The organism is Streptomyces sp. NPDC048196 (assembly GCF_040652715.1).
GTDB lineage: Bacteria > Actinomycetota > Actinomycetes > Streptomycetales > Streptomycetaceae > Streptomyces > Streptomyces siderophoricus.
In genome coordinates this window covers 57,672-113,246 of the sequence record NZ_JBEZMM010000023.1, presented here as the reverse complement: position 1 = coordinate 113,246, position 55,575 = coordinate 57,672, and the positions used below count along the sequence as shown (strand labels likewise).

Below are 55,575 nucleotides of genomic sequence, written 5' to 3'. Positions count from 1 at the left end.
CGGCAGGTCTCCCGGGTCTCGGCCAGATCGACGGCGGAACCCGGCTCGCGGGCCCGGAGGAGATCGGACCAGGCGTGCAGCAGCAGGGCGCCCGGGTCGCGCGGGCTGTGCCGCCGCCAGATGCCGGGCAGCCCCCGGCCGGCCGACGCGGCCAGCACCGCCAGCCGGTGCGCCCTGCGGTCCCAGTCCTCGCCCACTTCGTCGAGCAGCTGCCCCATCGTGGCCATCACGGCGGTGTCCAGCGAGCCGCGGGACCAGGCGGTCTCGACGCGCTTCCGGGTCCGGCCCAGGGTGACGTCGTCGAGTTCCGGGGCCATCCGGGGAACGTTGTCCTTGCGGCGTCTGAAGACGGGCATCGTCGTGGGCTGGCCTTCCGAGGGGGAATCGTGGGCGGCGGGGGGCGGTGGTGAGGGGATGGTACGGGGCGGTGGCGTGCCGTGCACACCACCGCCCCTACGGTTCGCGTTCTGCTAGCGGGACAGGCCCGCCGTCTTGTCGGAGCTGCCGCCGATCCGGTCGCGGACCAGGGAGATCCCGACGACCACGACGGCCAGCAGCACCGACAGCAGCACCTGGATGCGGCCGCCGCCGTCGCTGTCGTCGGTCAGCATGTAGGCCAGCACGAACGTGATCATCGCGATCGTGGCCCAGGTCAGGTACGGGAACAGCCACATCCGTACGACCAGCTTGTCCGGGTTCTCGCGCAGGATGATGCCGCGCATCCGCAGCTGCGAGAAGCAGATCACCAGCCACACGAAGAGCGCGACCGCGCCCGAGGAGTTCAGCAGGAACTGGAAGACGGTGGTCGGCCACAAGTAGTTGAAGCCGACCGCGATGAAGCCGAAGAGGACCGATGCCAGGATCGCGGTCTGCGGGACGCCGCGCGCGCTGGTCCGGGCGAAGGCCTTCGGCGCGTCGCCGCGCTGGCCGAGCGAGAACGCCATCCGGGAGGCGGTGTAGAGGCCGGAGTTCAGGCAGGACAGCACGGCGGTCAGCACGATGACGTTCATGATCTGGCCGGCGTGCGGGATGCCTATGGAGTCGAGGGCCGCGACGTAGGAGCCCTTCTTGGTGATCGAGGGGTCGTTCCACGGCAGGAGGGAGACGACGACCAGGATCGAGCCGAGGTAGAAGATGCCCACCCGCCAGATGACGCTCTTGGTGGCCTTCGTGACCGCGCGCTCGGGGTCCTCGGACTCACCGGCGGCGAGCGTGACGATCTCGGAGCCCATGAAGGAGAAGACGACCATCAGGACACCGGTGAGGATCGCGCTGGGCCCGTGGGGCAGGAATCCGCCGTGCGAGGTCAGGTTGCCGAAGCCGGTCGCGGCGTGGCCGGTGCCGGGCAGCACACCGAAGATCGCCAGGCCGCCCAGGACGATGAAGGCGGCGATGGCGACGACCTTGATGCCCGCGAACCAGAACTCGAACTCGCCGAAGGAGGCGACCGAGGCGAGGTTGCTGGCGGTCAGGACGACCATCACGATCAGCGCCCAGGCCCACTGGGGGACGGCCGGGACCCAGCTCGTGAGGATGGCGGCGCCGGCGGTCGCCTCCACGGCGAGCACGACGACCCAGAAGAACCAGTACAGCCAGCCGATGGAGAAGCCCGCCCAGCGGCCGAGCGCCCGGTCCGCGTACGCGGAGAAGGAGCCGGAGGTCGGGTTGGCCGCCGCCATCTCGCCGAGCATCCGCATGACGAACACGACCAGCGCGCCGACCAGGGCGTAGGAGAGCAGGATGCCGGGGCCGGCCGCGGCGATGCCCGACCCGGAGCCGACGAACAGGCCGGCGCCGATGACCCCGCCCACGGCGATCATGGACAGGTGGCGGTTCTTGAGGCCGGAGCGCAGTCCTGACTGCTGCGACGCCGCCCCGCCTTCCGGGGGTGCGGGCGGAGCGGTCAGATGGCTCTGGGGAGGTGTGGTCATTGCGACATCCGTTGAGGGTTTGGAGGGGTCATGCACGGGGTGACTGCTGGGATCGCCTCGGTCTGGACGCACGACAGGGCCGGGTGCTGGCAGGTGGCGATCATGGCCCTGTCGAATGTCGAAAGCGGCGGCACGGGGCCGCGGATTCCGGATGCTCGCGCGGGTGGGGAGCGCTGATCGCGCCGCCGCAGCGTGCCCGGCCTCCTCGTGAGAGGTGAGCGGCATCACGTCCGAATGGATTTGCGTCAGCGTATGTGGCGATGCACGGCGGCGTATTTGTGAGGGACGACAAAGTCACCCCTGATGGCTGTGCGACCGGCCAATGCGGAATTCGTTGCCGACCGCCTACGAGGGCTCCTTCCGGTGCGGGGTGCGCCCGCCCTCGGCGCTTTCCCGGCGGTCCAGCTCGGCGAGCAGGCGGTGCAGGAACGCCCGGGTTTCGGTGACCGCGGACGCCGGGAGCGCGGGGGCCAGGGCGCGGTGGACGGCGGTGGCGCGCTCGGTGACGCGGGCCAGCGCCCGCCGCCCGTCGGGTGTGAGCACCAGCAGCGGGGAACCACGGTGATCCGGGTTGGGTTCGAAGGTGAGGTGGCCCAGGTCCGCGAGGTCGTTGGCCACCCGCTGCACGTTCTGCCGGCTGACCCCGAGCCGCCGGGCCGCCTGCGGCACCGTCACCGGTGCGTCCGACACCACGCTCAGCACCTGCCACCTGGCCTGGGTGAGTCCTTCCGCCTGTGCGGTGCGCTCGCCCAGGCGGCGCAGCGCCCCGGCGGCCTCGAAGACATCGGCCACCAGCAGAGCCATTTCGTCCGGCACTCGGTCCTCCTTCCGGCGCCCCTCGTCGGACCGCCTCCGCGCTCTTGACAAGATGCTGTCAGAGCAGCAACGTGATGTCTATATGCAATGGCTATGCACACAGCACGGCACCGGAAAGGGCCCGCCATGAACACCAGCCGCTCGGTCACCAAGACCGTCACCATCGACCGCCCGCCGGACGAGGTGTTCGCCTTCCTCGCCGACCCGGCCAACTGGCCGCAGTGGGCCGTGGTGAACGTCCGGTCCGTCGAACCCACCGAGGACCCGCAATGGTGGCGGATGGCCACCCCGCAGGGGCCCGCCAGGCTCCGGATCCGCCCGCACGCCGCCCTGGGCGTCCTGGACCACGACTACCTCGATGACACCGCCTCCTGGCAGGTGCCCGCCCGCGTCGTGCCCAACGGCACCGGCGCCGACTTCATGATCACGTTCTTCCGCCCGCCGACCCTCTCCGACGAGGACTTCCTCCACCAGACCGCGCTGGTCGACACCGAACTGGCAACGCTCAAGGACGTACTGGAACACCCGCGGCCGTGACCGGGCCGGGCGGATGCGGATGTCCCGGCTCGCGACGATCACCGCCGGGCCGGGCCGTCACCCCGCCTCCGCCTCGGACGGCAGGTCCTGCTCGGCCCAGATGATCTTGCCGGTCGGTGTGTAGCGGGTGCCCCAGCGCCGGGTCATCTGGGCGATGATGAACAGCCCGCGGCCGCCCTCGTCGGTCGTCCGCGCATGGCGCAGATGCGGCGCGGTGCTGCCGCCGTCGGAGACCTCGCAGATCAGCCCGTCCTGCCGGATCAGCCGCAGGGTGATCGGGCCGGTGCCGTGCCGGATCGCGTTGGTGACCAGCTCGCTGACGACCAGCTCCGTGGTGAACTGCAGCTCGTCCATGCCCCATTCGGCCAGCTGCCGGCCGGCCAGCGCTCGGGCGTTGCCGACCACGGCCGGATCGGCGGGCAGGTCCCAGGAGGCCACCTGGTGCGCACCCAGCGCACGGGTACGGGCCAGCAGCAGCGCCGCGTCGTCCGACGGCGGCCCGGTCAGCAGCGCCTTGACCACCCGCCCGCCGATGTCCGTGAGCGTCGCCCCGGGCGACGTCAGCGCGCCGCTCAGCCGGGCCAGCCCGACCCCGATGTCCGGATCGCAGGTCTCGATCAGCCCGTTGGTGTAGAGCGCGAGCAGACTGCCCTCGGGCAGCTCACGCTCGACCGCCTCGAACGGCAGCGAGCCCAGCCCCAGCGGTGGACCGGCGGGCAGGTCGACCAGCTCGACCGTGCCGTCCGGCCCGGCCACCGCGGGCGGGAGGTGGCCGGCCCGCGCCAGGCAGCACCGCCGGCTGACCGGGTCGTAGACCACGTACAGACAGGTCGCGCCCATGAAGGTGGCCGCCACCGTGGCGTTCTCGGTGTCCGGTGCCGGCTCGGTGCCGTAGGTCTTCACCAGGCCGATGACCAGGTCGTCCAGCCGGGCCAGCAGCTCATCGGGCGGCAGGTCGAGGTTGGCCAGGGTGTGCACCGCCGTCCGGAGCCGGCCCATGGTGGCCGCGGCGTTGATGCCGTGGCCGACCACGTCCCCGACGACCAGCGCCACCCGGGCGCCGGACAGCGGGATCACGTCGAACCAGTCGCCGCCCACCCCGCTCGGCGCGTCCGCGGGGAAGTACCACGACGCGACCTCCAGGGCGGAGCCGCCGGTCAGTTCGTGCGGCAGCAGGTTCTGCTGCATCACCCGCGCCGCGGTCCGCTCCCGCGTGTAGCGGCGCGCGTTGTCGACGCACACCGCGGCCCGCGCCACCAACTCCTCGGCCAGCCGCACATCGTCCGCGGTGAACGGCCCCAGCCGGCGCGAGCGGAAGAACGTCGCCGCGCCCAGCGTCACCCCGCGGGCCTGCACCGGCGCCACCATCACCGACCGGAACCCGTACGCCCGGATCACCGCGCCGCGGGCCGGGTCCTCGGTGACCCAGGCACTGGACGCCTGGTCCAGCGCCGCCTCCACCAGGGACTCGCCGGCCAGCAGACAGCGGGTGATGGGCGAGGCGGGGGAGCGCCGTACGGCCTCGCCGACCGCCAGTCCCGCTTCCGGGCAGCCCTCGTTGACCGACTGCTGGCCGCAGCGCCGCATCAGCAGACTGCTGTCGACCGGCCCGGGCACCGGCTCGTCGCCCCGGAGGACCGAGTCCAGCAGATCGACGGCCACGAAGTCGGCGAGCGCCGGCACCGCGACATCGGCCAGCTCCTGGGCGGTGCGGGTGACGTCCAGCGTGCTGCCGATCCGGGCGCTGGCGTCGTTCAGCAGGGCCAGCCGCTCCTGCGCCCGCCAGCGCTCGGTGACGTCGATGACCATGTACCAGATGCCGATCCGCCGGCCCTGCGGATCCGCCAGCCCGAAGAAGGACGCCGAGTAGGCCCGCTCCTGGCTGGGGTCGGCGTAGGTGGGGCTGCGGAATTCGTAGTCCATGACCGGGGTGCCGGTGCGCAGGACCCGCAGCATCCGCTCGTGGAAGGCTTCGGCCTCCAGCGGCGGCAGGACCTGGTCCACCGTCCGCCCCAGCCGGCGTTCGAGGGGGATCAGCCGCTCCAGGACGTCGTTGACCCACACGTAGCGCAGCTCGGTGTCCAGCACGGCCATACCGACCGGGGCGTGCGCCAGGAACGGTTCGAGCATCAGCTGATTGACCCCGCCGCCCGGCGTCCGCCACTCCTCCAGGGCGAACACCGACCACCGCTCCCCGCCGGCGCCGTCGAGCACCGGGGTGACCTGGACGGCCAGCTGGAGATCGCGGCCGTCGCGGTGGCGCGCGGCCACCGAACCGCCCCAGCCCTCGCCGGTCCGGCACCACGCGGCGACCGCGGCCGCCCGCTCCTTGTCGCCGGGCAGCGCCAGCAGTTCCGCCGCGGGGTGGTGGAGGATCTCCTCGGCGCGGTAGCCGAGCAGTCGCTGTGCGGCCACGGTCCAGGAGACGATCAGCCCCTGTGCGTCGAGTTCGGCCGTGGCCGCCTTCGCGAGGTCACCCGCCCGGCCGGAACCGCCCGGCCGTGCCTTGTCGGAGCTCATGATCGCCAGTCCGTCGGCTCAAGGGAGCATCTCGGCCAGTCTAGGAGTTTTACCGACCGACAGCCGCTGCACCCGGTGACGGATCAGGGGGCCGGCGGCAGCCGCAGTTGCAGCATGGCCAGCAGGCGCTGGTCGGGGCGGCCGAGGTCGAGGCCGGTCAGCTCCTCGGCCCGCCGGATCCGGTAGCGGAGGGTGTTGGGATGCACGTGCAGCTGGGCGGCGGCGGCCCGGACGTCGCCGAAGGCGTTCAGATAGGCGAGCACGGTCTCGGCCAGCTGCCCCTGGTTGCGGCTGTCGTGCGCGACCAGCGCGGTCAGCCGCGGATCACGCATCTCCGGGTGGCTGGAGAGCAGCGTCAGCACCTCGCTGACCAGCACCTCCGCCTGGATGTCCGGCAGCGCGGCGACCGTGGTGGCGACGCCCACGCTCACCATGGCGTCCAGGATGCGGTCCGCCTCCCGCCGCGATTCGGGGACCTCGCCGAGCGCCGGCACGATGCAGCCCACCGAGCCGCGCAACGACAGCCCCAGGTGGCGGCGGACCGCGTCGGTGATCTCCTGCCCCCAGCAGCGCAGCGTGCCGAGGTCGATGCTGCGCGGCAGCTGCGGCAGCAGCACGTAGGTCCGGGAGTCGGCCTGGGTGACCAGGGCGCTGCGGTGCCGGGCGGCGGTGTGCACCGAGACCAGGTTGCCGACCTCGGCGCGGGCCAGCTCCGGCGGCGGGGCCTCGGTCCCGTAGGAGAAGCCCAGGACGACCGCCGGGCGGGCGGCGTCGAGGCCCATGTGGGAGGCGAGCGGCTGCGGCCCGGTGGTGCCCTCCAGCAGCCCGGCCGCCAGGGTGCGGGTCAGCGTGAGGCCCGCCGAGAGCTCCCGGCGGCGGCGCACGAGATGCTGTGCGGCGACCCGGGCGGCGCCCAGCAGCGCCTGGTCGCAGTGGTCGGTCAGCGGCGTCGAGCCCTCCTGCACCCAGATGGTGCCCAGCTGCCGCTCCCCGGACCGGATCGCCACCGCGAGCCGGGCCCGGATGCCCAGCTCCGGATGGCTGTCGATGCGGATCACCTCGTCGGAGGCGCGCAGCCGCTGGAAGACCCCCCACTTCCGGAGCCGGGCCAGGTATGCCTCGGGGCCGTGCCAGCCCAGGATGGACAGCCGCCGCAGATCGTCGACCTCGTCGGAGTCGGTGGAGCGGGAGTACGCCAGCACCCGGTTCGCGGTGTCCTCGATGCTGACGATGCCGCCGGTGAGGACGGCGGTGGTCTGGGCGAGCGAGAACAGGTCGCCCTCCTCGTCGCCCGCTCCGGGCAGCCCCGGCGGCGCGCTCTCCAGGGCCGCCCGGGCCAGCGCGTCCACCTGCTCCCAGCGCGCCTCACTGCGCACGGACAGCAGCGCGATCCCGGCCTCGACGGCGGTCTCACTGAGCGCCGCGGCCTGGCCGGGGGCGTCGAGCTTGACCGCGACCGCGGCCGCCCCGTCGCGCCCGCCGGCCCGCAGCGCGGGGAACGCGGCGCGGCCGCGGGCGCCTATGGCGAGGATCAGCTCGCCGGGGCGGGCCATCGGCGGATCCTCGGGGTCGAGCAGGGCGACGCTGCGGATCTCGACATCCAGCCCGGCGGGCGCCGCCTGCAGCTCGACCAGCGGCTCGCCCAGCGACATCAGCAGCTGGCGCAGGCTGATGCCGGTACGGGGCGGCGATGCCGCCGCGGCTGTGTCCATGATCGGCGCCTCTGCTGGGTCGGCTCGGCCCGGGCCGGACGGCGCAGGCCCTCTTGTGGCGCATACGATCCCGGCCGCCAAGCAGCCGGTCGGCCAAAGTCGGGGCTGCTACGGCACGTATGAGCCACGCCAACAGTACTGCTGCTCCTGGCCGGGAGCTCCGCGGTCGCGGGGCGGCCGGCGGAAGGCCCAGCGCATCCGCGGTTCCACCGCGAACCGGAAGACCCGCCGTACGGGCGGGGTGCACAGCAGCGTCACCACCACGGCGGCGATCAGCGTCACCACGACGTGGCCCCACGGCGTGCCGACCCAGGCCGCGTCGTACCAGTGCCACCAGCGCGAGCCCTTGGCCAGGAAGCCGTGCAGCAGATAGCCGTAGAGGGTGCCGGCGCCCAGGGCGGTGCACCACATCCGGCGGCCCGGCACCCAGGCGAGGAAGCAGGCGGTCAGCACCAGCGAGCAGCCGAACATGGCCGGCTGCATCAGCATGCCGCCCCACCACGGCGCCCCCAGCTTCTGGGCGCTGTCGGTGTGGTAGAACCACGCGTCGTTCATCCGCGGCACGGCCCAGTACGCGAACGCGGTCGCGCCCAGCACCACGGGCACCGCCGCGATCCGCACCGCTCGGCGGCGCAGCAGGCGGAAGTGCTCGGGGGAAAGGCACAGGCCCAGCACGAAGAACGGCAGGAACTGCAGCACCCGTTGGAGATCGAGATCACTGCCGATCTCCGGGGAGGCCGAGGCGAGCGCGGCGATCGTCAGGGCGACCGGCACCGGCAGGCGGATGATCCGCCACAGCGGGGCGGTGAGCCGCCAGATGAACAGCGCCGGCAGGAACCAGGTGAGGAACCACGGATCCAGCAGGCCGACCGAGAGGTCCGGCTGGTCACCGGCCGCGTACCGGAACAGGGCGTAAGCCGTGCGGAACAGGACATAGGGGACGGCGATGCCGGTGACCAGTCGCTGCAGCTGCTCGGGGCGGAAAGTGAAACTCCGGGAAAAATAGCCGGAGATGACGATGAACGCCGGCATGTGGAAGGCGTACAGGACGAGGTAGAGCGCGGCCGAGGTCCGGCTTCCGGCGTAGAACGGCTCCCAGGCGTGGCCGATCGCCACCCATACGATGGCCAGGTATTTGGCATTGTCGAAGTAGGCGTCGCGCCGGGTGCCGCCGGCTTTGTCCGCGGCCTGGGGCGTGCCCCGGGGTGCGGCCGGGGCGGGGGCGCGCGCCGAGGCGGTGGTGGAGCGGCGGCGGAGCGGGGCCGCGGTCATGGATCGTTCCTCCCCTCGTTCGTCTACAGTGTTGTAGACCGTCCCGCACTGTAGGGGCCCGGGCAGGCGCCGCGCATCCCGGTCCGCTCAGCCGGCCCGCAGGGGCCTGCCCGTCGGCCCGACGGCGAAACCCCCAGTAAAGTCACTCATCGCGCCAGGCGTGTCGTCCGGGTCGGCCAGGCCGATCCACCAGACCCGCCCCACGCGCCGAGGCGTGCCTGCGCCCACCGTCCACCCGTCCCGAGAAATGGATCCCATGAGCGCGATCAGCATCGGCCAAGCCGTCGTCCTCGGAGCCGTGGAGGGGGTGACGGAATTCCTCCCCGTCTCCTCCACCGGCCACCTCAAGATCACCGAGGGGCTGATGGGCATCCCCGTCGACGACAAGGCCGTCGTCGGCTTCTCCGCCGTCATTCAGGTCGGCGCGATCGCCGCCGCGCTCGTCTACTTCGGCAAGGACATCGTGCGCATCGTGGGTGCGTGGTTCCGCGGGCTGGCCAACAAGGAGGAGCGCTACCACCACGACTACAAGTTCGCCTGGTGGGTGATCTTCGCCACCCTCCCGATCGTCGTCGTCGGCCTGGCCGCCAAGCCCCTGATCGAGGGCCCGCTCGCCTCCCTGTGGGTGGTGGCCGGCTCACTGATCGTCGGCAGTGGTGTCATGTGGGCCGCCGACCAGATGGGCCGCCACAAGCGCGGGGAGGACGACACCTCCCTCAAGGACGCCATGTGGGTCGGCTGCTCGCAGATCCTCGCGCTGCTCTTCCCCGGCTTCTCCCGCTCGGGCGCGACCATGTCCACCGCGCTCATCCTCGACCTGGAGCGGGTCGCCGCCACCCGGCTGTCCTTCTTCCTCGGCATCCCGGCCCTCACCGGCGCGGGCATCTACGAGCTCAAGGACGCCATCGGCTCCGGCGCCGCGATCGCCCCGCTGGCCGTCGGCACCGTCGTCTCCTTCGTCGTCGCCTACGCCTCGATCGCCTGGCTGCTGAAGTTCGTCGCCAAGCACTCCTTCAACTCCTTCGTCGTCTACCGCATCCTCATCGGTGCCCTCCTCTTCGGCCTGCTGGGCATGGGCGTCCTCAACTGACCCCGCCGCGGCCGCCGCGCCGGACCGGGATCCGGTCCCGCTGGTGATATGGGTGCAACACCAGCAAACCCGTCCATAGCGGGCGCAGCGCCCTGGAGGTGGCCGTAATGAACCGGGACGGCTCGGACGACGCGGGCCGGGACGCCGAGGACACCCGCCTACGGGCCCGGCTACGGGCCATGGAGGAAGCCGCCGAGTGCATCGGCACCACCCTCGACGCCCGGACGACCTGCACCGAGCTGTCCCGTTTCCTGTGCCGGCACATCGGCGACGCCGCCGCGGTGGAACTCCTCCCCGAGGACGCCACCGCGGCCCGCCGGCCCGCCGAGGCCCCCGCGCTCCGCCGGGTGGCCTCGGCCGGCCTGGTCAAGGTGCTCGAAGCCCGTTTCCCCGGCGACGACTCGGGAGGCCCTGGAGGCCCTGGAGGCCCTGAAAGCCCCGCAAGCGCCACAAGCCCCGCAAGTTCGGAAAGCGCGGAAAGCGTGGAAAGCGCGGAAGGCTCGGAAGGCCCGAGGGACGGCTCCCCCCTCCTGCGGGCCCTGGCCGAGGACCGGCCCGTCACCGCCCGGGCCGTCCTCTCCGGTGGGATGTCCGCCCAGGCCCTCGCGGTGCCGCTGTCCGCCCAGGGCCGCCGCCACGGCGTACTGCTCGTCCTCCGCGCCGGCGGCAGCTTCAGCGCGGACGAGACCGCCACCGTCCTGCACGCGGCACGCCTGGCGGCCGCCCATCTCACCCACGCCCGCCGGCACTCCTCGGTGCAGCGCACCGCGATGGACCTCCAACGGGCGCTGCTGGCCGAGCCGGGCCGCCCGCACCCCAACCTCGAACTCGCCACCCGCTACCTCCCCTCCGGCAGCAGCGCGCTGGTCGGCGGCGACTGGTTCGAAACCGTCCGGCTGCACTACGGGCGCACCCTGCTCGTGATGGGCGACGTCATGGGCCACGGACTCGACGCCGCGGTCGACATGAACGCCTATCGCTCCAGCCTCCGCTACGTCGCCTCGACCGACCTGCCGCCCCACCGCGTCCTGCGCCAGCTCGACACCGCGGTGGCCGAGGACGAGTCCCGCCGCCCGGCGACCTGCCTGCTCGCCCGGGTGGACCCGGCCCGCAGCATCGCCGCGTTGGCCAGCGCCGGCCACCTCTCCCCGGTGGTCTTCGGCGGCGACGGCACCGCCGACCTCCTCCAGGTCCCCGTCGGCCCGCCCCTGGGCACCGGCACCGGCGGCTACGAACAGATCACCCGCACTCTCACCCCCGACGACACCCTGCTGATGTTCACCGACGGCCTGGTCGAACGCCGCGGCGAGGACATCGACACCTCGCTCTCCCGGCTCTCCCGCCTCCGCCTCCCCGCCGGAGCCGACGTCGAGCAGGTCCTCGACGAGGTCCTCGACCACCTCGACGGCCTGCACGCCGAGGACGACGTCGCCGTCCTCGCCGCCCGGATCCGCCGCCACGCGGAAGCCCCGGGCCGGGAGAAGCCTGCTGGGTCCGGATACTGACGAAGCGTCAGGGAGATTGTTTCGACGATTTCAGGACGGTTCCTCGGGATTTGCCAGACGGTTTGTCAGGACGGTTCTCCAGGAGTTGCCCGGCCGGTTCCCCGGGATTTGCCCGGACGTTTTGTCAGGAACGGTTTGCCCGCCTGGTTCCCCAGGAGCCGATCCGGCCGCCGGGCATGCGATAGCGGCTCAGTGTGAGACCCCGGCGACGGACCGCACCGCGGCATGGAGGAAGATGCCCAGGTGGCAAACCACATGGACCCGGGGGAAGTTGTGAGACCGAAGACCAGCAGCGGGAGCAGAAGTAGGAGCGAGACCCACAGCAAGAGCAAGAGCAATAGCAATAGCAATAGCAGGGGCGGGAGCAGGAGCACGGGGATAGCGCTCTCGGCGGCCGTACTGCCCTTCCTCGCCCTGGCGGTGCTTCTCGGGCGCACGGACACCGGCAGCGCCTCCGGGGTGCGCAACGAGGGCCCGGCCTATCCGGGGCCGCACCCCACCATGATCGGTTACCTGCACGAGGAAGAGGGCAAGGACGACTGGATGGTGCTGGTCCCCGCCCCGGACAAGCGGTGACCACGTTGTCCCGGCCCGCGCCGAACTGAGCTCGGTGAGCGCGGTGACCACGCCGTCTCAGCCCGCGCCGAACGGAGCCCGGCGAATACGTCCTCCCGGCCCGCGCCCAACGTAGCGCGATGAGCAGGGACGTCCCGGTCCGCGCCGAACTGAGCGCGGTGAGCGCGGTGACCACGCCGTCCCGGTCCGCGCCGAACGGCGTGCTACGACCAGGCCGTCACGTATCGCCCCGAACTGAGCCCGGCGCGCTGCCCGTTGGTGAGTGAACAGCCCGTCCCGGGGGACGGCGCGGGTCGCCTCCGATCGCCCGATGGTCACCCCCCCGGCCCCCCCGGACGTGACCGGCCGGTCCCATGGCGCCGGGCGACCGGCGGTCCGACCCGGTGGGGTCCCGGCCTGGCGCCCACCGGCGCCCTCGACGGCCTCGCGCACCGGGCGGCCCGGCTCGACTCCCTACCCGCCCGCCACACCACCTAGCGAAAGCAGTCCTTCCCAGGGGGTGTCCCCAGGTCAGCGGTCGGATCGGTACGATCTTCAGCCGTTGCCGCCGCGCGCCGCGCCGGCACCGTCCGACGTCTCACGGGGGATCGCACATGTTCGGAATCGTCAGGCCCTGCAGCCATCGCCTGTCCCAAGGGCTCAAGGCCGAATGGATGGCCCACCTCTGCGGTCTGTGCCTCGCGCTGCGCGGCGACCACGGGCAGTTCGCCCGGGTCGTCACCAACTACGACGGACTGATCGTCTCCGTCCTGACGGACGCCCAGGCCGGACGCACGGAGGCCGGCCGGCGCACCGCCGGCCCCTGTCCGCTCCGCGGCATGCGCACCGCCTCCGTGGCGCAGGGCGAGGGCGCACGGCTCGCCGCCTCGGTGTCCCTCGTGCTCGCCTCGGCGAAGATCCGCGACCACGTCGCCGACCGGAACGGTCTGCTGCGCCGCCGCCCGGTGGCCGCTGCCGCGCGCCGGGTCGCCGCCGGCTGGGACCGGGCCGGAGCCCGCACCGGCGCCACCCTCGGCTTCGACACCTCCGTCCTCGTCGACGCGGTCGACCGCCAACCGGCCATCGAGCAACTGGCCGGACCCGGCACGCCGTTGACGGTCATCACCGAACCGACCGAGACGGCGACCGCCGCCGCCTTCGCCCACACCGCCGTACTCGCCGGCCGGCCCGGAAACGCCGCGCCACTGGCCGAGGCCGGCCGGCTCTTCGGGCGGCTGGCGCACCTCCTCGACGCCGTGGAGGACCGGGCCACGGACGCCGCCGAGGGCGCCTGGAACCCGCTCACCGCGACCGGCGCGAGCACCGCCGACGCCCGCCGGCTCTGCGACGATGCCCTGCACGGCATCCGGCTCGCCCTGCGCGACGTGGAGTTCACCGACTCCGCCTTGGTGCATGTGCTGCTGGTGCACGAACTACGGCGATCGGTGGACCGCGCCTTCGGCACCGCGGCCTGCTCCCACCAGGGGCATGCCTCCCACCCCCATCAGGGCGGACCCGGCCAGCAGACTCCGTACGGTCAGCCGACTCCATACGGGCAGCCGACTCCATACGGCCAGCCGCCGCAGTACGGTCAGCCGCCGGCCGGGGGACCGTACGCCCAGGGGCCGTACCTGAACGCCCCGCAGAATCCCTACGGGCAGAATCCTCACGGCCACAATCCTTACGCGGGGGGATCGGTGCCGCCCGGTGGTCACGGCGGCGGCCACGGCGGAGGGCACGGTGGCGGCGGCAACGGCGGGAACGGTGGCAACGGCGGCGGCCTGCCGCACTTCCCGCACCAGCCGAAGAAGCCCCGGGGTTTCTTCGCGGGCTGCGCGGTGGCCATCGGGCTGTGCTGCACCTGCAAGGTGTGCTGCGCGGAGGAGTACGAGGGCGCCTGGTCGCGCAAGAAGCGCGAGGGATGCTGCCAGGACTGCGATTGCTGCGACAGCTGCGACCCCTGCAGCGGATGCGACTGCTGTGACTGCTGCAGCTGCTGCGACTGCGGCTGACGTGCCGGCGACGGGAGAGCCGACAGCCCAAGTGCCCCGTCACGAGGCTCACTTGCACGGCCGACGTGCAGGACTGGCGAGCATGACTGACTGCCTGACGGCATGAGCGACCGACGAGCATGAGCGACCGACGAGCATGAGCGATCGAAGAGCATGAGTGACCGACGGCATGAGTGACCGACGTGCACGTCTGAAGGCCATGCATGACTGCAGGCTGTGCATGGCTGATGGCCGTGAATGACTGACCGCCGTATCTGACCGACGTGGCCGACTGGCGAAGTCAGCGACGAGCTCAGCGAGGCGGCTCAGCGACGAGCCCAGCGACGCGACTCAGCGACGAGCTCAGCGACGCGGCTCAGTGCTGAAGCTCAGCGACGCGGCCCAGCGACGAGCCCAGCGACGCGACTCAGCGACGAGCCCAGCGACGCGACTCAGCGACGAGCTCAGCGACGCGGCTCAGTGCTGAAGCTCAGCGACGGCTCAGCGACGCGGCCCAGCGACGAGCTCAGCGACGCGACTCAGGCGAAGCCCAGCAACGCGGCTCAGCGACGAGCTCACGAAGCTTAGCGACGAGCTCAATGACGAAGCTCAGCGACGAGGCTCAATGACGAGCGGGGCGGTCACGGCGCGATGCCGTGACCGCCCCGCCGTGCGGCTCGGGTCAGGCGCCCGGCGGCACCCGTGACGGGCGGCCGGAGCCGCGGGTGACGGAATAGCCGGCGATGCCCCCGAGGGCCGCGAGCAGCCCGCCGGCCGCGGTCCACAGCCAGCGGTCCGACCACCAGCCGGAGGACCAGCCGCCGTCCGGCTCCGCCATGGCCGCCGGCCGCGGCGACGGCGACGACGTTGCCCCGTCGGACTGCGGCGTGGCCGTACCGGCGCCCGGCACCAGGGGAGCGGCGAGCGTGCCGTCCACGGCCTGGGCGCCGCCCTGGTCGGCCGTGCCCGCCTCGACCTTGGCATGGACCGGCAGTCCCAGGTCCTCTTGCGGAAGGTCGATGACCGTCAGGCGCACGTAATAGCTGCCGGGCAGCGGATCGTTGGCCCACGGCTCCGCCCAGGCGCGCACCGTCCGCAACGTGCAGGTCAGCTCGACGGAACCGGCACCCTGGGCCGCGGCCTTGGTCGGAGCGCCGTATTTGCACGGCTGCCGCCGGCGCAGTCCGTCGTAGACGTCCAGTTGCCAGGTGGCCGCACCGTGCCGGGCGGCGGCCGGCAGCGTCACCGTCGCGGTGACCGTGGCGCGCTGTCCCGCGTCGACCGGCAGCACCCAGTAGAGGTAGTCACCGGTGGACGCATCGGCCGTCGCGGGCTGCCCCGGCTTGATGGCGGTCGCCGTACGGAACGAGGTCCCGGCCTCGGTCGGCGCCGCCTCCGTGCTCGCGCTCGGACTCGGCGTCGCGGTGTCGGCGACGGCGGGCCCCGCCGCACCGAGAGCCACACCGAGGAGACCCACCCCGGCCAGCGCGGCGGTCATCAGCATTCTGCGTACGGTGCGCATCAGTTGGTCCTCCAGACGGAGACGCGCCAACGGGAGATCCAGCCCCAGACCAGACCGGCCACCAGTCCGGTGAGGGCCAGGGTGACCAGCAGCCACCAGCCGTGGCCGAGCCCGAGGAACGCCGCGTCGGAGGCGTCGCTCGGACCGTCCACCACGTCGATGGCCAGCTCGACCGGCATACCGGGCTCGGTCTTGACCGAAGGCGGCGCCGAGAAGGAGTTGCTGACCTGGAGGCAGACCGTCTTCGCCGGCGGTTCGTCCGCGCCGTCCGGGGCATCGGCCGGCGGCTCGGGATAGCGCAGACCGGACGAGATCACATCCGTCCGCCCGTCCCCCGCCTCCGCGCCGCGCACCAGCTCCCGCCCGTGCTCGGTCGAGGCCCGCAGGAGCACGCCGTAGTCGTTGTTGACGGCACGGTCGGCGGCGACACTCACCGAGGCCCGCAGCTCCTGGCCGGGCCGGACGTCGACCTGGTACCAGCGGTGCTCGGCGAACTTCTCGCGGTCGCTGTAGAGCCCCGGCTTCAGCTTCGGCGCGCCGGCGCAGCTCTGCGCGCCCTGGGTGGCCACCGGCGTGACGACCGGATCGGCCGTCCGCTCCACCAACTGGTGCACGCGGTCGCGCAGTTGCTTGGTGTGCTGCACCGAGGTGTACGTCCCGCCGGTCGCCTCCGCGATACAGCTCAGCTGCTTACGGGTCTTGGCGTCCGGCAGCAGACCGAGCGTGTCGACGGTGAGGTGGATGCCCTGCGCGGCGATGTCCCGGGCCACCTGGCACGGGTCGAGCGGGGCGCAGGTGTCCTCGCCGTCGGTGATCAGCACGATCCGCCGGGACCCGTCGCCGCCCTTGAGGTCGTGCGCCGCACCCAGCAGGGCGGGGCCGATGGGCGTCCAGCCGGTCGGGCTGAGCGTCGCCACCGCGGTCTTCGCCTCGGTGCGGTCGAGCGGCCCCACGGGGTAGAGCTGACGGGTGTCCTTGCAGCCGGTCTTGCGGTCCTCGCCGCGGTAGTCGGCGCCGAGCGTCCGTATGCCGAGCTGGACGCCGTCCGGTACGGCGTCCAGCACCTCGTTGAACGCCTGCTTCGCGGCGGACATCCGGCTCTGACCGTCGATGTCGCGGGCCCGCATCGAGCCGCTGACATCGAGGGTCAGCTCCACCTTGGGAGCGGTCTTCGCATCCGGTTCCCCGGCGCTGGCGGGTGTGGGAAGGAGGGCGACGGCCATCGCGGCCAACAGCCCGCACACCCCGGCCGCCAGCCGTTTTCTTGTGATCATCGCTGGATCGTATGGAGAAATCCGCCCCACACCAAAACGACCGCGGGGGCCGACTGCAGGGGGAGTTGGCGCCCGGAGGAACGGGATGGCCACCCGCCGCCGGAAGCCGCTCGGGGCCCGGCCGAGGCCCCACCCACTGGGAGCCCGCTGCCCGTTCGGCGCGGCGCATCGACCCGTTGCACCATGCCGATCCTCACGCCATGCCGACCCTTGAGCCATTCCGACCTTGCGCCTTGCGGACCCCTCGCGCCGAGCCGATCCCTCGTGCCATGCCGATCATTGCTCGTGCGAGCCCCTCAGGCCGAGCCGACCCTTGCGCCGTGCCGACCCTCGCGCCGTGCGGACCCCTTGCGCCTTGCGGACCCCTCAGGCCATGCCGACCCTCGCGCCATGTCGACCCCTTGCGCCGTGCGGACCCCTCAGGTCATGCCGCCCCTTGCGCCGTGCGGACCCCTCAGGTCATGCCCACCCTCGCGCCGTGCGGACCCCTCGCGCCATGCGGACCCTTCAAGTCATGCCGCCCCTCGCGCCCTGCCGATCCCTCGCGCCAAGCCGATCCCTTGCGGCTCTGCCGGCCCCTCACGCCATGCTGAATTCACCCAGCGCGTCAGCCCTCGCTTCGTGCGCCGATTCAGTCCAGCGCTTCGGCCATCCGCCCGACCGCCTCGGTGAGTACCTCGGGGGAGGTCGCCAGATTGAGCCGCACATGGCCGGCCCCGCCGGTGCCGAAGTCCGGGCCGGCGCTGAGGGCGACCCTGCCGCGCTCCAGGAAGAACGCGGCGGGATTATCGCCGAGGCCGAGCGGACGGCAGTCGAGCCAGGCGAGGAAGGTGCCCGCGGCCGGACGGTACCGGACCGCCGGCAGCCGCTCGGCCAGCAACCGGGTGAGCAGTTGGCGGTTTTCGTCGAGCCCGGCGCGCAGCGCGTCGAGCCAGCCGCCGCCGTCCCGCAGCGCAGCCGTGTGCGCGAGGATGCCGACGTGGCTCGGGCCGTGGCTGACCTCCTCCGGCATCCGCGCCAGATCCCGTGCGGCCTCGGAGCCGGCGACGGCCAGCGCTGCCTTGAGCCCCGCGAGGTTCCACGCCTTGGACGCCGACATGAGCGAGAAGCCGCCCTCCGCGCCCGGCACGCTCAGGTACGGGACGAAGGCGGCGTCCAGCGCCACCACCGGTGCGTGGATCTCATCCGCGACGACCCGCACGCCGTACTCGTCCGCCAGCGCTGCCACCGCCGCCAGCTCCTCCGCGCTGTGCACCGTGCCGGTGGGATTGTGCGGGCTGCACAGCAGGTACGCGCCACTGCCACGACCCGCAACGGCATCCCGGAACGCCGCTTCCAGCGCATCGAAGTCGATCCGCTCACCGGCACCCAGCGGGGCCTCCACGACCCGCCGGTCCATATGCGTGAGGAACTGGTAGAACGGCGGATACACCGGGCAGTTGACGACCACCGGGTCGCCCGGCCGGGTGACCAGCTTCAGCACCTCGACGATGCCCAGCATCACATCGGGCACGATCGCCGTGCGCTCCACGGCGAGGTCGTGCCAGCCCCACCGCTCGCGGGCGAACCCGGCCAGCGCCCGGGCGTACGCCGTCCCGGCCGGATAGCCGGTGTCGCCGAGCGCGACCGCGTCCGCGATCGCCCGGGCCACCGGTGCGGCCAGCGGTACGTCCATCTCGGCCACCCACAACGGCAGCACATCGGCGGGATACGTACGCCACTTCATGCTCGTCCGCCGCCGCAGCGTGTCGAGGGAGAGCGCACGCAACGGGTTCGCGTCGGCGGGGACGTCGGACGGCCTGGTCTCCATGAGGCAACGATAGGCGCGTCGGCGCGTTCAGGAGGCGGTGAGGACCAGCGCGGCCTGGTCGTCGTCGGTGGCATCGCCGGCGAAGGCCGTCACCGCCGCGGTGACGGACTCCAGCAGCGCGGCGGCGGTGGGAGCCGGACCGCACACCGCTACCAGCGCATCGGCCAGGCGCTGTTCCTCGAAGAACTCGCCGTCGGTGTCACGGGCCTCGGTGATGCCGTCGGTGACCAGCACCAGGCTGTCGCCCGGGGACAAGGTTATTCGGTACGGGGAATCGTCGACGCCGGGCGCGATACCCAGCAACTGCCCCGGCTGGGCGAGTTGTTCCACCGTGCCGTCGGCTCGGCGTATGAGGGGCGGCACATGACCGGCGCGCATCATGTCCAGGACGAGCCGTCCACCCTCGCGCCGCAGTTCGCCGTATATCAGCGATACGAAGGTGTCCTCGCTGGTGCCCTCGATGAGTGCGTCGTTGATGGCCGCGACGACGGCCGCCGGGTCGTGCAGAAGGCGCGCGGCGGCCCGCGCCGTGTGGCGGACCATGCCGGTCGTGGTGGCCGCCGCCGCACCGCGCCCGCAGACATCGCCGATCATCAGCGCCCAGCGGTCGTCGGGCAGCGGGAAGACGTCGTAGAAGTCACCACCGACATCGAGCCCTTCGCCGGCGGGGTGGTACGACGCCGCCAGCTCGGCGCCCGGCACGGTGGGTAGTTCGGGTGGCAGCAGACCGGCCTGCAGCTCACGGGCCAACCGGACCCGGTTGGTGAACTGGTGGGCGTTGTCGGCACTCGATGCGGCCCGCCGCGCCAGCTCCTCGGCCAGCGCGATCACATGCCCGTCCAGCTCCCGGACGGTTGCCAGCAGGGTCAGCACCCCGAACGTACGGCCACGGGTCGCCAACGGGACACATACATAGCCGGTGACGGTCGACAGCCCGGGAGGTGTGCCGGGGCGGAAGCTGCCGTCGAGGCCGGAGCTACTGTCGGGCCGGGCCCGGCTGGCGGTGCCGTCGGGGCCGGTGCGGTTGCCGGGGCCGCCGAGGCTGGTGTGGTTGCCGGCACTGGTACGCCCGCCGCAACCGGAACCGCCGTCGTGCCCATGACCGCCGTCGTGGCCATGACTGGCTTCGTGGCCGTGACTGCCGTCGGGGCCGGCGACACGACTCTCGGAACCGACGACACGGCTCTCGGGGCCGGTGGCACGGATTCGGCCCGTCTCGGTGGCGCCGGAGGCCAGCACCCGGGCGACCGCGTCGTCGATCTCGTCGCTCAGCCCGGGGGCGGACAGCAGGCTCTCGCCGGCCAGGCCGTCCGAGGCCACCGCGATCCGATGGGTGTGGCCGTCCTCCATGACGTGCACGGTGCACAGCGGTGCCAGCGAGGGCACGGTCAGCAGGGCCAGACACTGCAGGCAGTCGAAATAGTGCGGCTCACGTGTGATGGCGGTGCTGGCGTCCAGCACGAACGCCAGGTCCTCCCGGGCCTCCTTCTCCCGCTCCTGGGCGGCCTGGCCGGCCTCCAGCGCGCGGCGACGCTCGATCGCCAGGGCCGCGATCCGGGCGAACGCCCCACTCAGTGCCACGTCCTTGTCGTCCGGCGCCTTCGGGGTCCGGTGGTACATCGCAAAGGTGCCCAGCAGCTGCCCGTCCACCCCCATGATCGGCGTGGACCAGCAGGCCGCCACCCCGGCCCGTTGCGCCAGCTCCTGATAGCCGTCCCACCGCGGGTCGGTGGCGATGTCCGTGACGATCACCGGAGCACGCAGATACGCGGCGGTGCCGCAGGAACCCACGTCCGGGCCGATGGCGACCCCATCGATCGCCTCGTTGTAGAAGGCGGGCAGGCTGGGCCCGGCGCCGTGCCGCAGATGTGCCCCGTCGGGGTCGGCGAGCAGCACCGAGACGATCAGGTCGGGGGAGAACTCCTCGATCGCCCGGGCCATCCCGGTCAGGATCTCGCCGAGCGGTGCGTCGCGTGCGATCTGCTCCAGAAGCACCCGCTGCTCGGCGGCAAGGATCTGCGTGTGGTGATAGGCGGTGATGTCCACCGCGATCACGACCACGCCGTCGACCACGCCGTCCGCGTCCCGCCGCGGCTCGTAGGTGAAGTCGAAATACCCCTCCCGCTCCGCTCCCGGCGCGCCGAGCACCAGCCGAGCACCGCGGGCCCGGTAGGCGGTGCCGGTCCGGTACACCTCATCGAGCCGGTTCAGTACGCCCTGCGGGCCGAGCTCCGGCAGCAGCTCACCGATCGGTACCCCGGTCTGCCCCCGGTCGTCGCCGACCGCCTCCAGGAACGCCGGATTCGCCGCCTCGAGCCGGTGCAGCGGCCCGCTCAGCGCAGCGAAGATCACCGGAGCCTGGTCGAAGAGATCCTCGTACTCCGTGCTCCGCCTGTGCAAGGACCTGATCCGTTCGGTGACCGATCCGAGCCGATCCGTGGACATGGGAGGCTGCCCTCTCCTGCGTTCGCCGACCGCGCCGTCGCGCCCTCTCTTCACTGTGACATATCGGGCATATGCCCATCGGCTTCGATCGCCGATTCGGCTCCGCTGCCCGGCGTCGTCCGGTGGGTCCACCTGCTGGAATCCCCCGGCGGCACGCCGGGCGCCGCCACGTCGCGAGCCACCGGGTTCCGTACCCTGACCTGGCCGTCTGGCCGATGGCTGGACGCTTTCGCGGCACGACAGGAGCGCACGATGCCCCCCTCCGCCCCCGCGGGCCCTTCCACCTCGTCCGGACCGCGGCATCGCCTGCGGGCATGGCTGCTGGAGGGGCTGACCGATATGGCCAAGCGCCATCCCGGCCCGCACGCCGGCCCGCAGAACGCGCACCAGGGCCAGCGGTGGTGGCGGGTGATGTGCCTGACGGGTGTCGACTACTTCTCCACCCTCGGCTACCAGCCGGGTATCGCAGCCCTGGCTGCGGGGCTGCTGTCGCCCGTGGCCACGCTCGTCCTGGTACTGGTGACGCTGGCCGGGGCACTGCCGGTGTACCGCCGGGTGGCGAAGGAGAGCCCGCACGGCCAGGGGTCGATCGCGATGCTGGAGCGGCTGCTGTCCTTCTGGAAGGGCAAGCTGTTCGTCCTCACCCTGCTCGGCTTCGCCGCCACCGACTTCCTGATCACCATCACCCTCTCCGCGGCCGACGCGGCCACCCACCTGGTGGAGAACCCGCACCTCACCAGCGCGCTGCACGGTGAGCAGGTGCTCATCACGCTCATCCTGGTCGCCCTGCTCGGCGCGGTCTTCCTCAAGGGCTTCCTGGAGGCGATCGGCGTCGCGATCGTCCTGGTCGGGATCTACCTCGGGCTCAATGCGGTGGTCGTCGTGGTCGGCCTGTGGCACGTTCTGTCCGCGCCGCACGTCGTGACCGACTGGACCCAGGGACTCACCACCGAGCACGGCAACGGTCTGGCGATGGTCGGCGTGGCCCTGCTGGTCTTCCCGAAGCTGGCCCTGGGCCTGTCCGGCTTCGAGACCGGGGTGGCGGTGATGCCGCATATCGAAGGCGACGCCGGCGACACCGAGGAGCGCCCCACCGGGCGGATCCGCGGCGCGAAGAAGCTGCTCACCACCGCCGCCGTGATCATGAGCGTCTTCCTGATCATCACCAGCTTCGTCACCACCCTGCTGATCCCCGAGCCCGCCTTCAAACCCGGCGGCCCGGCCAACGGGCGCGCCCTGGCCTACCTCGCCCACCAGTACCTGGGCTCCGCCTTCGGCTCCGTCTACGACATCTCCACCATCGCCATCCTCTGGTTCGCCGGCGCCTCGGCCATGGCCGGACTGCTCAACCTCATGCCCCAGTACCTGCCGCGCTACGGCATGGCGCCCCACTGGGCACGGGCCGTGCGCCCGATGGTGCTGGTCTTCATCGCTGTCGCCTTCCTGGTGACCTGGATCTTCGACGCCAACGTGGACGCCCAGGGCGGCGCCTACGCCACGGGTGTGCTGGTGCTGATCAGCTCCGCCGCGATCGCGGTGACCATCGCCGCCCGGCGGAGCGGGGAGCGGGGCTGGACCGTCGGCTTCGCCGTGATCGCGGCGGTGTTCCTCTACACGACCGTGGCGAATGTGATCGAACGGCCCGACGGGGTGAAGATCGGCGCCTGTTTCATCGCCGGGATCATCCTGCTGTCGCTCCTCTCCCGGCTCGCCCGGGCCTTCGAGCTGCGGGTGACCAGCGTCGTGCTCGACGACATGTCCGAGCGGTTCATCCGCGATGTCGCCCACCGCGAGATCAGGTTCATCGCGAACGAGCCCGACCAGCGCGACGTGGCCGAATACCGCGACAAGCTCCAGCAGATCCGCACCGACAACGACCTCCCGGCCGACGACGACTTCATCTTTGTCGAGGTCACCGTGCGCGACCCGTCCGAATTCGAGAGCGAGCTGCGCGTGCACGGCGAGGTCCTCCACAACCGCTATCGCGTACTCGCCCTCGAAAGCTCCACCATTTCCAACGCACTGGCAGCGCTGCTGTTGCACGTGCGCGACGAGACGGGCAAGCGCCCGCACATCTACTTCGAGTGGACCGAAGGCAATCCCTTCGCCCAGTTCCTCCGTTTCTTCCTCTTCGGCCAGGGCGAAGTCGCCCCCGTCACCCGCGAGGTCCTCCGCGAGGCCGAACCCGACCGTTCCCATCGCCCCCGTGTCCATGTCGGCTGACCTCAGCGGGTGAACGGCTGGACGGACTGGGCATGGCGGAAGACGTTGCGCGGGTCCCAGTACTCCTTGACCTCTTGCAGACGTGTGTAGTTGCCGCCGTAGTACAGACGGTGTGAGGGTTCGCCGGAGGTGTTCCACTCGGGATCGTCGAGATCGGTGTCGGGGTAGTTGATGTAGCAGCCGTCGGTCACCGGTGCCGGCTGATCGTCCACCGGGGTGCCTTCGGGCGCCAGCACCGGAACGCCACCGGTGTCCGCGTAGACATCGCGGTAGAACTCGCGGATCCAACGAAGATGTGGCGCCGCGATCGAGGGGTCGGCATCGGCATCGTGCTGGTCGGCGACACCGTCCTTGTTGACGTCCCGCTTCCAGCTCCAGTACGTCTGGTACTGCAGCTTCAGCACCGAACTGCGCTGGTAGACCGCCGTGTCGGCGCTGTCGGGCAGGTTGATGGCGCCGCCGTAGGAATCGACCTGGAGCAGTGCCTGCGGATTGTCGTAGTCCGCACGGGTCAGATGGTGGAAGACGGCGTCGAGCTGGTGCTCGGTGAATCCCCGCGTCATATACGCCGACTTGTATTTGCCGCACTGGTTGTCACCGGAGCCGTTGAGCGTCTGGGTGGCCGTCAGCCAGGGCAGCCGGGTCGGCACGTGCAGTCCGCCCATGGGTGCGTGTTCGCCCATCCGCCGGTCCAGTGGCGTCGGGTCGACGTCCAGGTCCTGGGTGATCCAGTCCAGGAAGGCGTTGAGCCGCTGCACGCTGTCCGGCCTGGTGGCGTCGAGCTGGGTGATCAGGCCGATCTTGCCGTTGGCGCGGTGGTTCAGCTTCAGCAGGGTGAACATGTCGGTGTAGTCGCCGCGGAGCGATTCCGGGAGCCGCGGGGTGTTCTCGTACTCGAAGAACAGCCCGTAGTTGCGCACCAGGGACTTGAAGCGCTCCGGCTGGCACTTGAGCTTCTCCCAGGGCCAGGCGATGGCATGCAGCAGCACCTGCCCCGGGGGCTTGGGTAGCCCCTTGAACCAGTACCGCGTGACCACGCCGAAGTTGCCGCCGCCCCCGCCGGTGTGCGCCCACCACAGGTCCCGTAGCTCAGGCTCCGGGGAGTCGCGGCGCGCGACCACCACCTCGGCGTGCTGACCGTCGCGGACGACGACGACCTCGACGGCGTAGAGATAGTCCACCGTCAGCCCGTGTTGCCGGGACAGCAGCCCGTACCCGCCTCCCGAGACATGGCCGCCGGCGCCGACGGAGTAGCACGACCCGCCGGGCAGCGCCACACCGAACGGTGCGTAGAGGTGCGTGGCGACATGCCAGTTGGTGGCACCCGCCTCGACGCAGTACGCGCCCATCTCCTGGTCCAGATAGGCCCGGTCCATCTGCCCGAGGTCGAGGATGACGCCCACGTCCTCACCGCAGACGAAGTTCTCGTAGCAGTGGCCTCCCGAACGGACCGTGATGCGTCGGCTGAGGCTCTCGTCGGAGCGGTGATCCGCCAGGTATTTGTTGAGTGCGGCGACGGCCTCGCCGGTCGAGCCGATCACGGACACATAGTCAGGTGTCGCGATGAAGCGCTGGTTGAAGCCCCTTCGCAACGCCTCGTAGCGCGCGTCCCCCGGAACTACTTCGGTACCGCTCTCGGTGCCGGCGCTGATCTGATACGCAGCCATGGTGGCCTCCCTACGACGATGGATCGATGTCGGGAGATGACGGCTGCGAGCATCGACGCGACACCGCGTAGGAAACTCTGCGTAGCCATCACCCTTCGCTTGATTACTATCCGTGATCGCCGTGTGGCTGTGAATGCCCGGAAGGTGTGCGTCCGGCGGCGTCATGTTGACGCCCGGCTGCCGACGTCCGACCGACCCGCTTCGACCCGAGGCGACCGGAGCTACGCCCCGGCGTCGGCCCGGCCCTAGCCTGGAAGAGTGGACGGTGACCTGGTCACGGTGTTCCTGTGCGGGGATGTGATGCTCGGTCGCGGCGTCGACCAGATCCTCCCGTACCCGGGCGACCCCGCGCTGCGCGAGGGGTATCTCCACGACGCCCGCGCCTACGTCGAACTCGCCGAGGCGGCGAACGGCCCGATCCCCCGTCCGGTCGGCTTCGCCTGGCCGTGGGGAGAGGCACTACCCGTCCTCGACGAGGCCGCCCCCGCGGCCCGGGTGATCAATCTGGAAACCAGCGTCACGCGCAGCGACACCTTCGCGTCCGGCAAGGAAGTCCACTACCGGATGAACCCCGGCAATCTCCCGTGCTTGACCCTCGCACGCCCCGACGTCTGCGTTCTGGCCAACAACCACGTCCTGGACTTCGGCCGCAACGGCCTGGCGGAGACGCTCGACGTCCTGGCCGGGGCGGGACTGCGGACGGCGGGCGCCGGAGCGGACACCGACGCGGCGCGGCGTCCGGCGATCGTCCCCCTCGACGGCGACCATCGCCTCCTGGTCTTCTCGTTCGGCCTGCCGACCAGCGGCATCCCGTTCTCCTGGGCCGCGACCGAGGACCGGAGCGGAGTGGCGTTCCTGTCCGAACCCTCGGAAACCGCGGCAAACGGCCTGGCCGCACGGGTACGGCAGCTCAAGCGGCCGGGCGACATCGCGATCGCCTCGATCCACTGGGGCCCCAACTGGGGCTACGGCGTCTCCCGCAGCGAGGCCGCCTTCGCGCGGCTGCTCCTCGACGGAGGCGTCGACATCGTGCACGGACACTCCTCGCACCACCCGCGCAGCCTGGAGACCCATCACGGGAAGCTGGTGATCCACGGGTGCGGCGACTTCATCGACGACTACGAGGGCATCACGGGCTACGAGCAATACCGGGACGACCTGCGCCTGCTCTTCCTCGTCTCGTTGGAGCAGCCGACCGGCAGGCTCCACGAGGTGCGCATCGTCCCCCTCCAGGCCCACAGGATGCGCCTACGGCACCCGTCCGCCCGGGACTGCCACTGGCTGCAACGGCTCCTGGACCGCATCAGCACCGGCTTCCATCCCTGCACCACCACGGAGGGGGACGGCCACACGCTCACCGTCCGACCGCTGTGACGCAGGCCGGGCAGAGGTGCGAGCGCCTCAAATACGCAAGGTCAGTGGGGGATGGGTCCCGTTCAGATAGTGGTCGCCGATATCGCGCAGCCTGTGGGTGGGCGAGCCCTGGGCGGTCAGCACCCGAGCGTTGCGCCAGAACCGGTCGAACCCCGGGCCGTCCGCGGGGGAGTCGGCGCCGTCGGTGAGTTCCAGGACGCGAGTGGTGATCTCCAGCGTGGACTTGCTCGTGACCGCCTCGGCCGCGGCGACGAGCACGGCGATGTCCGCGCGCTGGTCGACATCGAGCTCCCGCCCCACGAGGAGCCCCCTCGCCAACGCCTCGGTGGCGGGCTCGACCACCGCCGCCGCGGTGTGCGCGGCAGCCACCAGCTCCCCGTAGGCAAGAAGGAGATACGGGTCGCTTCCGGGGCGCCGCTCGAAGGCACCGCTGTCCGGGTCGGAGGACGGCCAGTTGCGCGGTGCGGTGCGGCTGAAGTCCCGGGCCTCGGCCAGCGTTCCCTCGGCGATACCCAGACAGACGTGGATCAGGGCGAGCCGGAGCGCCAGCGGGGCGAGCGTGGCGAACGGGGAGACGTCGTGTTCGTCGTGCGGCACGGTTCCGAGGACGTGGTCCGGCCGCACCGGTACGCCGTCGAAATCGACACTGCCGGCTCCGGTGAGCCGCTGGCCGAGGCGGTCATGCGCCGGAACCGCCGAGACGCGGGGATCGGCCGGGTGCACCTGCGCGATCAGCGTCTCCCCGGTGCCCGTGCAGACCGCGCTCACCACCAGTTGGTCCGCCACCGTGACGCCCGCCGGGTACACCTGGCGACCGTGGAGGAGATATCCGCTTCCGGCCGGCGTGAGGGTGAGTTCGGGTCCGGTCTCGGTCTCCTGCTCCGGTTCCGTCCCCGGCAGATCGATGCCCCCGCCCCAGAGCCACTGCCCGGCTCCCGCTTGACGCTCGATCCGGTCGGCCTGCTCGGGGGAGCCCAAGAAGCGGGCGCTCCACGAGAGGGCGTAGTGCCTTCCGAGGAGCTCGCCGATGGAGCTGTCGGCCGCCGCGATCTCCCGGATGACCGCACATGCCGTGCGCCAGTCGGTACCCCACTGGGACGAACCCGGCGGCATGAGGAGGGCCGGCAGGCCGGCTTCGCGCAGCCGGGAGAGCTCGTCGAACGGAGGCTTGCCGGCGCGGTCCCGGGCGATCGCGTCTACGGCCAGATCCTCCGAGACCTCGCGGGTGACGCGTGGCCAGACGGTCTTGTCCGCCGAGTCGTTGACCTGGGGGGCGGCGGTGCATGCTGCGGACTTCTTCGGCATGGCGCCGGTCACCGTCCTGTCGGGTGGTCTGGCGGGTCGATTTCCCTAGTTTTCCCACTGGATTAGTAGGGAATGATGCGCCCGTACTCCCGTGGCGGCAAGGCCCGTTCAAGGCGTGGACAGCCGAATCTTGGTATCCGGACGGAATCGAAGCCCCAGTCCGAGCAGTTCCCGGCATGCAAACGGCGGCGAGGGCTACAGCCTCAGGGGTTCGTCCAGGACGCGGGGTCCTCGGCCAGCGCGGATACCCGGGTGGGCAGTTCCGCCGAGGCGACATCGGCGAGCGAAACCCCGTCGAGGATCTGCCGGACGTTGGCGCGGAGGGCGACCCAGAGCGGCAGCAGAGACTCCGCCGGGCCGGTGTAGGACAACTCCGGCGGACGGACACCGCGGACGGATACCAGGGGACCGTCGACGACGCGGATGACGTCGGCGATGCTGATGGACTCCGGAGCCTTGGCCAGGCGGTAGCCGCCGTTCCCGCCACGCTGGCTGAGGACGAGTCCGCCGCGGCGCATGTCGTTCAGAATGCCTTCGAGGAACTTGTGCGGAATGTCCTGGGCGTCCGCGATGGCCTCCGCCTTGAGCGGTCCTGCGTCCCGGGCGTGTGCGAGTTGCAGCGCCGCGCGCACCGCGTAATCCGCTCTGGCTGAAATCCGCATGCTCGCATTATTCCGCAGTGCGGCAGGGGCCTGGATGGGTGGCGCGGGCGTTTGCTCAGTGGTCGACCGTGACCTCGAAGTGTTGCGGGGCGGCCCCCTCCGCGGTCACGGTGAAGGACGCGGTGCCCGCCGCGTCACCCGCTACCAACAGCGGGGTCTGTGCGTACCCCTGGGAGTCGGTGTTGACCGTGACAGTGGTTTCTCCGCCTTCGAAAAGGACCTGCTGGGTCGTGGACAGCCAGACGAACGTCACCGTGGCATCGGTCACCGGCAGGCCGCTCCTGCGATCGACGAGTCGTGCCTTCAAGGGGTCCGAGAAGGTCTCGTGGGGGCCGGCGTGCTGTCCCGTGCCTCCGGCCGGCTCGATGGCCACCGTCAGGTCCGTGCCCGCTTCCGCATTCATTGCGCCTCCTCATTCCATGGCCCTGAACAGTCTGCTTGGGCGTCGGCCCGCCCGCTCCGCCGTCACTCGAACGAGTGTTTCCTGCCTCGAACGCGGCAGATTGCTTGCGCGCGCGGGCTTTTTCGATGCAGGCTTTACAGCGGATGCAATGAATCGATTAGGGGGAGAGGTACATGTACAACACCCTTGGATACAGGCACAGTTACCGGACCGTGGAACTGCGGGCGCAGTTCAGGCGAGCGGCTGTGACGCTGGTCAGCGGCCGAGGGCCTTACGGAGCTCGTCCTTGTTCATCGAGGAGCGGCCGTCGATGTTGCGCTTCTTGGCTTCCTCGTAGAGCTGGTCCTTGGTGGGGCCCTGGGCGCCGCGGTGAGAACGCTCGCCGCCGCGCTGCGGCGCGGACTTCTTGTCCCGGGTGGAGACCTTGCTGGCGGTCTTCGACTCCCCGGACCGGGCACGTTCCTTGTTCACGGTCCGAGCGGCGATCTCCTTCGCGCGCTTCGTCGACTCGCCTCGCTGCTCGGCACCCTCCTTGATGTGCTCGTACTGACGCTCACGCTTCTTGCTCGAACCTGCAGGCATGACGGCTCCTTGACCGGTTGATGTGTCGTTCGTCGGCCGCGTGTCGGGGCGGTCGACGGTCACGCCTTCAGTTCACTCCGTTCGGCGGCAGCGCGCGAGGCAGAACGGCCGATCGGGCGGGTGGGTCTCCGGTGGGGAACCCGCCGGTGGCGAGCTCGCGCGCTGCCCCGCCCACCGGACCCGCACGCCGCACCAGGCGCCGGCCGGGCGATGACACTGGGCGATGACGGAGAGGGCCGCGGCTCGCGGCTCGCAGGGGAAGGGGTGCCGGGCCGGTGCGTGTTGGTGTAGTGGGGTCAGTCGGTGGAGAGCGCCTCGAGGAGGTCGCCGACCTGCGGGTCGGGGAGGGCGCGGGCGACATCGGCCAGAGCCACCATGCCGACGAGGCGATGACCGTCGATGACCGGCAGGCGACGGACCTTGTGACGGGCCATCGTTGCGAAGATCTCGTCGGCTCCGTCGTCGGCGCCGATGGTGACCGCTTCGCCCTGGGCGAGTTCGCCGGCCTTGGTCTGCTGCGGGTCCAAGTTCTTGCCCAGCACCTTGACGACGACGTCCCGGTCGGTGAGGACGCCCTTGAGCCTGTCGTCCATGCCGCAGATCGGCAGCGCTCCGACGCCGAGGGAGGTCAGCTTGCGAGCCGCTTCGAGGATGTTGTCGTTCGCGCCGATGCATTCCGCACCGGGCGACATGATGTCGCGTGCCACAGGCATGACTGTTCGTCCTTCCTGGAGGTGGGATCTTGATGTGAGGAGGTGAGCTTCCGTGCGGGTTACCGGCCTCGACCGGTGACGTAGTCGCGTACCCGGTCCACCAGCCCCAGGCCGGGAGCAAGCAGCTTGTTGGCCGGGGGCGTGCTCGGGGCCATGGGGTGGGCGCGGGTCGGGGCGGTCTTCTTCGCCTCGCGGACCTTGCGGCCGAGGCTTTCCAGGACATAGGGATGGACGCCGTCGCGCAGCTGAGGGAAGAGCTGGTTCTCCTCGTCCTCCACGTGTGCGGTGACCTCGGTGCGCAGTTCGCGTACGAGGCGGTCGAAATCGGTGTCGTCCGGCTCGTGTCGTTCGAGCTCCTTCAGCAGCTGCTCGACGCGGAGGTGGTCGGCGATCTCCTTGTCCGCCAGCATCCCACCGTTCTCCAGGTGGTCGCGTACGGCCGGGTAGAGGTGTTCCTCTTCGGCGACCGAGTGGCGCACCAGCTCGATGGTCAGGGCGTCCAGGAGCCGTTTGCGGGCGCTGCTGCCGGGTGCCGCGTTGTCGAACTGCTCGAAGAGGTCGTCGACCTCCCGGTGGTCCGCGGTCAGCTCCGCGATGACGTCCTCGCCGTGCTCCATGATCTGTCCTGTCCCTCCGGTGACCCGGGCGCTGCCGGCCCGTTGCCGGGCGCACCCAGAGCAACGGGTTCCCGAGTCGTCCGGCGCATAACGTCAAGTCCGGGGAATTGCGTCGGATGCCGGGGTGCCGGGGTGCCGGGGTGCCGGGGTGCCGCGATGCCGGAGTGCCGGGATGCCGGGATGCCGGGATGCCGGGATGCCGGAGTGCCGGGATGCCGGGATGGTGGCCGTGGTGGGGCGGGGCGTGTGGCGGGCGGCGGGGGTGGGGACGGGCGCGGGGCGGGGGAGGGGGAGCCGGGGAGGTGGTGTGCCTCGGGTGGCGGGCGTGGAGTTGGTTGGGGGTGTCGGGGCATCGCCGTTCCGGTGGCCGGCTCGTGGCGGGCTCGTGGGGCCCGTGGCGGAATCCCGGCGTGCGCAGGTGACCGGTGGCCGTGCTACCGGGTACGGCTGGCTGCCACCTGCCACCTGCCACCTGCCACCTGCCACCTGCCACCTGCCATCTGCCATCTGCCACCCGCCACCCGCCACCCGCCATCCGCCACCTGCCATCCGCCACCTGCCACTGGGTGCGGCCTGCTACTGCCGCCTGGAGTCAGGTGCAGCTGCTGAGAGGTTGGGTGCCGTCACCTGGGGGCCGGGTGCTGCCGCTCCGAGGTTGGGTGCCGTCGCCTGAGGGCGGGTGCTGACGCTCCGAGGTTGGGTTGCCGCTTGCAGGGCGGGACGTGCGGGACGTGCGCGTGCAGGAAAGCGGTGAGGGAACGGGTCCGGGTCCGGGTCGGGTCGGGGCGGACGGGGTGTCGGCGACGGTTCCGGAGGGATGGGATCCGGGGGCCCGGGCTGCGGGGCGAGTGGCCAGGGCCTCTGGTGGCGGCGCGATGGCCCGGGTCAGCGGGCCATGATCACCGCGTAGGCGATGAAGAACGCCGCGCAGAGGACGACGACGATGCCGAGGATGATGGCCGGGCCCTTGGCCCATCCGCGGGTGGGGAGGTCGCGGGGGCCGGTTTCCGAGCCCGTGCTGTCCTCGCCCGGTGGGGTTTCGCCCGGCGGCACGCCGCCTCCGGGGCCGAGGCCCGGGGTTTCGCGAGGATCCGGATCAGGGTGGTGAGTGCTCATACAGGAAGTTTGCCCGAAAAAGACCAGTTTCACCGGTGGGATGGAGGGCGGTGGAGTGGAGTGGAGTGGAGTGGTGATGGGGCGGTGAGGTGGTGGGTGGGGTAGTCGGGGCAGGCGGAAGAGCGGTGGGGGTGGGTGGGGAGGGATGGGGAAGGGGAAAGGGAGGGGCGCGGGGATGCGGTTTGTGTGGCGTCTGGCGCGTTTGTGATCAGTGTTGGGGGTGCCGCGATGGCCGATGGGCTGAAATGCGCATCCCGCAATTCCTCCGCCACCGTGGGGTGGCGGAGGAATTGCGGGTCCCTGGCCCGCGTGCGGCATTCCGCTTGCGGGCGTGTGGCGCTACCAGTAGTGCCGTCGGCCGGCTACTGCGTGACCCATTGCTCCGAGGACCCAGAGGATCGCCCCGATAACGGCGAGGATGATTCCGATGGTCCATAGGATGCCGATGCCGGTCACGAACCCAATGACCAGCAAGATAATTCCGAGAACGATCACGATGTGCTCCGATCTCGCATATGTTCCCCTCTTAACTGTGGTCCCGGTGTGACGCACGGGCAACTTCTGCCGTCGACCTGTGCGAAGCCCATGGAGAGGCATGGCGTGATCACTTAGGTGAGTGCGTGGGCAATTCTGGGACGAGCCGGCGGTCAGGGGTCGGCCGCGGGGAAGGGAAGGCGAGGGCTGGCGACCGCTGGCTGCAAATTCCCTGTGGCGGCCGCGGGTCGGCCGTGATACGCCGCATTCGGTTTTTACTATCCAGTGGTGGCGATGGGTGCGGTCGTGTCGGTGCCGGTGTCGGTGTCGCTCTCCGGGGGCGGGTCGGGGGACGGGCCCGGGGGCGGAGTCGGGATCAGGGGAGTCGGTGAGGACTGCCCGATGCGCCGAGGGGTGGATGGGCCGTGAGAAGGGGGCCCTGTTCCTTCATCGCTGCGGCGGTATGGCGTCGTAGGTATTCCGTGGTCGTGGCGGTCGGTTATGCGGTTGCCGCTCTGGGCGTGGTGTACGGACTGTGGGTGGTCCTGGTCGGTCTGGGAGTCCTGGGCGGCGGGGCCTTCGGATTCACTTTTCAGTACCAGGACGGTGAGGACTGACCTGTCGGCAGGAGGGCTGACCTGTCGGCAGGTCGACGACTTGCCGTGGCAGTGAGACGAGGGGAGCTGGGAGGGGGAGGAGCGGGGTGAGGGGGCGTCAATTTGGAGGGTGGGGATGGATGGGCCTCGTGAGCCTGAAGGCTATGGTGCCTCGGGGGTGTCGTTGTGGGGCGTCGTGCGGTGATGGCGATGGTGGCGGGGGCGGTGGTTGGTCCAGTTCGCTGCGGCGTCGATTTGCAGCAGGTTGAGTCCGGTTTCGGCGACCAGCCGTTCCCGGGAAAGACCCTCCGGGTGCCGGCGCAGCGCTCGGGCGATCTTCCCGGCCCACAGCTCGGCATTCACGAAGGGACGTGCGTGGTAATGCTGTTGCAGTTCGCCGAGGTGCGCCGTGGAACAGGCCGTCACTGACCGGTTTCCGTCCAGTGCCGGATCGTGGACATGGATTGCCGAGGAATCCGGAACGATGGCATGGACCCCGGTCCCGTCCACCACGCTCGCGCCACACAGTCCACACAGTCCGGGAAGCGGTTCCGCTTCCTCCGGCTCAATTGCCTCACCCACAGCGTTGTTCTACCTCGCGGTGACCGCTGAGGCCGGTTCGGCACGCCGCACCACCCGTACCTTCCGCCGCGTTCGCAACCTTCGGTCGGGCGTCAACAGACCGACGACAATGAGGTGATGGCGGGTTTCGGGACATGCCTCGGGAGTCGTCGGGTAGAGGCGGGTCGAGGGGGGACTGCAGACGGGGACCGAGTCAACAGCTAGGAGCCCGAGCATGACCAGCACCGGCACCATGACAGCAGCGACTGCGGTTGCGACCCCGGCCACCACTACGTCCAAGGGGAGCGCTGCCCTGGCTCCGTCGGTGTCTCTGCCGCCGATCGATGAGCCGCAGCGCCTTGCGCCGAGTGAAGCCAGGGAATTGTCGAGGGTGTTCTTCGAGCGACTCGCCGTCCTTGAGGAGGGCACCCCCGAATACCAGTACGTGCGCAACACGCTGATCGAGATGAATCTGTCCCTCGTGCGCTACGTCGCCCGGCGCTTCCGCAGCCGGGGGGAGAGTGCCGAGGACGTTCTGCAGGTGGGCACCATAGGTCTCATCAAGGCGATAGACCGCTACGACGTTTGCCGGGACGTGGAGTTCACCACGTTGGCAGTGCCGTACATCCGTGGGGAGATCAGGCGTTTCTTCCGTGACGCCACCTGGTCCGTCCATGTGCCGCGCCGACTGCAGGAACTCCGTATCGACCTCGCGCGCGCCTTCGAGGACCTGGAGGCCGCCAACAACCATGATCCGTCGGCGGCGGAGCTCGCCGCGCATCTGAAGCTGCCGGAGGAGGAGGTGCGGGAGGGGCTCATCGCCTGCAACGGTTATGACACCGACTCCATCGACCGGCCGATCCAGACCGCGGGGAAGCAGCAGACCGGGCTTGTCGCGGACCTCATGGGCTGCACCGACCCCGCGCTCGACCTCGCCGAGAACATCCAGGCACTCAAGCCGCATCTCGCGCAGCTCGACGAGCGGGAACGCACATTGCTCCGGCTCCGGTTCGGGGCGGAGATGACCCAGGCCGAGATCGGCAAGGAGCTCAACCTCTCCCAGATGCACATTTCCCGATTGCTGAACCGCGCCTGCACCAAGTTGCGGAAGGGACTGCTCGCCGAGGCGTGAGTGAGTGCCGCCGTGGCACCCCGAGCGATGAGGGTGGACCTGACGCCAGGAGTGAGGGGAGGCGATCGGGGAGGCAATCGGAGCGAGAAACGATCGGAACGACGATCGAAACGGCGATCGAAACGACGATCGAAACGAAGGGCCAAGGAAGGACCGGGGCGGCACGGCGCCCCGGTCCTATCGCGTGCGCGTCGCGTCGCGGGTCTTGTGGCGCGTGTGCGTCGCGTATCGCGTCGTGATCGCAGTCGCAGTCGCAGTCGCGGTCGCGTTCGGCGTTGAGTTCTTGCTCGCGCTGCGTCGTGTTGTGGGCCGTTTCGTGTCTCCGGGACCTGTGCTCAGGCGCGCACGCGGATGACGTTGGTGACGTTACGGGTGGTCGGGGCGCTGCTCTTCGGGCACACCGCCGCCGCGGCCGCCGCCCTTGCTTCCCTTGTCGGTGCCGTGTGTCTTCCTGCTGCCGCCGGGGCCCACCGGACGATCGGTGTCGGCCTTCGTCTCGGCGGCGTCCTGGACGGTCGCCCCCTTGTCGCTACGGCGTACTTCGGGTTGCTGGGGGTTCTTCGACATGGCGTCCCTCTCCGCTCCGGTCGGTTCCGCTGGGGTCGGTCGTTCCGTCAGTCGTTCCGCTGGTCTCGCTCCCCTTTGGGGCCGCGGCCCCGCTCGGTCCGCGGTCCCTGGCTGCGCCACTTCGGGTCGCTCTCCAGGGTTTCCTTCGCATCCTCCGTGGCGTGCTTGTCCGGAATGCCGCGGTCCTCGGCCTCGCTACGAAGCCTCGCGCGCCGCTTGTCGAATTTCTTGCTGCCAGGCTCGGGCATGGTCGCCTCCGCCTTTCCTCTGTTTTGGGGAGGTCTCTGGGAGGGCTCTCTCTCGGCCCGTGCCCGAAGTCATCAGGGCAAAACCTTACAAAAGGTGCGATTGGTCGGCTGGTGGGTACCGCTCGCTCTCGTCCGGTGGCTCGCTCCCGTCCGGCCCCGTCCGGTCCTGTCCGCTCGACCCCGTCCGATTTGTTCGAGCCCCCGCCATACGGGCAGTGGGCCACCTGCCGTCACCGGGAGTCACCATGAGGGAAGCCGGTATGAGACGTCGGGGTGAGTCGCACCACGAGGGGAAGCCGGCATGAAGGCGTTGGCACCGGGGGAGTCGGCACGGGGCACCTGAGGGTCCGCAGCTGCGATTCGTGTCTCGTCGTGGACGGGCACCGCCGCGGTCGATGTTCACCGCGGACGGGATCGAGAGGGATCGGGAGCGGCTACTTGGGCAGGACCGCCGAACTCTGGGACGGCGCGCCGCCGCTGCACGGCAATGCTCGGAGGGGTGGGGACGCGCCGGCCGAGGAGTACCTCATCCAGGCCGCGGGTGGCGTCCGTCGGGGCCTGTCTGGGGGCGTAACGGACAAGCTGAACGCCTTCGTTGGCGCTCATCGCGTTGGTGTGTTGCCAGGAGTCGCGCGTGGGGCGGGCACGGCGTAGACAGGACAGGAGGGCGGCGGGGTGGGCAGTGGCGCCCCGGCCGGCCGCGGGCGAGGGAGAGCGAGTGTGAGGAGGAGGCACCCATGACGGTGAAGGTCATCGAGGGGTCCGGGACCACGGTTTGCCCGCCGCACTGCTACGCCCTCTACGAGGGCGGTCATTTCAATGAGGGGGAGGACGACGCCCGGCGGGTGCTGGTCGCCGACGAGCCCGTGCCGGATCTCGCGGAGCACGGGTTCGCCGCCGTGGTGCAGTCGCTGGTGAACTTCAGCCGGTTCGCCGTGGAGCTGTACGAGGAGCCCGGCCACCAGGGCGAGCATCTGACCTTCGGGCCGACCCTCTCGCCGAAGGACCTCGGCGGATTCCGGACCGAGGCGGGGAAGAGCTGGGACCGCCGGGCCCGCTCCGTCAATACCGCTACCGTCCGGCCGGAGGGCCGGCAGCCCGGGACTGTCCCGAGCGGATCTGCGGAATGAGCGTGGTCACCAGAACGTCGCGATGAGCGGTGCGCGCGGGGTCCAGCGGACGGATCGGGGACACGCCGTGCAGGGTGCTGCGGTCGTCCGACACCAGCAGCGCGGCGGGCTCGTCAAGGGTGAGGGACAGCAGCTCGCGGCCGTCCGGGGCGTACACGGTGCTGCGGCCTCCGGTGGCGTTGCTGCGGTGGACCAGCAGGGAGGACACCAGCGTGACGCCGTCCTGGTGCTTGCCCTCAGGCGTGGGGTTCCCCGCGCCGTCCGCCGCGGCGACGACCCGGAACGGATGGACCTTGGCGTTCCAGGTGGTGACCGTGGCATCCAGGGCGCCTGCGAGGCGGCCCAGGAGTGCCAGTACGGCGCGCAGGACGGGGTCGGCCGTGAAGGCGTCGGTGAGGGGCTCGAAGTGGCGGTCGACACCGCCGTAGAGCGGATTGGTGCGGTCGGGCTGGACGAAGGGGAGGTGCGGGAGGTGGGACAGTTCGCCGGTGGCGGGGGTGAGCGCGAACTGGCCGTACCGGCGTAGCCGGCAGGTGCCCTGTTCGGCGGCGTAACGGTCCGGGGAGAGCTCCTCCCAGTGGGCGGCGAAGTGTGCCCAGGCCGCCCCGTCGGCGGCCAGCAGGGACCTTGTGACGGCCGCGGGAAGGAGATGGGCCCCGGCCGTTGCCAGGGAGGCGCGGGCGGTGGCCACCGGGGTGGTGAGGGCGGTCTCGTCCATGTGCGGACACCTCCTGGCTGCTGACTGCTGGCTGTGACTGCTGAGAGCTGACTGTTGGCTGTTGGCTGCTGACTCTCAAGGGTTCGGATTCTCGGGGCTTCGGATTGTCAAGGGTGCGGAAGCTTGAGCGTCCGGATTCTCGGAGGTTCGGAATCTCGGGGGTCTGACTAGCGGCCGCCGGTGACGGCAAGTGGGGCGCGCAGTGCGGTGCGGTCGTGGCGCCAGGCGTCGAGGAGGTGGGCGGCGAGTCGGTCCTCAAGGTGGACGGTGGCGCCGATGCCCAAGGCCACATCGGGTTCGAGAGCCGGTTCGTCGGTCAGCAGGCCCTCGACGACCTCGCGGCGTACCACCTGCTCGTGCACCGCGTCGGCCTCGACGTGTTCGTCGTAGAACCGCTCCGCCGCCGGGCCGGCACCGGTGCGGCGCATGGCGTCCGCGAGGCGCCGCGCGGAGGGGGAGGAGGTCACCTCCACGGTGGCGAAGTGACCGACCAGCGCCCCGCGCAGCGACCGGTGCAGACCGAACAGGGACATCAGGTTGACCGTGGCCAGCGCTTCAGCGGGCGCCAGGTCGAGGTAGTGCCCGTAGGCGGTCTCCAGGCCGAGGTCCGTCATGAGGTCGGCGAACAGCTGGGCGTGGATGTCCTCGGCGCGGCCGGCGCCGAACTCGTCGAATTCGACGGCGACCATCCCGGCCTTGGCGCGGCCGCGCAACCGGGGGATGACCCAGGCGTGCGGGTCGGCCTCCTTGAGGTGGTACAGCGAGCGCAGGGCGGCGTACTCCCGCAGCTGCCACAGCCGGCCCTCGCGCCGCAGATGGTGGCTCACGCTGGTGCCGTCGTCGGCGACCGGTTCGACCAGCAGGCCGTCCAGCGCCTCCGCCGCGCCGACGGAGGACGGGACGTCCGCCCGCAGCGCCCGGAGAAACACCTTTTCCAGCGCGCTCCGAACCGCCAGCAGCGCGGGATCCCATTCGCGGTCGTCGTCCACGCCGTCGAAGCCCTGGTAGTGGAGTTCGTAGAGCACATACAGGGCGAGCTGGAGGTCGGCTCCGTAGGGGTCGGCGTGCTGGGCTTCCGTCTCCGTGGTGGTGAGCAGGGGGTCGGTTCCTGGCGTCCGCAGGGAGGAGCATGTGCGTGGTGAGTGGGGGGCGGATGCGGAAGGCGAGGAGAGGGCCGAGAGGACTGCGGCCGAGAGCTTGCCCTGGGGGCGGGGCAGCTGTGGCCGGCCGGCCGGGCCGGGAAGCGGAAGCGGTGTTGTGGATGGCGTGCCGGATGAGGTGGTCAGGGGGGCTGCCGGCCTCATGGCGCGTCTCCTTCCCGTTCGGGGAGGGGGCCTGACTCGGGGAGGGTGCCTGACGCGGGGGTGGGGCCCGGCTCGGTGATGGGGCCCGGCTCGGGAGTAGGGCCCGGCTCCTGGGTGGGGTCCGGCTCCGGAGTGGGGCGTGCGCGGCGGCGGTGACTGGTGTCGCACCAGGGGTAGCTGTGGCTGCGCCGGCAGGTGCAGAGGGCGACGACGAAGCGGTCGGAGACGGCGACGGAACCGTCGTCGCAGACCACCTCCACCGGGCCTTCCACCAGCATCGGGCCGTCCCGGGTGAGGGTGATGCGGCGCGGTCGGCGCTCAGGGACGTTCGGCACGGATGATCACCAGTTCCTCTGTGTGCGGCGAGCTGTCCCCCGTCATGTCGAGCAGACCGTTGCTGCGCAACCACGGAAGCCGGGAACGCAGGACCGGGCCGAACGGGATGTGCGCACGGTCGCTGACCTCGGCCCGCAGCCCGGACCGGGACAGCCGCGACAGGGTGTCCCCGGTGCCGCACAACCCGGAATGGACCATCAGCAGCACCCCGCCGGGGCGCAGCGCCGCCGGTGCGAGGTCGCAGATCCGGTCGATGTGCAGCCGCCCGTCGCGTCCGGCGTCCCAGGCCCGCGCCGCGCCCCGGGGTGGGCGGCGGCCGGGGGCGGGTACGTACGGCGGATTGCTCACGAGCAGGTCGAAGGTGCGGCCGCGGACGGCGGTGGCCAGATCGCCGCGGCGGACCCTGAGGCGCAGGCCGGCGAGCCGGGCGTTGAGCCAGGTGGTCAGCACTGCCCGCCAGGCGATGTCCACGGCCGTGACCCGGGCCCCGCGGCGGGCGGCACCCAGCGCGAGGGCCCCGCTGCCCGTGCCCAGGTCCAGCAGTTCGGTACCCGGGCCTATGCCTTCCCGGTACAGGGCGTGCAGGAGGAGTCGGGTGTCGTCCTGTGGCGCGTAGACGCCGGGGAGGGTCATCAAGGGACGCGGCCGGACGAGCGCGGCGGTATCGGGGGTCATCTTCCGCACCTCCTTCACGCGGTTGCACGGTTCTGGTACGGCCATCGCACGGTTCTGGTACGGCCTTGCACGGCCCGCGGCCATCCATGGCTCCCGCGGCTTCGGTTTCCAGCGTTGCGGTAATCCGGTGAGGCGACCACTGGGGAGCGGCAGCGGGCCGCCCCCGGATGCGGGCTGAGGTGCGGACGGCCCGGATGGCCCTCAGCCTGGAGACAGGGGCGGGCGAGCGCGGCTCGCCGGGACGCCTGATACGAGGAGTGGAAGTGGCCAAGCACCGGAAGTCCTCGCACCCGAAGATGGGCGAGGGCCACAGCATGCACAAAGGCACCGAGCAGCACGGTTGGTCACCGGACATCGACCAGTCCGAGCAGCACGCCGACGAGAGTGCGCACCGCTCGTTCCACCCCGAGCGTTACGCGCCGAAGCGGGACCGCAGCAAGGAGACCGAGGACACCGGGACGGAGAAGGTGTCCCCGGCGAGCGAGGTCAAGAGCGAGTCCGAGCCGGGCGAGCGCCGGGCCGCCCGGACCGACGAGAAGGGGATGCACCGCAAGGAGCCCAAGGGCCCCGCGCGGCGGCCCAGCGGTGGCCGGGACGCCGAGGCGCACACCGGCGTGGACCCGCAGAATCCCTGAAGTCGGGCAGCCAGGCAGCCGGGCAGCCGCGGGGGCGAGAGCCCCCAGCCCCCAGACGACTTCGGGAAGCCGTGGGCCTGATCAGTGGTGCCTGGATCAGCGGTCCTGGATCGGCGGTGCCTGGATCAGTGGTGCCCGTGTGCGGTGTCCGAGGCTCCTCCGAAGAGCCGGGCCACGGCCCTGAAGGGAAGCGTCACGACGGTGGCGATGGCGCCACCGATGGCGCGGAGAACATCGGCGATCGCGGTGAGCACGAGGGGCCTCCTTCTCTTCACACTCTTCGATTGCTTTCTTCTCACGGGCGAGTGCCCGCAGGGAGACCGCCGAAACGGTCCCGGTGCTCGTACAGCCCGAAATGCCTCGCACTGCGCGAAAAGACCGGCTGCCGCATGGTGGAAATCGGGCCCGTCGGGAACCCGGATTCTGTACGCGGCCGCGGATCCGCTACGCGGCCCACTCGTCCGCGGCTCACTCGTCCGTGCGCGCACCAGGAGGTCTCGAAATGGCAGACGGAAAGGCAGCCCCGGAGGACCGGGAACGCCCCGAGGGCCCCGCGAACGCCGAGAACCCGGTCACCAAATATCCGCAGCCGGAATTCCCGGACCAGGAGCAGGAGCACCCCGGGTGGACCGGGCCGATGGACCCGCCCCCCGACCACGGCGAGGAATCGTATCGGGGAAGCGGACTCCTGGAAGGGCGCAAGGCGCTGCTGACTGGCGGGGATTCCGGTATCGGGCGGGCCGTCGCGCTGGCATTCGCCCGTGAGGGCGCGGACGTGCTGTTCACCTTTCTCCCCGAGGAGGAGAAGGAGGCCGAGGAGACCGCCCGGCTCGTCACGGACGCGGGCCGTACGGCCGTGCCGCTGGCCTGCGACGTCCGGGAGGAGGAGCAGTGCCGGCTGCTCGTCGAACGCGCGGTGAAGGAGTTCGGCCGGATCGACATCCTGGTGAACAACGCGGCCTATCAGATGTCGCAGCCGGACGGAATCCAGGCCATCACCACGGAGCAGTTCGACCGGGTGATGCGGACCAACCTGTACGCCATGTTCTGGCTGTGCAAGATGGCGCTGCCGCACATTCCCGAGGGCGGGTGCATCATCAATTCGACATCGGTGCAGGCCTACAAGCCCAGTCCGCATCTGCTCGACTACGCGACGACGAAGGGGGCCATCGTCACGTTCACCCAGGGTCTGGCGCAGATGCTCGCGTCCGACGGTATCCGGGTCAATGCGGTGGCCCCCGGCCCGGTCTGGACCCCGCTGATTCCGGCGACGCTTCCGGACACCACGACATTCGGTAAACAGGCCCCGCTGGGCCGCCCGGCACAGCCCGCGGAAATGGCCCCCGCCTATGTCTTCCTCGCCTCCCCGCAGGCGAGTTACATCACCGCCGAGATCGTCAATGCCACCGGCGGGACACCCCTGCCCTGACGTTTCTGTTCCGACGTTTCTGTCCTGATGTTCCTGAACCGGCGTTCCTGAACCGGCGTTCCTGGCCCGGCCTTTCGGCCCGTTCGTGGAGTGTGATGAGGGAGTGGGGTGACGTGCGATGACCGGTCAGCGGCAGTCGCTCGCGGGGCGCGTCGTGGTGGTGACGGGGGCCGCCCGCGGGCTGGGGGAGTGCATGACCCGGGCGCTCGTCCGCCGCGGCGCGACGGTGGCTCTGGTCGGGCTGGAGGAGGACGGACTGGAGCGGCTCGCCGAGGCGTTCCCGGGGCGGACGCACTACTGGTTCGCGGATGTCACCGACGAGGCCGCGCTGGCCGCCGTCGCCGACGGGGTGCAGCGCGGCCTCGGTCCCCCCTCCGTGGTGGTCGCCAACGCCGGTGTGGCGGCCGGCGGCCCGTTCCTGGAATCCGACCCCGCCGTCTGGCGCCGGGTCATCGAGGTCAATCTCATCGGCAGCTCGCTCACCCTGCGGGCCTTTCTGCCCGGACTGCTCGCCACCCGCGGCTACTTCCTGCAGATGGGCTCCCTGGCGAGCATCACCGCGGCGCCCATGATGTCGGCGTACTGCGCCTCCAAGGCCGGCGTCGAGGCGTTCGCCCACGCGATTCGGGCCGAAGTGGCGCACCGCGGCGTCGAGGTCGGTGTCGCCTATTTGAGCTGGGCGGAGACCGACATGATCGACGCCGCGGTGCTGCGGGAGCTGCGGCTGCGGTTGCCGTGGCCCGCCGGCCGGATCTATTCGCCCCAGGCGGTCGCCGACCGGATCGTCCACGGGATGGAGCGGCGGGCCACGGCCGTCTACGCCCAGCCCTGGCTGCGCGCCGCGCAGCTCGCCCGGGCCGGGCTCCCGGCCGCCGTCACCCGCCTGTTCCGCGGCCAGGTGCCGGAGATGGCGGCCCGCGGCGATGTCACGGCCACCGGTCTGATCGGGGCCGGCGGGCGGGCGGACGACCTGGCGCGGGCGGCCGCGGACCGCCGGCTACCAGCGGTACCAGCGGGCGCGGCCGCCACCGGCGCCGGTCGACCGCATCAGGAAGCCGAGCAGCCAGAAGGCCAGCACGACGACGGCGGCGATCCACAGCGCCTTGAGCGCGAAGCCGGCGCCGAACAGCAGCAGCGCGAGCAGCAGGACGAGTAGCAGGGGTGCCATGGGTTTCCTCCTCTGGGTGAACGAAGACTTCGTGACCGAAACTTCGTGGGAATGTCTGTGGGGAACTTTCGTGGGAGCTTCCGTGGGAACGTCTGTGGGGACTTCTGGGGAAACGGATCTGTGACGACTCAGGGTTGTGACGGCTCAGGGCTGTGACGACTCAGGGCTGTGAGGATTCAGCGCGAGTTCTGCGGAAGCAGGGAGCCGAGGGGGCCGAGGTCGAGGTTGAGGTCGTCCATCGTTAAGCCGTAGCGCTCACACAGTTCCGACATCCGGTCGTGGAGGATCATCAGCGTCATACCGACCCGCTCCTCCTGATCCTCCGTCAGGTCGCCCTGGTCCGCCCGGTGGAGTGCGGTGCGCTCCATGAGTTGCCGCAGCAGCTCGACGATCGTCAGCACGAGCTTGATCAGATCGCGTTCGACCGTCTCCGGGTCGCTCTCCAACCGCTGGGCGAGGGTCTTGGGCGCCGTCGGCCCGGTGGAGTCCTGCCTCATAAAGGGATGCCTCCTGAGAAAAGGGTGCCTCCTGACACGGGGATGCGTCCTGTTGCACGATCGAGTGGATGACGGCGCGCAGGCTGATCCGGACCAGGTCCACATCGGCGATGGACAGCACCAGGTCGCCGGTGAGGACCGCGCCGCCGTTGAGGAGCCGGTCGAGGAGGTCGATCAGGGCGATCTGCGGGCCGGCGATTCCGGCCGGTTCGCCGAGCCCGGACGAGCCGCCGGCCGGCACCGCGACATCACGGCCCGTCATGGACTGCCACCCGCCCTGTCATGTGCTGCCGCCCGCCCCGGGCTGCCGCCCGTCATGCCGCGCCGCTTTCCGCCGGCCGGGTCGCGAAGGAGTACGGCGCCCACGGGCCGGTGATCTCGACCCGTACGCCGGCGTCGCTCCCGGTCAGACCGGCCAGCGCCTGGTGGAACTCCCGGACGCGGGTGCGGGGGACGAGATACGCCTCGTTGGCGATGTTCTCGCCGGGCCCGGCGGCCAGCTCGCCCTGCTGGGGGCGGTGGGCGACCACGCCCCGGGTCAGCGGGGCCACCGTGTCCCGGACCGCGCCGGCCACCGCCCCGGCCGCGCGGTACGCGTCGTCCCGCAGGCGCCGCTGGTCCTGGCGCCGGCGCAGATAGGCGCGGCCCGACCCGGCCGACGGCGCGGCGGGGGCGGCTTCGACCCGGGCGCGCACCGGGTCCGCGTAGACCTTCACCCCGAGCTCGGCATGGCCGTCGAGCCAGGTAAGCAACTCGCCGAATTCCGGGGCCCGTTCGGACAGCATCGCGCTCACTCGACTGTCGTCGAGGTAGACCGTCGCCAGCCGCATCGGCAACACCGTCGTACGGGCGTGGGCCGCTTCGACGACCTCGTGGTGCGCGCGGGCCAGCGCCTCCAGCTCCGTCAGGTCCGCCATCCGCTCGGTGAGCCCGTCCGTGTCGAAGTCGTCGGCCGGGACGGAGGACACCAGGGCGGTGAGGCCGTCCTCGGCGACGGTCCGCAGGGGCGCCCCGCGCAGCCCGGTCAGCCCGGCGGCCACCGCGTCGAGGTCGCCGCCGTCCCGCCCGACCGCGTAGACATAGCTGTGCCACGGGCCGTTCACCGGTTCTCCTCCCTTCGCTGTTGCTGTTCCCGCCCGGCTTCTCGTCCTGCTTCGCGTCCTGCTTCTCCTTCGACCGCCGCCCGCTCGTGGCCGATGGGCAGCGGCCCGGTTTCGGCCGGGCGGGCCCGGGAGGAGAGCGAGGGATCGTGCTCCCACCAGTCGATGCCCATCTCCTTGGCCTTGTCGACGGAGGCGACGAGCAACCGGAGCTTGATGGTCAGCAGCTCGATGTCGAGCAGATTGATCTGGATGTCGCCGGCGATGACCACGCCCTTGTCGAGGACGCGTTCCAGGATGTCGGCGAGATTGGTGGAGGAGCCGGGCCCGGCCCCCGCCCGGCCGTAGGGGGACGGCGCGGGGGATGCCCTCATGGGCGAGGCGGGTCCTCCCGGCCCGGTCAGCGGGTCGGACATGTGCGGTTCAGCCTCCTTGTGGTGGACGCCGGCGGGCCTGGAGCCACTCCAGCCGGTCCAGCAGTTCGTCCTCGCGGGCGTCGAACTCCTCGGGCCCGATCCGGCCGTCGACCAACTGCCGTTCCAGTTCGGCGAGTTCGTCATGGACCGGCTCCGGGTCGTAGAACTCCTGCTCCGCGGTGAGCAGTACTTGGTCGAGGACCCAGACCGTGCCCCGGAACGGGGCGAGCGGCAGGGTCAGCAGCTGGGTGAGCAGTCCCATCCGGACCTCCGCTCGGTCGGTGTCCCCGGTGCCGAGGGCACGGCCCGGGGCGCGGTCAGACGAAGCTGTACGGCGGCAGCGGGCCGTAGAGCCGGAAGGTGTACTGGTCGCCGCGCCGTTCGGCCTCGGTGTGGACCGCCTGGGAGAAGACGGCGGACCGGGCCCGCGCGACGAGGAACGAGGTGGTGAGGAAGTGGTGCTTGGTGGGTTCCCCGTCCTCGATGCGCTCCGCGGCGGGTGCGAGCCGGGCCAGGATGTCCGCGCGGGCGCGGTCCTGGCGGGCCCGGACCTCCTGCGAGATCAGCTCGCCGAGCGCCAGTTTGTCGTCGTACGCTCCGGAGTTCTGCCGGGTGCGGTCGTTGAGCCGCCGCGCCTCGGCGGAGTCCCGCAGGATCTCCCGCAGCAGGTCCTCCTCGTCGCGCGTCACCTTGAGGTGGTACTCGCGGCACCCGGCCAGCTCCCCGAGCCGCCGGGTGTAGGTGTCGTGCTGCTCCTCCAGTACGGCGGCGACCTGCTCGTCGTCCGGGCCGACCAGCCCGAAGCGCATCGGCAGGCAACTGCCGTCGGCCAACAGGGCTTCTTGGACGTCCTGGTGGGCCGCCACGTCCCGGCGCTTGGCGCGCAGCTCCGCCGGGGCGTCGCTGACCACCGCGCACAGGTCCTTGGTCCGCACGGTGCGCAGCGGCGCCGCGGGGTTGCCCACCCCGGCGATGCCGGACAGTCGCAGCGGATGGCCGGCGCCGGTGATGGCGTAGACGTACGTCGTCATGGGTTACTCCTCCCGGCGGGCGGTGCGGCGGCCGGCGGACGACGACGTCTTGCGTGCCGGACGCTTCTCGGTTTCCTCGGATTCGTCGTGGCCCTTGCGGAGGGATTCGCCGACCGCCTCAACGGCCCCTGCGAGCGCGCCCTTCGACTTTCCCTTGGCGCCGCTCTCGGTGGCCTGGCCGACGAGATCGGTGAGCTGTTCCGGCGCCTTGCGGCCCGATTCGAGATCGAGCCGGTTGCACGCCTCCGCGAAACGCAGATAGGTGTCCACGCTCGCGACCACGACGCGTACGTCGATCTTGAGTATTTCGATGCCGACCAGGGAGACCCGGATGAAGGCATCGATGACCAGCCCGCGGTCGAGAATGAGCTCCAGGACGTCGTAGAGAGTGCCGGAGCCGCTGCCGCCGGCCGGTGCGGCCTGTGTCTGTTGCTGAATGGCAGTCACGGTCTTGTGTGTCCCTTCCAGTTGACTGGAGCGGGCCATGGCCGTGTGGGGGAATCGCAGCTGCCGCCCTAGCGGTCGATCTGGCCCCGCCCGTAGCGGCGCATGCGCGCGTATTCCATGAGATGGCCCTGCTCATCGAGGCGGACGCGGTAGGACGCCATCACGCTGGCGGTGTCCGGAACCCTTTCGAGTTCCACCACTTCCACGTCCGCCAGCCAGCCGTCACCGGAGGCCTTCAGCGCGGACACCGAGCCGGGTGCGCAGTTGAGCATCTCGGCAAGTTGCCCGGCGGCGAGGCGCATTGCCGCGGGAGCGGCGATACGATCCGGTCCGCTGTGCGCCGTTTCCGTTTCGGTCGGCGCGAGGCTTTCCTCGTGTGCCGCGCCCGCTTCCACCTTTTCCACGGTGCTTTCCTCGGTCGCCATGATCCCGCCTGTCGTGCGTCGTAGAGGTCATCTGCCGAAGGTCTTTCCGTCGAACGACGGTTGGCCGTTCTGTGGCGATGAAAAGGCGGTTGCCCGCGAAAGCCGGACGTATGCGCGAGCGGAAAATCCGAGGGGGAGTCAGCCGGTGGTGACCGTGAAAAGACCGCCGTCGGGGTCGCGGATCAGCGCCTGGCCGACCGCGGGGTCGGCCGGCGGGGTCAGATGGGTGGCCTGGCCGCCCGCCGCGATGGCGGCCGCGGCGACCTTCTCGACGTCCTCGACGGGGAACTGGACGTGCCAGTGGGGCCGGATGTGCGGGTCGGGGGCGGCCTCCATGACACCGCCGCGCACCGTGGCCACCACCTGGCTGCCGTCCCGCACCAGCACCTCGCCGTGCTCGTACGCGACCTCGACCCCGCCGGGCTCCTCCGAGGCCCAGTCGAGCACCTCGGCGTAGAAGATCGTGGCGTCGAAGGCGTCGCGGGTCCGCAGGTCCAGATAGACCGGGGCGCTGCCGCGGCCGATGGCCCAGGCGGGGGTGTGGCCCTCCCACACGCCGAAGACCGCACCGTCCCGGTCCGCGGCGAGCGCCACCCGGCCGGCGCCGAGCCGCAGCGGGCCCACCGCGATGGTGGCGCCGCGCTCACGGATCCGTCCCGCGGCGTCGTTCGCACTCGCGACCGCGAAGTACGGGGTCCAGGCCACCGACACCTGCCAGTCCGCGCCCAGCGCGGTGACCCCCGCGATCGGCCGGCCGTCGGTCAGCGCCACGGTGAACTCCTCGCCCAGCCCGCCCGGCCGGAAGGTCCAGCCCAGGACCTGCGCGTAGAAGTCCTGGGCACGCCGGAGATCGTGGGTGGTCAGGCTCACCCAGCACGGGGTGCCGCGTACGGCGACGGCGGACGGTGTGACCGGCATGGCGATGCGCCTCCTGGAACGGGTGCCACCGTCCACTCTGCCAGGACTTCGCGTCCGCATCCTTCTACGGCTCGGCCGAGTGCGGCGCCCGGGGGCCGGCGGTCCGGTGCGCGGTGCCGGCGGGCGGCCGGCCGGTCAGGGCTGCAGCAGCGTCTTGATCATGCCGTCTTCCTTGGCCTGGAAGGTCTTGTAGGCCTGCGGCCCGTCCTCCAGCGGCAGCTTGTGGGTGGCAAAGCCCTCGACGCCGAGCCGGTCCTCGTCGTCGAGCAGCGGCAGGATGTCGTCCACCCAGTGCCGCACGTTGGCCTGCCCCATCCGCAGCTGCACCTGCTTGTCGAACATGGTGAGCAGCGGCAGCGGGTCCATCGCGCCGCCGTAGACCCCGACCACGGAGATCGTGCCGCCCCGGCGGACCACGTCGACGGCGGCGTGGAAGGCCGCCATCCGGTCGACCCCGGCGCGCGACATCAGCTTCTCCGCGAGCCGGTCCGGGAGCAGCCCGACCATCTGCTGCGCGGCCTTCGCCACGGGGGCCCCGTGGGCCTCCATGCCGACGGCCTCGATGACCGCGTCGGCGCCGCGGCCGTCGGTGAGCCGGCGGACCTCGTCACCCAGGTCCGCGCCGAGCTCGTCGACGTTGAGGGTGTGTACGCCGCGTTCCCGGGCGCGGGCCAGCCGCTCGGGCACCAGGTCCACGCCGATCACCTGCCGGGCTCCGCGGTGCAGGGCGATCCGGGCGGCCATGTCGCCGATCGGGCCCAGGCCGAGGACCACGACGTGGGCGTCCGGCGGCGGGTCGGCGTAGGCGACCGCCTGCCAGGCGGTGGGCAGGACGTCGGAGAGGTAGACGAACCGTTCGTCCGGGGGGCCGTGCGGGACCTTGACGGGGAGGGTGTTGCCGAAGGGCACCCGCAGGAACTCGGCCTGACCGCCCGGCACCTGGCCGTAGAGCTTGGTGTAGCCGAACAGTGAGGCGCCCATGCCGTGTTCCCTGACCTGGGTGGTCTCGCACTGCGAGTGCAGGCCCCGGTCGCACATCCAGCAGGAGCCGCAGGAGACGTTGAAGGGCACCACCACCCGGTCGCCGGGGGCGAGCGCGGTCACCTCGGGCCCCACCTCCTCGACGAGGCCCATCGGCTCGTGGCCGAGGATGTCGCCCGGCTCCAGATAGGGCCCCAGCACCTCGTAGAGGTGGAGGTCGGAACCGCAGATGCCGGTGGATGTGATCTTGACCAGGACATCCGTCGGTTCGATGATCTTCGGATCGGGGACCGTGTCGATCCGCACGTCCCGCTTGCCGTGCCACGTCAGTGCCCGCACCCTGTCCTCCTTCGCCGTGACCGGTCGGCAGGAACTGGTTCGTTTCGGGACGACCGATTCGTCTGACGGGTCATCACGCCGGTATTCCGGACCACGCCGGTTCTCCGGACCGCGCCGCCTCCGCGTGCTCCGGGCGGCTCCTCCTGCGCAGACGGCAGGCGCGCGCCGCTCGACAGAGCCGGCCGCTCAGCCCAGTCTCCGGCCGGCCTCCCGATCGTGCAAACGCCCGAACGGACCACTGCCGGCCGCGCGCACCGGGCGGCGGCCGTGACCGAGTGTGCCCGCGGACCGCGGCTCGATGCCCGCCGCCGCCCGCCGGCACGGCTGCGCGTCCTCGGGCGGTCCGGGGGACCATGGGAAGGGCGGCGATCCGCAGGCGGAGGGAGGGCCGGATGTCCACAGCCGACCCCGTCGGCGCGGCGGGCGACTGGCCCTTCGGCAAGGTGCCGCAACGCAGCGGACTGCTGGACCTGCTCGGCGTCGCCGCGGTGGTCCTGGACGCCGACGGCCGGATCGTGCTGTGGAGCCCGCAGGCCGAAACGCTCTTCGGCTACTCCGCGCAGGAGGCGCTGGGAGAGTTCGCCGGGCGGCTGCTGGTCCACGAGCACCATCTGGACCTGGTGATCAGGCTCTTCACCGAGGTCATGGCGACCGGCCAGAGCTGGGCCGGGGCCTTCCCGGTCCGGCACAAGGACGGCAGCACCCGGCTGGTGGAGTTCCGCAACGTCCGGCTGCTGGACGACCGGGGGGACTACTACGCCCTGGGCATCGCCACCGATGAGGCCACCCTGAGCAAGGTGGAACGCGATGTGGCGCTGTCCACCCGGCTGGTCTCGCAGTCCCCGATCGGACTCGGCGTCCTGGACACCGACCTGCGGTACCTGGCCGTCAATCCCGCGCTGGAGCGGATCGACGGGATCTCCGCCCGGGAACACCTCGGCCGGTCGGTCCACGAGGTGCTGCCGTTCATCCGGACCGAGGCCCTCGAAGCCGCCCTGCGGCGGGTGCTGGACACCGGGCGGCCGCTGGTCGACCAGTACGTCGTGGGGCGCACCCTCGCCGACCCCGAGAACGAGCACGCCTGGTCGGTCTCGTTCTACCGGCTGGAGGACCCCGGCGGGCGGATCCTCGGCGTGGCCGGGGTGATCGTGGACGTCACCGACCGGCACCGCGCGGCCGGGGAGGCGGCGCGCGCCCGGCGCCGGCTGGCCATGATCGCGGACGGTTCGGCGCGGATCGGCACCACGCTGGAGGTGGAACGGACCGCCCATGAGCTGGCCGAGGTCACCGTGCCCGAGCTCGCCGACGTGGCCACCGTGGACATCCTGGACTCCTTCCTGGACGACCGCCGGCCCACCGGCTCCGGCGCCCACCCGGAGGTCTTCCGGGCCCTCGCGGTGCAGACCGCCTACCCCACCGAGGCGGCCCGGGCCGCCGACCCGCCCGGCCACATCGCCAGCTACGGCGCCGACCGGCTGGTCACCCAATGCGTACGGACCGGCCGGCCCATCCTCGTGCGCCACGTCGACGACGAGTCCCTGGCGCGCATCGCCCGCGACCCGGAGGCCGCCGCGATCCTCGCCCGGGCCGGTATCCACAGCTACCTCGCCACCCCGCTGATCGCCCGCGGCGAGGTGCTCGGCGCGCTGGGCCTCACCCGCAGCCGCAACCCCGTCCCGTTCGACGAGGACGACCTGACCCTGGCCGCCGAACTGGCCGACCGGGCCGCCGTGAGCATGGACAACGCCCGGCTCTACCAGAGCCTGCGGGACACCGCCGTCACGCTCCAGCGCAGCCTGCTCCCGGACCGCCCGCCGCAGCGGGCCGGGCTGGAGATCGCCACCCGCTACCGGCCGGCCGGCACCACGAACGAGGTCGGCGGCGACTGGTTCGACGTGATCCCGCTCGCGGGGGACCAGACGGCACTCGTGGTCGGTGACGTGATGGGCAGCGGCACCAAGGCCGCCACCACGATGGGACGGCTGCGGACCGCCACCGGCACCCTGGCCGACCTGGACATGCCGCCGGCCGAGGTGCTGCGGCACGTCGACCGGATCACGGCCGGCCTGGACCAGTACGCCACCTGCGTCTACGCCGTGCACGATCCGCAGCAGGCGGTCTGCCGGATCGCCGCCGCCGGGCATCTGCCGCCGGTGCTGATCCACTCCGGCCGGCCGCCCGAACTGCTCGACCTGCCCACCGGCGTCCCGCTCGGCGTCGGCGGCATCCCTTTCGAGGAGACCACCTTCGCGCTGCGCCCCGGCGACCGGCTGGTGCTGTACACCGACGGGCTGGTCGAGACCCGCCGGGACACCATCGACGAGCGCCTGGACCGCCTGCTCGGTCTCCTGGACCGCCCGGACCCGTCCCTGGAGGACACCTGCGACCGTCTGCTCGACGCGCTGCGCGACCCGGACGACGCGGACGACGTGGCCCTGCTCATCGCCCGGGCCCGGCCCGGGCCGCCCGGCGCGGACCGCGACGGCTGAGGGAATTCCTCCGCCGCATTTCCGCGGCTGCCTCCGGTAAGGAACCGGATGCGGCATCCGGCGCAATTCCCGCCGGTCGAGGCGTTAGCCGGGACGGTGCGGGGGAACCCGTTCTGGTGGCCGAAGGGCGGACGCGCGCACATGGGCGGGAGGTACGACCATGGGACACGGCGGAGATGTCATCACGGAGTTGGCCGCGGACCATCGGGAGATGGCCGCGCTGTTCGAGCAGATCGAGGCGGCGGTCCCCGCGGCCTCGATGCGCAAAAGACTGCTCGACCGGCTGACGATCGAAATCGTCCGTCATTCCGTCGCCGAGGAGCAGTACCTCTACCCCGCGGTCCGCGAGAAGCTGCCGGACGGCGCCGCACTGGCCGACAAGGAAATCGCCGACCACCAGCGCGTGGAAGGACTGCTGAAAGACCTGGAACGGCTCGATGCGGAAGACCGCGCGTTCAACGAACTGTTCGTGAAACTCCGGACGGAGGTCCGGGCACACATCCGGGAAGAGGAGAACGAACTGTTCGCCCGATTGCGTGAGGCGTGCCTTCCCGGGGAACTCGAAGCGCTCGGGGAGAAGGTCCGGGCGGCCAAGAAGCTGGCACCCACCCGGCCGCACCCGGGCGTCCCCGACGCCCCGCCGGCGAACAAACTGCTGGCCCCGGGGCTCGGGCTGGTGGACCGCGCCCGCGACCTGCTCACCGGCCGCGGCGGCGGCCCGGACTGACCCGCCGAAACCACCCCCGGGCCCGTACGGCCCGGCCGTCCACCCGGGCGTCCGGGCCTTTCGTAGCGCAGAAACGGCAGAAGGTGTGTATGAACCACCGACAGGAGACCACGCCGGACGAGCGGCAGAACGGCTCGCCGGAGACCTTCCCCGCCGCGCGGACCGGTGCGCTGGAGAAGGCGCTGCGCGAACGGGTGGACGGTGAGGTGCGCTTCGACGCGGGCAGCCGCGGCGCCTATGCCACGGACGGTTCCAACTACCGGCAGGTGCCGATCGGCGTGGTCGTGCCGCGGAACGTCGACGCCGGCGCGGCCGCCGTCGAGGTGTGCGCCGAATTCGGTGCGCCGGTGCTCTCCCGGGGCGGCGGGACCAGCCTCGGCGGGCAGTGCACGAACACCGCCGTGGTCATCGACTGGACGAAATACTGCAACCGCCTGGTGTCGGTGGACGCCGAACGGCGCCGGTGCGTGGTCGAACCGGGCATCGTGCTCGACGCACTCAACCGGGAACTGGCCGGCGAGAAACTGAAGTTCGGCCCGAAACCCTCCACGCACAGCCACTGCTCGCTGGGCGGAATGGTCGGCAACAATTCTTGTGGCGCCTCGGCCCAGGCGTACGGGAAGACCGTCGACAATGTGCGGCGGCTGGAGATCCTCACCTATGACGGCGTCCGGATGTGGGTGGGGCCCACCTCGCCGGAGGAATACGCACAGATCCAGGCGGAAGGCGGCCGGCGGGCGGAAATCTACCGGGGCCTGCGGGAACTCGCGGACCGGTATCTGGGCGACATCCGGCGGGGATTTCCCGACATTCCGCGGCGGGTGTCGGGATACAACCTGGACTCGCTGCTGCCCGAGAAGGGCTTCGACGTCGCACGGGCGCTGGTGGGCAGCGAGGGCACGTTGGTCACCGTCCTGCACGCCGAGCTGGACCTCGTTCCGGTGCCGCCCTGCGAGGCCATGGTGGTGCTCGGCTACCCCGACATCTGCGCGGCCGCCGACGACGTACCCCGGCTGCTGGCGCACGGCAACCCCACCCAACTGGAGGCCCTGGACGGGCGGATGGCGCAGCTGATGCGCGAGGAGCACGCCTACCTCGACTCCCTGGAGATCTTCCCGGAGGGCGACAGCTGGCTGCTGGTGCAGTTCACCGGCGACACCCGGGAGGACGTGGACGCCCAGTGCCACGATCTGCTCCGGGCGCTGGGCCGCAAGGAGAGCGATCCGACCGTGGCGTTCTCCGACGACCCCGCGCGCGAGCAGCGGATGCTCAAGGCGCGCGAGGCCGGCCTCGGCGTGACCGCGCGGCCGCCGGACGACCGGGAGACCTGGGAGGGCTGGGAGGACTCCGCGGTCCCGCCGGAGAAGCTCGGTGACTACCTGCGCGATCTGAAGGCGCTGTTCGCCGAGTTCGACTACGACCATCCGTCGCTGTACGGCCACTTCGGCCAGGGGTGCGTGCACACCCGCATCCCCTTCGAGCTCAAGACCGCCCGGGGAGTGGCGGACTTCCGCGCCTTCGTGCACCGCGCGGGCGACCTCGTCGTCTCGTACGGCGGGTCGCTCTCCGGCGAGCACGGCGACGGGCAGGCGCGCGGCGAACTGCTCCCGAAGATGTTCGGCGAACGGCTCACCGGGGCCTTCGGCGAGCTGAAGGCGCTCTTCGACCCGGACGACCGGATGAACCCCGGCAAGGTCGTGCGCCCCCACCGGACCGACGACCACCTCCGGCTCGGCCCGGCCTGGCGGCCCGAGACCCACCGCACCCACTTCGGCTACCCGGACGACGAGCACTCCTTCACCCGGGCGGTGATGCGCTGCGTCGGCATCGGCAACTGCCGCACCCACACCGGCGGGGTGATGTGCCCCTCGTACCGGGCCACCGGCGAGGAGGAGCACTCCACCCGCGGGCGGGCCCGGCTGCTGTTCGAGATGCTGAACGGGCACGCCGACTCGGCGATCACCGACGGCTGGCGGTCCACCGAGGTCCGCGACGCGCTCGACCTGTGCCTGGCCTGCAAGGGCTGCAAGTCCGACTGCCCCACCGGCGTCGACATGGCCACCTACAAGGCGGAGTTCCTCGCCCACCACTACGCCGGCCGGCCGCGCCCGGCCGCCCACTACGCCCTGGGCTGGCTGCCGCTGTGGGCGAAGCTGGCGCGCGGCGCGCCACGGCTGGTCAACGCGGCGCTGCGGGCACCCGTACTGGCCCGGCTGGGCAAACGCGCCGCCGGGGTGGCCACCGAACGCACCGCACCGGCCTTCGCGGCGGAGTCGTTCACCGAATGGTGGACCGCCCGCGGCGGCCCGCAACCCGACCCCGGCGACGCCCGGACGGTGCTGCTCTGGCCGGACACCTTCAGCAACCACCTCCACCCGAACGTCGCCAGGGCGGCGGTGCGGGTCCTGGAGGACGCCGGCTTCCGGGTCGCGGTACCGCCGGGGCCGGTGTGCTGCGGGCTGACCTGGATCTCGACCGGGCAGCTGACGACCGCCAAGCGGGTGCTGCGCCGCACCGTCCGTGAGCTCCGGCCGTGGATCGAGGCCGGGACGCCGGTCATCGGGCTGGAGCCGTCGTGCACCGCGGTGTTCCGCGCCGACGCCCCCGAGCTGTTCCCGGACGACAAGGACGTGCAGCGGCTGGCCGGGCAGTTCCGGACGTTCGCCGAACAGCTCGTCCACCACGCCCCGGAGGGCTGGCGGCCGCCCCGGCTCGACCGTCCGGCGACCGTGCAGACCCACTGCCACCAGCACGCGGTGTTCAAGGACGACGCCGACCGTGAACTGATGCGCCGGGCCGGGCTGGACGCGGACGTCCTGGACGTCGGCTGCTGCGGACTGGCCGGGAACTTCGGCTTTGAACGCGGCCACCACGAGGTCTCCATGACCATCGCCGAACAGGGCCTGCTGCCGGCCGTCCGCGCCGCCGACCCCGCCGCCCTGGTGCTCGCCGACGGCTTCAGCTGCCGTACCCAGATCGCCGACGGCGACACCGGCCGGGGCGCGCTCCACCTGGCCGAGGCGCTGGCGCTCGGCCTCGACGGTCCGCTGCCCGCCGGCCGTCCCGAGCAGGGCGCCGACCGGCCGCGGGTCCCCGCCCGGGACGCCCGGCTGGTCACCGCCGGCGCCGCCCTGACCGGCCTCGGGGCGCTGGCCGCCGGGGTGGCCGCCGCACTCAACCGACGAGAAAAGAGGAACCTCCGTGTCGACCAAGGTCTCTGACCACATCCTTGCCCGGCTGCGTGAGTGGGACGTCGAGCACGTCTTCGCCTACGCCGGCGACGGCATCAACGGGCTGCTCGCCGCCTGGGAACGCGCCGACAACAAACCGCAGTTCATCCAGGCGCGGCACGAGGAGATGGCCGCCTTCCAGGCCGTCGGCTACGCCAAGTTCTCCGGCCGGGTCGGCGTCTGCGCCGCGACCTCCGGGCCCGGAGCCATCCACCTGCTCAACGGCCTCTACGACGCCAAGCTCGACCACGTGCCCGTGGTGGCGATCGTCGGGCAGACCAACCGCAGCGCCATGGGCGGCTCCTACCAGCAGGAGGTCGATCTGGTCAGCCTCTACAAGGATGTCGCCTCCGACTTCCT

The 55,575-nt window shown here is 71.3% G+C and carries 53 protein-coding genes and 2 pseudogenes (2 of these 55 running past the window's edge); 17 read left to right on the top strand and 38 right to left on the bottom strand.

Annotated elements, in window-relative coordinates:
• The 3 genes from AB0E02_RS22540 to AB0E02_RS22530 all read right to left on the bottom strand — a co-directional run.
• Positions 1-356 carry the start of a hypothetical protein gene (locus AB0E02_RS22540; RefSeq protein ID WP_362142013.1) on the bottom strand. Its footprint begins 595 nt before the window's first position, so only the first 356 of its 951 coding nucleotides appear in the window; its start codon is at positions 354-356; its stop codon lies off the left edge, out of view.
• Between the two features lie 114 nt (positions 357-470).
• Positions 471-1,931, bottom strand: a complete 1,461-nt coding sequence (locus AB0E02_RS22535) for an amino acid permease (RefSeq protein ID WP_362142012.1) — start codon at positions 1,929-1,931, stop codon at positions 471-473.
• 345 nt (positions 1,932-2,276) lie between these two features.
• Complete coding sequence (locus tag AB0E02_RS22530; protein ID WP_362142010.1) at positions 2,277-2,747, bottom strand: MarR family transcriptional regulator; 471 nt, start codon at positions 2,745-2,747, stop codon at positions 2,277-2,279.
• 126 nt (positions 2,748-2,873) lie between these two features.
• On the opposite strand from AB0E02_RS22530, the gene AB0E02_RS22525 reads away from it, so the two are divergent.
• Positions 2,874-3,284: an SRPBCC family protein gene (locus tag AB0E02_RS22525; RefSeq protein WP_362142008.1), complete on the top strand. Its 411-nt coding sequence runs from the start codon at positions 2,874-2,876 to the stop codon at positions 3,282-3,284.
• Between the two features lie 57 nt (positions 3,285-3,341).
• Here AB0E02_RS22525 and AB0E02_RS22520 read toward each other — a convergent pair whose 3' ends face one another.
• The 3 genes from AB0E02_RS22520 to AB0E02_RS22510 form a co-directional block, all read right to left on the bottom strand.
• Complete coding sequence (locus tag AB0E02_RS22520) at positions 3,342-5,804, bottom strand: SpoIIE family protein phosphatase (RefSeq protein ID WP_362142006.1); 2,463 nt, start codon at positions 5,802-5,804, stop codon at positions 3,342-3,344.
• Positions 5,805-5,887: 83 nt separating this feature from the next.
• Positions 5,888-7,516 (bottom strand): helix-turn-helix domain-containing protein, encoded by a 1,629-nt coding sequence (locus tag AB0E02_RS22515; RefSeq protein ID WP_362142004.1) that lies wholly within the window; start codon positions 7,514-7,516, stop codon positions 5,888-5,890.
• Between the two features lie 108 nt (positions 7,517-7,624).
• Positions 7,625-8,788: an acyltransferase family protein gene (locus AB0E02_RS22510; RefSeq protein ID WP_362142002.1), complete on the bottom strand. Its 1,164-nt coding sequence runs from the start codon at positions 8,786-8,788 to the stop codon at positions 7,625-7,627.
• Between the two features lie 256 nt (positions 8,789-9,044).
• On the opposite strand from AB0E02_RS22510, the gene AB0E02_RS22505 reads away from it, so the two are divergent.
• From AB0E02_RS22505 to AB0E02_RS22490, 4 genes are all read left to right on the top strand, one after another.
• Positions 9,045-9,878 carry an undecaprenyl-diphosphate phosphatase gene (locus AB0E02_RS22505; RefSeq protein WP_362142000.1) on the top strand — a complete coding sequence of 278 codons (834 nt, stop codon included), beginning with the start codon at positions 9,045-9,047 and terminating at the stop codon, positions 9,876-9,878.
• 107 nt (positions 9,879-9,985) lie between these two features.
• A complete protein-coding gene (locus AB0E02_RS22500; RefSeq protein WP_362141998.1) occupies positions 9,986-11,383 on the top strand; it encodes a PP2C family protein-serine/threonine phosphatase in 1,398 nt (465 codons plus the stop codon).
• A 273-nt stretch (positions 11,384-11,656) separates the two neighbouring features.
• A complete protein-coding gene (locus AB0E02_RS22495; RefSeq protein ID WP_362141996.1) occupies positions 11,657-11,959 on the top strand; it encodes a hypothetical protein in 303 nt (100 codons plus the stop codon).
• Between the two features lie 593 nt (positions 11,960-12,552).
• A complete protein-coding gene (locus AB0E02_RS22490; RefSeq protein ID WP_362141994.1) occupies positions 12,553-13,950 on the top strand; it encodes a DUF5685 family protein in 1,398 nt (465 codons plus the stop codon).
• Between the two features lie 661 nt (positions 13,951-14,611).
• Here AB0E02_RS22490 and AB0E02_RS22485 read toward each other — a convergent pair.
• From AB0E02_RS22485 to AB0E02_RS22470, 4 genes are all read right to left on the bottom strand, one after another.
• A complete protein-coding gene (locus AB0E02_RS22485; protein WP_362141993.1) occupies positions 14,612-15,451 on the bottom strand; it encodes a hypothetical protein in 840 nt (279 codons plus the stop codon).
• A complete protein-coding gene (locus AB0E02_RS22480) occupies positions 15,451-16,725 on the bottom strand; it encodes a VWA domain-containing protein (RefSeq protein WP_362141991.1) in 1,275 nt (424 codons plus the stop codon). Before AB0E02_RS22480 ends, AB0E02_RS22485 begins: the two co-directional genes overlap by 1 nt.
• 631 nt (positions 16,726-17,356) lie before the next feature.
• Positions 17,357-18,535 carry an aminotransferase class I/II-fold pyridoxal phosphate-dependent enzyme gene (locus tag AB0E02_RS22475; protein WP_362141989.1) on the bottom strand — a complete coding sequence of 393 codons (1,179 nt, stop codon included), beginning with the start codon at positions 18,533-18,535 and terminating at the stop codon, positions 17,357-17,359.
• A 27-nt stretch (positions 18,536-18,562) separates the two neighbouring features.
• A complete protein-coding gene (locus tag AB0E02_RS22470; RefSeq protein WP_362141987.1) occupies positions 18,563-20,980 on the bottom strand; it encodes a GAF domain-containing SpoIIE family protein phosphatase in 2,418 nt (805 codons plus the stop codon).
• 252 nt (positions 20,981-21,232) lie between these two features.
• Here AB0E02_RS22470 and AB0E02_RS22465 point away from each other — a divergent pair, with 252 nt between their 5' ends.
• On the top strand, positions 21,233-23,203 hold the full coding sequence (locus AB0E02_RS22465) for an amino acid transporter (RefSeq protein WP_362141985.1): 1,971 nt from the start codon (positions 21,233-21,235) through the stop codon (positions 23,201-23,203).
• Between the two features lie 2 nt (positions 23,204-23,205).
• Here AB0E02_RS22465 and AB0E02_RS22460 read toward each other — a convergent pair whose 3' ends face one another.
• Entirely contained in the window at positions 23,206-24,870 is a 1,665-nt protein-coding gene (locus tag AB0E02_RS22460) for a BBE domain-containing protein (RefSeq protein WP_362141983.1), read from the bottom strand.
• 258 nt (positions 24,871-25,128) lie between these two features.
• Between AB0E02_RS22460 and AB0E02_RS22455 the strand changes: the two genes are divergently transcribed.
• Positions 25,129-26,244: a CapA family protein gene (locus tag AB0E02_RS22455; RefSeq protein ID WP_362141981.1), complete on the top strand. Its 1,116-nt coding sequence runs from the start codon at positions 25,129-25,131 to the stop codon at positions 26,242-26,244.
• A 27-nt stretch (positions 26,245-26,271) separates the two neighbouring features.
• Here AB0E02_RS22455 and AB0E02_RS22450 read toward each other — a convergent pair whose 3' ends face one another.
• The 8 genes from AB0E02_RS22450 to AB0E02_RS22415 form a co-directional block, all read right to left on the bottom strand.
• A complete protein-coding gene (locus AB0E02_RS22450; RefSeq protein WP_362141980.1) occupies positions 26,272-27,549 on the bottom strand; it encodes an acyl-CoA dehydrogenase family protein in 1,278 nt (425 codons plus the stop codon).
• Between the two features lie 203 nt (positions 27,550-27,752).
• Positions 27,753-28,211 carry an Rrf2 family transcriptional regulator gene (locus AB0E02_RS22445; RefSeq protein WP_030811543.1) on the bottom strand — a complete coding sequence of 153 codons (459 nt, stop codon included), beginning with the start codon at positions 28,209-28,211 and terminating at the stop codon, positions 27,753-27,755.
• Positions 28,212-28,266: 55 nt separating this feature from the next.
• Entirely contained in the window at positions 28,267-28,614 is a 348-nt protein-coding gene (locus AB0E02_RS22440) for an Ig domain-containing protein (RefSeq protein WP_362141978.1), read from the bottom strand.
• Positions 28,615-28,869: 255 nt separating this feature from the next.
• Positions 28,870-29,196, bottom strand: coding sequence for a hypothetical protein (locus AB0E02_RS22435; protein ID WP_030414852.1), 327 nt, complete (start codon positions 29,194-29,196; stop codon positions 28,870-28,872).
• Positions 29,197-29,492: 296 nt separating this feature from the next.
• Positions 29,493-29,909 (bottom strand): CBS domain-containing protein, encoded by a 417-nt coding sequence (locus AB0E02_RS22430; RefSeq protein WP_362141975.1) that lies wholly within the window; start codon positions 29,907-29,909, stop codon positions 29,493-29,495.
• 59 nt (positions 29,910-29,968) lie between these two features.
• Complete coding sequence (locus AB0E02_RS22425) at positions 29,969-30,526, bottom strand: hemerythrin domain-containing protein (RefSeq protein WP_362141973.1); 558 nt, start codon at positions 30,524-30,526, stop codon at positions 29,969-29,971.
• An 885-nt stretch (positions 30,527-31,411) separates the two neighbouring features.
• The gene (locus AB0E02_RS22420; RefSeq protein WP_030417347.1) at positions 31,412-31,642 is read right to left on the bottom strand and encodes a DUF6480 family protein; all 231 of its coding nucleotides are present in this window, start codon (positions 31,640-31,642) and stop codon (positions 31,412-31,414) included.
• Between the two features lie 339 nt (positions 31,643-31,981).
• The gene (locus tag AB0E02_RS22415; protein ID WP_234442379.1) at positions 31,982-32,137 is read right to left on the bottom strand and encodes a DUF6131 family protein; all 156 of its coding nucleotides are present in this window, start codon (positions 32,135-32,137) and stop codon (positions 31,982-31,984) included.
• Between the two features lie 467 nt (positions 32,138-32,604).
• Here AB0E02_RS22415 and AB0E02_RS22410 point away from each other — a divergent pair, with 467 nt between their 5' ends.
• Positions 32,605-32,733, top strand: a complete 129-nt coding sequence (locus AB0E02_RS22410) for a hypothetical protein (protein WP_362141971.1) — start codon at positions 32,605-32,607, stop codon at positions 32,731-32,733.
• A gap of 141 nt (positions 32,734-32,874) precedes the next feature.
• Here AB0E02_RS22410 and AB0E02_RS22405 read toward each other — a convergent pair whose 3' ends face one another.
• On the bottom strand, positions 32,875-33,294 hold the full coding sequence (locus AB0E02_RS22405) for a hypothetical protein (RefSeq protein WP_362141969.1): 420 nt from the start codon (positions 33,292-33,294) through the stop codon (positions 32,875-32,877).
• 214 nt (positions 33,295-33,508) lie between these two features.
• Here AB0E02_RS22405 and AB0E02_RS22400 point away from each other — a divergent pair, with 214 nt between their 5' ends.
• Entirely contained in the window at positions 33,509-34,405 is an 897-nt protein-coding gene (locus AB0E02_RS22400; protein WP_362141967.1) for a SigB/SigF/SigG family RNA polymerase sigma factor, read from the top strand.
• A 366-nt stretch (positions 34,406-34,771) separates the two neighbouring features.
• Here AB0E02_RS22400 and AB0E02_RS22395 read toward each other — a convergent pair whose 3' ends face one another.
• Together AB0E02_RS22395 and AB0E02_RS22390 are read right to left on the bottom strand one after the other, a co-directional pair.
• On the bottom strand, positions 34,772-34,972 hold the full coding sequence (locus tag AB0E02_RS22395; RefSeq protein ID WP_362141965.1) for a hypothetical protein: 201 nt from the start codon (positions 34,970-34,972) through the stop codon (positions 34,772-34,774).
• 47 nt (positions 34,973-35,019) lie between these two features.
• Positions 35,020-35,220, bottom strand: a complete 201-nt coding sequence (locus AB0E02_RS22390; protein ID WP_362141963.1) for a hypothetical protein — start codon at positions 35,218-35,220, stop codon at positions 35,020-35,022.
• A 737-nt stretch (positions 35,221-35,957) separates the two neighbouring features.
• On the opposite strand from AB0E02_RS22390, the gene AB0E02_RS22385 reads away from it, so the two are divergent.
• Positions 35,958-36,350: a hypothetical protein gene (locus AB0E02_RS22385; RefSeq protein ID WP_362141961.1), complete on the top strand. Its 393-nt coding sequence runs from the start codon at positions 35,958-35,960 to the stop codon at positions 36,348-36,350.
• On the opposite strand, the gene AB0E02_RS22380 is transcribed toward AB0E02_RS22385, so the two are convergent.
• From AB0E02_RS22380 to AB0E02_RS22365, 4 genes are all read right to left on the bottom strand, one after another.
• Positions 36,292-37,068, bottom strand: a complete 777-nt coding sequence (locus AB0E02_RS22380; RefSeq protein ID WP_362141960.1) for a 2OG-Fe dioxygenase family protein — start codon at positions 37,066-37,068, stop codon at positions 36,292-36,294. The genes AB0E02_RS22385 and AB0E02_RS22380 overlap by 59 nt on opposite strands.
• Positions 37,069-37,235: 167 nt before the next feature.
• On the bottom strand, positions 37,236-38,372 hold the full coding sequence (locus AB0E02_RS22375) for an iron-containing redox enzyme family protein (RefSeq protein WP_362141958.1): 1,137 nt from the start codon (positions 38,370-38,372) through the stop codon (positions 37,236-37,238).
• Positions 38,369-38,674, bottom strand: a complete 306-nt coding sequence (locus tag AB0E02_RS22370; RefSeq protein ID WP_362142024.1) for a CDGSH iron-sulfur domain-containing protein — start codon at positions 38,672-38,674, stop codon at positions 38,369-38,371. The genes AB0E02_RS22375 and AB0E02_RS22370 overlap by 4 nt, the downstream gene beginning before the upstream one ends.
• A gap of 16 nt (positions 38,675-38,690) precedes the next feature.
• Positions 38,691-39,383, bottom strand: a complete 693-nt coding sequence (locus AB0E02_RS22365; RefSeq protein ID WP_362141956.1) for a HemK2/MTQ2 family protein methyltransferase — start codon at positions 39,381-39,383, stop codon at positions 38,691-38,693.
• 263 nt (positions 39,384-39,646) lie between these two features.
• Here AB0E02_RS22365 and AB0E02_RS22360 point away from each other — a divergent pair, with 263 nt between their 5' ends.
• Positions 39,647-40,018: a hypothetical protein gene (locus AB0E02_RS22360; protein ID WP_362141954.1), complete on the top strand. Its 372-nt coding sequence runs from the start codon at positions 39,647-39,649 to the stop codon at positions 40,016-40,018.
• A gap of 125 nt (positions 40,019-40,143) precedes the next feature.
• Here AB0E02_RS22360 and AB0E02_RS22355 read toward each other — a convergent pair whose 3' ends face one another.
• Positions 40,144-40,272: an LPFR motif small protein gene (locus tag AB0E02_RS22355; RefSeq protein ID WP_267881482.1), complete on the bottom strand. Its 129-nt coding sequence runs from the start codon at positions 40,270-40,272 to the stop codon at positions 40,144-40,146.
• A 248-nt stretch (positions 40,273-40,520) separates the two neighbouring features.
• Between AB0E02_RS22355 and AB0E02_RS22350 the strand changes: the two genes are divergently transcribed.
• Positions 40,521-41,447 (top strand): SDR family oxidoreductase, encoded by a 927-nt coding sequence (locus AB0E02_RS22350; RefSeq protein ID WP_362141953.1) that lies wholly within the window; start codon positions 40,521-40,523, stop codon positions 41,445-41,447.
• Positions 41,448-41,565: 118 nt separating this feature from the next.
• Positions 41,566-42,417: pseudogene (locus AB0E02_RS22345) on the top strand (SDR family oxidoreductase); the annotation flags it as partial.
• 27 nt (positions 42,418-42,444) lie between these two features.
• On the opposite strand, the gene AB0E02_RS22340 reads toward AB0E02_RS22345, so the two are convergent.
• The 11 genes and pseudogenes from AB0E02_RS22340 to AB0E02_RS22290 all read right to left on the bottom strand — a co-directional run bounded on the left by AB0E02_RS22340 (position 42,445) and on the right by AB0E02_RS22290 (position 48,769).
• On the bottom strand, positions 42,445-42,615 hold the full coding sequence (locus tag AB0E02_RS22340) for a hydrophobic protein (protein ID WP_234442092.1): 171 nt from the start codon (positions 42,613-42,615) through the stop codon (positions 42,445-42,447).
• 176 nt (positions 42,616-42,791) lie between these two features.
• Positions 42,792-43,112 carry a gas vesicle protein K gene (locus AB0E02_RS22335; protein ID WP_362141951.1) on the bottom strand — a complete coding sequence of 107 codons (321 nt, stop codon included), beginning with the start codon at positions 43,110-43,112 and terminating at the stop codon, positions 42,792-42,794.
• 49 nt (positions 43,113-43,161) lie between these two features.
• Positions 43,162-43,353: pseudogene (locus AB0E02_RS22330) on the bottom strand (gas vesicle protein); the annotation flags it as partial.
• Positions 43,354-43,426: 73 nt separating this feature from the next.
• Positions 43,427-44,215, bottom strand: a complete 789-nt coding sequence (locus AB0E02_RS22325; RefSeq protein ID WP_362141949.1) for a GvpL/GvpF family gas vesicle protein — start codon at positions 44,213-44,215, stop codon at positions 43,427-43,429.
• On the bottom strand, positions 44,212-44,628 hold the full coding sequence (locus AB0E02_RS22320) for a gas vesicle protein (protein WP_362141947.1): 417 nt from the start codon (positions 44,626-44,628) through the stop codon (positions 44,212-44,214). Before AB0E02_RS22320 ends, AB0E02_RS22325 begins: the two co-directional genes overlap by 4 nt.
• Before the next feature lie 7 nt (positions 44,629-44,635).
• Positions 44,636-44,890 (bottom strand): gas vesicle protein GvpG, encoded by a 255-nt coding sequence (locus tag AB0E02_RS22315; RefSeq protein WP_362141945.1) that lies wholly within the window; start codon positions 44,888-44,890, stop codon positions 44,636-44,638.
• 55 nt (positions 44,891-44,945) lie between these two features.
• Complete coding sequence (locus AB0E02_RS22310; RefSeq protein ID WP_362141943.1) at positions 44,946-45,659, bottom strand: GvpL/GvpF family gas vesicle protein; 714 nt, start codon at positions 45,657-45,659, stop codon at positions 44,946-44,948.
• A gap of 3 nt (positions 45,660-45,662) precedes the next feature.
• Positions 45,663-46,106, bottom strand: a complete 444-nt coding sequence (locus AB0E02_RS22305) for a gas vesicle structural protein GvpA (protein WP_310726350.1) — start codon at positions 46,104-46,106, stop codon at positions 45,663-45,665.
• Between the two features lie 68 nt (positions 46,107-46,174).
• Positions 46,175-46,531 (bottom strand): gas vesicle protein, encoded by a 357-nt coding sequence (locus AB0E02_RS22300; protein ID WP_362141941.1) that lies wholly within the window; start codon positions 46,529-46,531, stop codon positions 46,175-46,177.
• A gap of 138 nt (positions 46,532-46,669) precedes the next feature.
• Positions 46,670-47,449 carry a VOC family protein gene (locus tag AB0E02_RS22295; RefSeq protein WP_362141939.1) on the bottom strand — a complete coding sequence of 260 codons (780 nt, stop codon included), beginning with the start codon at positions 47,447-47,449 and terminating at the stop codon, positions 46,670-46,672.
• 135 nt (positions 47,450-47,584) lie between these two features.
• The gene (locus AB0E02_RS22290) at positions 47,585-48,769 is read right to left on the bottom strand and encodes a zinc-dependent alcohol dehydrogenase (protein WP_362141938.1); all 1,185 of its coding nucleotides are present in this window, start codon (positions 48,767-48,769) and stop codon (positions 47,585-47,587) included.
• Between the two features lie 392 nt (positions 48,770-49,161).
• Here AB0E02_RS22290 and AB0E02_RS22285 point away from each other — a divergent pair, with 392 nt between their 5' ends.
• From AB0E02_RS22285 to AB0E02_RS22270, 4 genes are all read left to right on the top strand, one after another.
• A complete protein-coding gene (locus AB0E02_RS22285) occupies positions 49,162-51,258 on the top strand; it encodes a SpoIIE family protein phosphatase (protein ID WP_362141936.1) in 2,097 nt (698 codons plus the stop codon).
• A 160-nt stretch (positions 51,259-51,418) separates the two neighbouring features.
• A complete protein-coding gene (locus AB0E02_RS22280; RefSeq protein ID WP_362141934.1) occupies positions 51,419-51,985 on the top strand; it encodes a hemerythrin domain-containing protein in 567 nt (188 codons plus the stop codon).
• An 89-nt stretch (positions 51,986-52,074) separates the two neighbouring features.
• The gene (locus AB0E02_RS22275) at positions 52,075-55,206 is read left to right on the top strand and encodes an FAD-linked oxidase C-terminal domain-containing protein (protein WP_362141932.1); all 3,132 of its coding nucleotides are present in this window, start codon (positions 52,075-52,077) and stop codon (positions 55,204-55,206) included.
• Positions 55,187-55,575, top strand: the 5' portion of a protein-coding gene (locus AB0E02_RS22270) for a thiamine pyrophosphate-requiring protein (protein WP_362141930.1). 1,426 nt of this gene lie beyond the right edge of the window; only the first 389 of its 1,815 coding nucleotides appear in the window; it begins with the start codon at positions 55,187-55,189; its stop codon lies beyond the right edge, outside the window. The genes AB0E02_RS22275 and AB0E02_RS22270 overlap by 20 nt, the downstream gene beginning before the upstream one ends.

Bases quoted from the DNA above. Each gene is read 5' to 3' on its own strand.
- AB0E02_RS22535 (WP_362142012.1), bottom strand. From the start codon at position 1,931: ATGACCACACCTCCCCAGAGCCATCTGACCGCTCCGCCCGCACCCCCG.
- AB0E02_RS22525 (WP_362142008.1), top strand. From the start codon at position 2,874: ATGAACACCAGCCGCTCGGTCACCAAGACCGTCACCATCGACCGCCCG.
- AB0E02_RS22520 (WP_362142006.1), bottom strand. From the start codon at position 5,804: ATGAGCTCCGACAAGGCACGGCCGGGCGGTTCCGGCCGGGCGGGTGAC.
- AB0E02_RS22515 (WP_362142004.1), bottom strand. From the start codon at position 7,516: ATGGACACAGCCGCGGCGGCATCGCCGCCCCGTACCGGCATCAGCCTG.
- AB0E02_RS22510 (WP_362142002.1), bottom strand. From the start codon at position 8,788: ATGACCGCGGCCCCGCTCCGCCGCCGCTCCACCACCGCCTCGGCGCGC.
- AB0E02_RS22505 (WP_362142000.1), top strand. From the start codon at position 9,045: ATGAGCGCGATCAGCATCGGCCAAGCCGTCGTCCTCGGAGCCGTGGAG.
- AB0E02_RS22500 (WP_362141998.1), top strand. From the start codon at position 9,986: ATGAACCGGGACGGCTCGGACGACGCGGGCCGGGACGCCGAGGACACC.
- AB0E02_RS22490 (WP_362141994.1), top strand. From the start codon at position 12,553: ATGTTCGGAATCGTCAGGCCCTGCAGCCATCGCCTGTCCCAAGGGCTC.
- AB0E02_RS22485 (WP_362141993.1), bottom strand. From the start codon at position 15,451: ATGCGCACCGTACGCAGAATGCTGATGACCGCCGCGCTGGCCGGGGTG.
- AB0E02_RS22480 (WP_362141991.1), bottom strand. From the start codon at position 16,725: ATGATCACAAGAAAACGGCTGGCGGCCGGGGTGTGCGGGCTGTTGGCC.
- AB0E02_RS22475 (WP_362141989.1), bottom strand. From the start codon at position 18,535: ATGGAGACCAGGCCGTCCGACGTCCCCGCCGACGCGAACCCGTTGCGT.
- AB0E02_RS22470 (WP_362141987.1), bottom strand. From the start codon at position 20,980: ATGTCCACGGATCGGCTCGGATCGGTCACCGAACGGATCAGGTCCTTG.
- AB0E02_RS22465 (WP_362141985.1), top strand. From the start codon at position 21,233: ATGCCCCCCTCCGCCCCCGCGGGCCCTTCCACCTCGTCCGGACCGCGG.
- AB0E02_RS22460 (WP_362141983.1), bottom strand. From the start codon at position 24,870: ATGGCTGCGTATCAGATCAGCGCCGGCACCGAGAGCGGTACCGAAGTA.
- AB0E02_RS22450 (WP_362141980.1), bottom strand. From the start codon at position 27,549: ATGCCGAAGAAGTCCGCAGCATGCACCGCCGCCCCCCAGGTCAACGAC.
- AB0E02_RS22445 (WP_030811543.1), bottom strand. From the start codon at position 28,211: ATGCGGATTTCAGCCAGAGCGGATTACGCGGTGCGCGCGGCGCTGCAA.
- AB0E02_RS22440 (WP_362141978.1), bottom strand. From the start codon at position 28,614: ATGAATGCGGAAGCGGGCACGGACCTGACGGTGGCCATCGAGCCGGCC.
- AB0E02_RS22435 (WP_030414852.1), bottom strand. From the start codon at position 29,196: ATGCCTGCAGGTTCGAGCAAGAAGCGTGAGCGTCAGTACGAGCACATC.
- AB0E02_RS22430 (WP_362141975.1), bottom strand. From the start codon at position 29,909: ATGCCTGTGGCACGCGACATCATGTCGCCCGGTGCGGAATGCATCGGC.
- AB0E02_RS22425 (WP_362141973.1), bottom strand. From the start codon at position 30,526: ATGGAGCACGGCGAGGACGTCATCGCGGAGCTGACCGCGGACCACCGG.
- AB0E02_RS22420 (WP_030417347.1), bottom strand. From the start codon at position 31,642: ATGAGCACTCACCACCCTGATCCGGATCCTCGCGAAACCCCGGGCCTC.
- AB0E02_RS22400 (WP_362141967.1), top strand. From the start codon at position 33,509: ATGACCAGCACCGGCACCATGACAGCAGCGACTGCGGTTGCGACCCCG.
- AB0E02_RS22395 (WP_362141965.1), bottom strand. From the start codon at position 34,972: ATGTCGAAGAACCCCCAGCAACCCGAAGTACGCCGTAGCGACAAGGGG.
- AB0E02_RS22390 (WP_362141963.1), bottom strand. From the start codon at position 35,220: ATGCCCGAGCCTGGCAGCAAGAAATTCGACAAGCGGCGCGCGAGGCTT.
- AB0E02_RS22385 (WP_362141961.1), top strand. From the start codon at position 35,958: ATGACGGTGAAGGTCATCGAGGGGTCCGGGACCACGGTTTGCCCGCCG.
- AB0E02_RS22380 (WP_362141960.1), bottom strand. From the start codon at position 37,068: ATGGACGAGACCGCCCTCACCACCCCGGTGGCCACCGCCCGCGCCTCC.
- AB0E02_RS22375 (WP_362141958.1), bottom strand. From the start codon at position 38,372: ATGAGGCCGGCAGCCCCCCTGACCACCTCATCCGGCACGCCATCCACA.
- AB0E02_RS22365 (WP_362141956.1), bottom strand. From the start codon at position 39,383: ATGACCCCCGATACCGCCGCGCTCGTCCGGCCGCGTCCCTTGATGACC.
- AB0E02_RS22350 (WP_362141953.1), top strand. From the start codon at position 40,521: ATGGCAGACGGAAAGGCAGCCCCGGAGGACCGGGAACGCCCCGAGGGC.
- AB0E02_RS22340 (WP_234442092.1), bottom strand. From the start codon at position 42,615: ATGGCACCCCTGCTACTCGTCCTGCTGCTCGCGCTGCTGCTGTTCGGC.
- AB0E02_RS22335 (WP_362141951.1), bottom strand. From the start codon at position 43,112: ATGAGGCAGGACTCCACCGGGCCGACGGCGCCCAAGACCCTCGCCCAG.
- AB0E02_RS22320 (WP_362141947.1), bottom strand. From the start codon at position 44,628: ATGTCCGACCCGCTGACCGGGCCGGGAGGACCCGCCTCGCCCATGAGG.
- AB0E02_RS22315 (WP_362141945.1), bottom strand. From the start codon at position 44,890: ATGGGACTGCTCACCCAGCTGCTGACCCTGCCGCTCGCCCCGTTCCGG.
- AB0E02_RS22310 (WP_362141943.1), bottom strand. From the start codon at position 45,659: ATGACGACGTACGTCTACGCCATCACCGGCGCCGGCCATCCGCTGCGA.
- AB0E02_RS22300 (WP_362141941.1), bottom strand. From the start codon at position 46,531: ATGGCGACCGAGGAAAGCACCGTGGAAAAGGTGGAAGCGGGCGCGGCA.
- AB0E02_RS22295 (WP_362141939.1), bottom strand. From the start codon at position 47,449: ATGCCGGTCACACCGTCCGCCGTCGCCGTACGCGGCACCCCGTGCTGG.
- AB0E02_RS22285 (WP_362141936.1), top strand. From the start codon at position 49,162: ATGTCCACAGCCGACCCCGTCGGCGCGGCGGGCGACTGGCCCTTCGGC.
- AB0E02_RS22280 (WP_362141934.1), top strand. From the start codon at position 51,419: ATGGGACACGGCGGAGATGTCATCACGGAGTTGGCCGCGGACCATCGG.
- AB0E02_RS22275 (WP_362141932.1), top strand. From the start codon at position 52,075: ATGAACCACCGACAGGAGACCACGCCGGACGAGCGGCAGAACGGCTCG.